The following is a 57,671-nucleotide window of genomic DNA, read 5'->3' as shown; positions in this document are numbered from 1 at the left end:
TAGTTGAGATGCGCTTCGCGCCAGGACAGCTCCTGATAGAGCGTCAGCTGTGCGAGATGACGGCGGCCAGTCGCGCCTCCGTCCGGGAAGCTTTACGGCTCCTTGAGGCGGAAGGTCTTGTTGAATCTCAAAACGGCAAAGGTACGCACGTTTCAGTCGTTAGTCCGGAGCTCGCTGGCCAGGTTTACGTCATCCGCGCCAACCTCGAAGGTCTGGCCGCTGAACTCTTCACTCTTAACGCCGATCAACAGGAACGAGAGCGGTTTTTCGCAGCCGTCGATGAACTGGCAACCGCAGTTGAACAGTCAGCGGGAGCTGACCATACCCACGAGCTGCTGCAGGCCAAGAACCGGGTCTATGAAGCCTTGTTCAACGGTACACATAATCCCATCCTTCAACAGATGGTGGAGATGCTTCAGCGGCGTGTCACCCAACTGCGCGCGCTGACGCTTGCGCAGCCCGGACGCCCACAGTCGAGCCTCGCGGAAATTCAGGAGATTCGATCGGCTATCGAAAACAGAAACGCTTCAGCCGCTCGGGCCTTGGCTTCAGATCATGTGAAAACGGCAGCCGGGATAGTTCTTGGCGCACTCAAGAACTCCCCTCAAACGAACGACTCAATGTCTTCCTGACCTCAGGAAGACATTGCCGGCGGACCTCAACCGATGCGGACAGCATGGCCCGCCAACGCCCCCTCCACCGGCGGGAAGTTTCCCAGCACTGAAGGTTCGTGACCTGGTACAACGATGGCACCTTGTCCTTGCCACTCACGCAGTTTGGCGAGGCCTCGAAACAAGCCGATAAGATCCGTATTGTGCTTGAACGGCATGTCGGCCTCGAGTTCCTCGGTCAGATGGCAGGCATCGGACGATAGGACCACCCGCCCTGCCGCCGTCTCGATAACTACTACCAGTTGCCCGGGAGTATGTCCCACGAAAGGCACCACAGTCACACCCGGGGCAATTTCCCGTGGAGCATCGACCCAGACAACGCGGTCCGATTCAGCAACTTGCCGCAGCCGCGCCAGGTCGGCATCGTCAACCACTGCCTGAAATTCACTATGGCAAGAATCGGGACCAAGCCAAAAAGCCGTTTCCGCCGGGTGCAGATATACGGGCTGGCTGGGGAACAGATCCAAATTTCCGATGTGATCGTAATGCGCATGCGTGACCACAAGATCGACGTCCGAATCAGGAGAAATCCCCAAGGCCTCCAGCGCCTCAGAGGGTGGGATAAGCACCTCACGCCCGCGTCGCTGAGCACCATCAGAGGAGTAACCGGTATCTACCACGATCGTGCGTGATCCGCTCCTGAGAATCCAGATCCAGTAAGCAAGCTCGAGTGGGCCATCCGGTTGACCGTACCCTGAATAATTTAGATAAAAGTCCCCGCGGGTGGTCAGCAGCCGTCCATGCCGAACGGCTATCACCTCCCAAGTCTGGTGGGTTGCCGCTGCACTTGGCATGAATGTCCTTTCGCTGGCCTTGGTCTTAAAGCGATGAACTACATGGGCGTGGTGCGTCCCAGACCTAGGACACACCACGCTCATGCCGGGGAAGTCACGGATACAAAAATCCGCGCCAGACCCGGCAGGCTAAATGGAGGTAAGTCTTGCTGGCAACGTGCTTCAGCTGTGCGCTTTGCCGACTGCGTGACCATCTTCTAGTTTCAAGTCAGTTTCGCTCACACGACCGGATTTTCGCAGCCCGATCGTCGTGACCGCCAAGGATGCGACTGCTGACGGGACGGCAAGCATCGACAGGATAGTAACTCCGCCGAAACTCGCCGCAATCAAGACTCCACCTATCAGGGGCCCCACGATCGACCCTATTCGTCCTGCACCAAACGCCCATCCAAGACCCGTTGCGCGAATACTGGTGGGATATAGTGTGCCGGCGAAGCCGGCGAGACTTGCCTGACCGGCTTGAACGAAGAACCCTGCGAAGCAAAGAACCACAAGCAGGAGTCCCGGGGAGCCACTCACTAGCGGCATGCAAAGGAAGGTTACGAAGGCGCCCGCATAGGCGCCACCGAGAACCAGTTCAGGCCGCTTGACCTTGTCAGCGGTGAACCCTGATAGAAGCGCCCCCAGAACCATAGCCATGTTGTAAATCGAAGTTCCGATAAGTGCGAAACTGGCCGTAAATCCAGCCCCTGCCAGGATGGTCGGCAGCCAGTTGGCGCCGAAGTAAAGCACCAGAAGGCTCATGAAGAAGGTCAACCAGAGGAGGGCTGTCAAGACTGCACGTTTGCGGTCGAAGAGTGCGGCCAAAGAAGCCCGGCCGGTCTTCTCCTCTGCCAGCACGAATGTCGTGCCATCCGACACGTTCTGACCGGTAATGCGTATCATCAAACGTCGCACGGCTTCCTGATTCCCGGCCAACGTGAGGAACCGAACCGACTCAGGGACTCCGAACAGTACGCCGAGGCCGGTGACGAGAGTTATAAGTCCTCCGGCGATGAAAACACCATGCCACCCGGTCAGGGGAACAAGCCAGGCAGCAAGGAAACCTCCGAGAACACCGCCCAATGAGAAGCCGGAGATCGCTATCGTAGCGGTGAACAAGCGACTCCGCTGCGGGGAGAATTCGGATACGAGTGCAATCAGGTTAGGCGTCAAGGCCCCTACAGCGGCCGAGGTCAAGAATCGAAGCGCGATCAGCCACTCCATAGACCCCGCCCCGGCCGTAGCGAACATGGTGACCGTGATAAGGGCGAGGCCCGCCAAAGTTACCGGCCGCCGGCCCAACCTGTCACTCAGAGCACCAACAAGGAGGCTGCCCACAAGCAGGCCCGCCACCCCGACGGTGGCGGCCGTGGTGAATGCCCCCGGGGGGACCTTCCATTCTGCAGACAGAGAAGGGATCGCAAATCCAAGAGCTTGCGCGTCGAAGCCGTCGACAATCAAAACTGCGGTGCAAATGACCAGAATCCGAATCTGGAAGCCGGACATCCGCGCGCGGTTTATAGTCTCGGCAACATTGATGCTTAAGGACACATGAATTCCTTTCGTCCTCATTGAGGAAAGGGCGGCTGCGCCGCGCTACAGGGCTAAGTCGGAGGTGTGAGCTCCAACACCATATGCTAGCAGCAATCCTTCAGCAGACAACAGCTATCAGACAACATATAGCTGGCAGAGGCGATTTGTAGAAGATGGAAGACCACGTCCCTAGGCAGCTTCCGACGAGAACCGCCAGCCATTCCCTGCGCGGGGGAGGGGAGGAGGCGACGCAGTGCGAGGGGCGCAAGACGCCTCAGAAATGAAAGGCGCTGGCATCGAGCCAACGCGCACGTTAAATATTGCACCGGTATCCTGAAGCCCAAGGCTCAGAGACAAGCCCCGCCGTGACGCCGAACGGCGTCTCATTCACCCCCCCGTTCACGACTTGCTGGCTGCGCCGAGCCCAGGCATTCTGGCTTTCGGGGGCCCTGATTCTGCTCTTGGGCCGAAGTCCGAAAGACGGGGCAAGAGTCAGACTGAAGTTACCTTGAGTTGAGGTACTGGACGAATGTTTACGGAGTGAGTGAGTTGCCAGTCGCGACTCAAGGGGAGCAGTTATGCGTGCTGTTTTAAGTACCCAGCAAAGGGTCCGGCGACGGCCGGAAAACACGCCACCTTAGGGCTTCTTTTCCCCTTCTCCAGAGAGCCGATAACCGACGTTCCGTCAACCTGATCTGCTCGGTCGTTGAATGATGTCGGAGCCGTGGCTCGCGGTCTTGGCCAGCGGTAGGGAATCTCCACTGTCGCGGCGAGCGAATAGGGACAAGAATTACGGCATGTCGAACGGAAGAGCTTTGTAGGCCGTGTTCTTGTTCATGTTCCATCCTGCGACGATGCCGGAGCCGACCATTTGGTCGCTGAGGCGGGCGAGGCGGTAGGCGGGGTCTGTGTCGAGAGCGAGTTGGAGGAATTGATGTGCTTTGCTGCCTTTGCCTTCCCACCAGTTGATGTAGCCGATGGCGGTGAGGACTGGTGCTGCGTGTTCGGGGGAGGTGCGGGTGTAGGCGTGCAGGAGGAGTTGTTGTGCCCATTCTATGCGCGACCATTTTGGAGGTTCTTTAGTTTGGGCGAACAGGATCTGCTGCATGGGCTCGTCCATCCCTGGGATGTCCGCGATGAGCCGGTCGCGGATCGCGGGGAATTGCAGGTTCGCGACGAGTTCGTGGCAGTCCTCGTCGCTGGGAAAGTCAGTGGAGCGGAGCATGTCTGACCAGAGTTCCCGCCCGTGCTGGAGTGCGCTCTCGGTGGGTTGAGTCCTAATGGAGTCCATGTGGCTTTCGATGGCAGCCGCTTTCGCTGATTCCTGGCCGGCAGGGGCAAGTGTGATTAGGCTGGTGGGTTCAACGAAGCTGCCACGGTAAATAAATTCGGCGTTGATCGCGCTGGTCTGGGTGGAGCTGATGGGCAGGGCGAGGCTGGTGCCTGGTTTGCCGTCGTAGGGGGAGAAGGTTTCGTCTCCGACGATGAGGCCGTCTCGGATGGTGATGCCTTGTTCTGCGAGGACTCCTGTGAGCGCCGCGATGGTGCCGGCCTGCGGCCTGGCCTGCCCGGGTTGGCTGGTTTCGCTGGTGTAGACGGCGAAGAGGATGGACGTGGCGGTGGCGTCGCTGGTGAGGTAGTGGGCGACGGTGCGTGCGTAGGAGAGTTCCTGGCCTGGTTGGTGGGGGAGGTCGATACGGAGAGTGGCACCGATGCTGTTCTCGTTCATCGTGATGCAGACCAGACTTTCCTGGGGCCAGAAGCCCAGGGTGTGTCCGATGAAACTGAGGACATCCGATGGTGTTTTGATGGTGAGCTTTTCCATGGTCCCGTGTATCCCTTCATCCTTGGTGTTGCTGCTGTTTGTTCTGCGGTTGTTGGTTGTGTGCGTCGTTCTGGTAGGGGACCATCCGCTGGGTTGAGGGGCCGGAGTGCAACTTGGGGGACCGGCCCCGGGGCCGAAAAGTTCGTCGAGAACCAACCGACTCTGGGTTGGGAAGTTTTCGGTTCCGGGGTCGGCGCGGTAGCGCCCTGGTTGCGCGGAGGGTCCGCCCAGCGATCATGGGACATATCAGAATGACGAGCAGCGATGAGTTTTTGCTTTTCCATGGGTTTTGAAGATTGGGACCGCATGACTTCGGCGGTTATTGAGGGCGCTTGGGCTGCTTTGCAGCGGGGTGGAAATTTCACTTGGTGGCCGTTTGTTCCTGCACCGATTACTGATGCATACAATTTCTCTTACGAGGGGAACTGGCTTCTCGTATGCCAAATTTTGGGGGTACGGGTTTGGGGTTTCGTTACCGCAAGTCAAAGAGTTTTGGGCCGGTGCGGATCACCGCATCGAAGCGCGGATTGAGCGCAAGTGTTGGAGCAGGCCCCTTGCGGGTCACGAAGTCGGCAACGGGTCGCACAACAACTACGGTGAGGATCCCCAAGACGGGGGTCTCCTATTCGCCCAGCAGCTCCACCCGCCGTTCCACCCGGAATGCTGCCGTTCGGCGATCCGATCCTTCGCGTGGCCGCATCGATCGTCGAATCGTTAGCGACGAAACGTGGCGGCAGCTCTTGGCGCCGGATGGAACGCCGGCAGCATCGAAGTTCCAACGGAACTTCGTGCGTGCAGTCGTCGCCCGCGCAACTGGAACGCGCCCTAGCCTCATGCACCTGACCCAGGGACAGGCAGCAAACGTCCTTACCTTCGTCGGCGAAAGCCCGTCGAGGCTGAATGCGGGCGGTCGCGGGGTGCCACAGCTTGAGAAGGTCGGGACAGTTGCCCAGTGGACGATGCTCGGCTTGCTGCTGCTTATTGTCACAGTTTCTTCGCCTGCAGGGTTTGTGCTGGCAGCGGGCATTGTCGGGTTGATGTTCGTGCTGCGAAAGCGCCGTCGTGACCGCCAGGCTTGGGAGGACGCCACTTGGTCAGGGACTCTGAAGGAGACCGTCAGGGTCCCTGGTGACGGTATCGAAAATTTGGCTGCTGACGCTTCGCCCCAGCAGGTCTCGTCATACGTGGTGCCAGTGGAACCAAATGCAGCGGTCAATCAGCCTGCCTCCTCTACCAAGGGGAGTTATCTTGTCTCGCTTGGTCGCGCTGCGTGGCCGAACGTGGAAGTCGTTGGTGAGCACGCCTACGGCAAGGCAATCAAGGCGGCGCTCCGGGCCAATGGGGCCTTGTCCGCTCGAAGGACCGAAGGCGAAGCTGAAGGTGTTGGGGTTGAGTTGGTTGCCGAGCCGGACAACCCTCACGACGCTAATGCCATAAGTGTTCGGTGGCGAGGCCGGGTGCTTGGTTATCTCAGTCGTGAGGACGCTCTTCGCTATAAACAACCAGTCAGGAGAATCATCGCCAGCGGACTCCTGGCTGCAACAACCGCTCGTATTTGGGGCTACGACGACGGCGGCCAGCTCCGTGCACGCGTCACCGTTGCGCTGCCAGAACCGGAACTGATCGTTCCGCTCAACGAGGCCCCCGCGGGCTTGAGCACGCTCTTGCCGTGGGGATCAGGAATTCAGGTCCTGAAGGAAGAGAACCACTTCGACATACTGTTCAGCCACGTCCCAACTGAGGGTCGAGGCCTTTTGCTGGTCAGCCTGCACAAAGAGATCAACACGTTGAAGAACGGCACGCAGCGCCCGTTTGTCGAGGTACGTCTCGACGGCAAACGGGTTGGGGAACTCAGCAACGTCACGTCAGCACACCTGCTCCCGCTCCTCGAACACATAGAGGCAGTCGGTGAGACCGCCGTAGCCTACGCCAAGATCACGGGTTCTGCCCTCGCTGCACAGCTCGTCCTCCAAGCCGCTAAATCAACCGAGATCAGCAACGATTGGCTTTCCAGCGGCCCGCACCCTGCCCCGAAGCTCCTCCCGCTGGCCGCGAACTACGAGGTCCCGGCCGCATACGCAAAGTAGGGAAACTAAGCAAAGAAATCCCCAAGGAGGAGTGTGGACATTGTCCACACTCCTTTCCTCGGACTAGGTCTTACTGTCTCCGGATGGGTGCTGATTCCGCATGTTTTCGCGGTTTCCCAGTGTTTGCAGGGTCTGGAATGTAGTTCGAGTCCCACCTCGGGCACGTAGTTTTCCCTCGTCAGAGGCGATTTTGCTGTGACGTGTTGACAAAGCTTGTGGTCGCGTCTCTCTGACGGCTGGGTTGCGGGCTTTGGCCTGGCTGCCGCGGAGCTTATGCAGGTGTGTGGTGTAGCGGGTTCAAGTCCCTGGCTGGTGAGACTTCCGCGTGCTGAGCTGGGGTTAGGTGCTTCCTCGTTCCGGTTCTGTTGGGTGGGCCGGTGTTTGCCGACACCTATTCATGTGCCGGGGGAGCGGGGACAACATGATGAAACCGATCTTGGTTCAAACGGCACTTCAGGGCAGCCGCTACCTTTCCCGGAGAGCTTTCTGCGTGACTTTGTCCTGCCAAGGAGTGTGTGGACACTGTCCACACTTAAATCCTCTTTATTTCGAGTCGGCAGACGTCGCGTCCAGTGACAAGCGGTCGGTGGCGTAAGGCCACTTGGATTCCAGCGGGATTGCCGTCGGGCTGGACCTGGGTTCATCTATGACCCCGTGGCGGTCAAGTCGTGTGAACCCACGTGGCATGCCGCCATGCAACGCATGTGACGTCTTCTAGTACTTCCTTCGGTGTCGCCCTGCGACTGCAGCCAGACAATGCTTCCGTCGTCCGTGACGACCTGCACTCGGCCTGTGCAGACGTGCTGACTGTTGATAGCGATGAACGCGTCCACCCCCGCAAGGGTCGTCCGGTCATCGACGTCGGTATCGGGTGAGCGTTGAGGCTGGCCGGTTACCCGGCCAGCCTCAACTGACTCGTGGTTGGAGCGCTGTATGCCTTTAGCCGAGTTCGGCGAGGACTTTGGCGACGATGCGGTCCACGGCGAGGCCGTAGCGGTCGTGCAGGGTGGGCAGGGCGCCGGCGTCGAGGAACTGGTCCGGCAGTCCGATGGGCACCACGCGCTTGCCTGCTCCGGCGGTGACGGTCGCGGAGGCGACCGTTTCGAACAGGCCGCCCACCACGGAGTGGTTCTCCAGGGTGACGGCGAGGCGGTCCGTGTTGATTTCCTTGAGGACGGTTTCGGCGTCGAACGGCTTGATGGTGGGGGTGTGCACGACGGCGACGTCCACGTTGTGTGCCGCCAGGGCCTTGGCTGCCTGCAGGGCGCGCATGGTCATCAGGCCGGAGGAGATGAAGACGACATCGTTGCCGCCGCGCAGGACCTTGGCCTTGCCGAGTTCGAACGTGTAGTCGTACTCGTCCAGGACGGTGGGCACGTTGCCGCGCAGCAGCCGCAGGTAGGTGGGTCCCGCCGAGGCGGCGAGCTGCGGGACGGCCTGTTCGATGTCGATCGAGTCGCAGGGGTCAACGATGGTCAGGTTGGGCATGCCGCGGAAGATCGCCATGTCCTCGGTGGCCTGGTGGCTGGGGCCGTATCCGGTGGTCAGGCCGGGCAGGCCGCCCACGATGTTGACGTTAAGGTTCGGTTCGGCGGCGTCCAGGCAGAGGAAGTCGTAGGCGCGGCGGGCTGCGAACACCGAGTAGGTGGACGCGAACGGCACCAGCCCGGACTCGGCCAGGCCGGCGGCGGCGCCGAAGAGCAGCTGCTCGGCCATGCCCATCTGGAAGAACCGCTCCGGGAAGGCCTGGGCGAAGATGTGCATGTCCGTGTACTTGCCCAGGTCCGCGGTCAGGCCCACGATCTTGTCGTTTTCCTGTGCGGCTTTGACCAGCGCGTGCCCGAACGGTGCGTTGGAGGTTTTCTGGCCCGGGTCGGCGAACGATGCGATCATCGCCGACGTTTTCAGCTTCGGCTTGGCGGGAGCTGCAGCGGCTGCCGCGGTGTCGGGGGCCTCGGTGGTGGTGCTCATGCTGAAGCCTTTCCTTCGTAGCCGGCGGTGAGCTGCTCGCGGCAGATCTGCCATTCGTTCTCTTCGATGCGCATAAAGTGCGCCTTTTCGCGGTTTTCCAGCAGCGGTACGCCGCGGCCCACCTTGGTGTCGCACAGGATCACGGAGGGGCGTCCTACGGTGGCGGCCTGGGCGGCTGCGTTGTCGAACGCTGCCAGCAGCGCACCGACGTCGTTCCCGTCCACGCGCTGGGTGTACCAGCCAAACGATTCCCACTTCTCGGTCACCGGTTCGGTGCGCAGCACGGTGTCGGTCTTGCCGTCGGCCTGCAGGGCGTTGATGTCCACCATGGCGGTCAGGTTGCCCAGCTGGTGGTGGTGTGCGCCCATGGCGGCCTCCCAGGTGGAGCCCTCGTCCAGTTCGCCGTCGGAGAGGAAGTTGAACACGCGGGCGGACGAGCCCTGGTAGCGCAGGCCCAGGGCCATGCCCACGGCGATGGTCAGGCCGTGTCCCAACGAGCCGCCGGAGATTTCCATCCCGGGGGTGTAGGTGGACATCCCGGACATCGGCAGCCGCGAATCATCCGAGCCATAGGTTTCCAGTTCCTCCACCGGGACGATCCCGGCCTCGGCCAGGGCCGCGTAATGGCCGATCGCGTAGTGGCCGGTGGAGAGCAGGAACCGGTCCCGGGCTTCCCAGTGCGGGTCCTCGGCACGGTACCGGAGCTGGTCACCGTAGACCGTGGCGAGCATGTCCGCGGCACCCAAAGCCTGGCCCACGTAGCCCTGGCCCTGCACCTCGCCCATGTTCAGGGCGTGGTGCCGGATCCGGTACGCGGCGGCACTGATCTTGTCCACCCGCTCTTCAAAAGGTGCTGCTGAGGTCTGGGTGGTTTGTTCGGGTGAGTGTGTGGTGGGGGCGGTCATGCTGCGACCTTTTCTTTCTGTTCGAGTTCGCCGGTCTTGACCGGCGCGGTTTCCTTGACGAAGGCGGCGACCGCTGTGGAGATGACTCCGAGTGCGATGAACATGAGGGCGGGGCCGATCCAGCCGATCCAGCCGTAGATGGCAACGGCGATGAAGGGCAGTAGGCCGGCGACGAGCGAGGCGCCGTTGTAGCCGAGGGAGATGCCGGAGGAGCGGACGTGTGCGGGGAACTGTTCGGCGAACCAGCTGGACTCGACGGCGAAGATCGGGTCGTGGCTGAACAGAAGGGCGATGGCTACAGCGACCACGACCATGATGACGGAGCCGGTGTTGATGAGCAGGAACATTGGGATGCCGAAGGCGATGGTGAAGATGGCGCCGAGCAGGAAGACGGGCTTGCGTCCGATGCGGTCACTAAGGGCGCCAAAGGCAAGGTGGCTGATAAGACCAAGCGCCGATCCGATCATGGTTCCGAGCAGTACGTTGTTCTTGTCGGTGATGGATGCCAGGCCGACGTAGGACAGGACGAAGCTGGTGGTGATGTAGTAGCCGCCGGTTTCGGCCATACGCAGGCCCATGATTTTGAGGATGGCTCGCCAGTCGCGCTTGATGACTTCGAGGGCGGGCTGCTTGACGATGGTGTTCTGGAGCTTCATCTTCTCGAAGTCAGGGGATTCCTTGACGCTGAGGCGGATGAAGATGCCGATCACGACCATGATGAGGGAGGCCAGGAACGGGGCGCGCCAGACCAGGTCACCCTCGAAGAGCTGGGCGGAGAGCAGGAATGCGCCGTTTGCCAGCAGGAGACCCACCGGGATACCGAGCTGGGGGACGGCTCCGAAGAAGCCCCGTCGACGGGCAGGGGCGTGCTCGACGGACATCAGGACCGCGCCGCCCCACTCGGCTCCGAAGCCGATGCCCTGGATCATCCGGAGGAGGATCAGGAGGATGGGTGCGATAACTCCGGCCTGCTGGTAGGTGGGCAGGACGCCGACCAGTACGGTGGCGGCGCCCATGATGATTAGGGACCAGAACAGGACGACTTTGCGGCCCAGCCTGTCTCCGAAGTGGCCGGCGAGGTAGCCGCCCAGCGGTCTCATTAGGAAGCCGATGGCGAGCGTGGCGAAGGATGCCAAGACGCCGATGATGGGTTCCTGCGCGGCAAAGAAGACCTTGCCGAAATATGCCGCGGAGGCGGTGCCGTAGATGAAGAAGTCGTAGCTTTCGACGGCGCTGCCGATCATGGATGCGACGGATGCTTTGACGGATTGGGACTTGGTCCTCTTTGGTGCTGTGGTGCTCATTGTTCCTCCTTGAACAAGCGATGCGTGGAAAAGGGTTTAGCTGTAGGTTTCGATGACCCGGGAGTCGTCGCGGGTGGCCAGGCCCATGCGGGCGGCTTGTTCGTAGCGTTCCTTGGCTGTGTCCAGCAGGGGTGTCTGTGCACCGGCTTTGCGGGCGGCATCAGCGACGAGCGTGCTGTCCTTGACGAAGATGCTGATGGTGCTGGTGACCTCGACGTTGGTTCCTGCGAGCATCCGCGGGCCCCGGTCCGAGAGCATCCAGGAACCGGCCGCACCTGAGCTGATGAGGTCCAGAACGTCTGCCTTGTTCAGGCCGAGGGTTTCTGCCAGGTTCAGCGCTTCTGCGGCGGCCACGATGTGGACAGAGCACAGGTGTTGGTTGACGACCTTGATGGCCTGACCGTCACCGAGAGAGGAACCTACGCGTCGTACCGTCCCGAAGTGGGACAGAAGGGCGGTGACTTTGTCGAGGGCGTGGGGGGCGCCGGAGGCGAAGATGGTGAGTTCACCGGTGATGGCCCGGGCAACTCCGCCGGTGACCGGCGCGTCGACCACGATGGCGCCTTCGGCTTGCAGGCGGGCCGCTTCGTCGCGGAGCGAGTCTGGTCCGACGGTGCTCATGATCACCCAGGTTTGAGCGGAGACATCGGTGGTTTCGAGGGCAGTGGTGACTAGCTGGTTGAGCTGGTCCGGTGTGGCGACCATGACGACGACCGTGCCTGCCGGCGCGGCGTCTGTGATCGAAGTTGCCGCTGCGATTCCGGCTTCGCGGGCCCGCTCGTGCTGGGACACGGCGGGGTCGACGCCGGTGACGGCGTGGCCGTTGAGAGCTAGCTGTTTTGCCATCGGTAGGCCGATGGCACCGATTCCGATGAAGGTGACTGCTTGTTGGGTGGACACGTTTCCTGCTTCTTTGGAGAGGCGATTTTGGGCGTAAGAAACCCAGCCCCGGGCCCGTGAGGCCTGGTGCTTGGTGGTACTGGTGAAGGGTTGCCTGGTTAGGGTTTATCGGTCATGGTGCGCCAGACGTCAAAGTGTCGGTGCATGGCATGGCGCGCGGCCTCGGGGTCGTTCGTTGCCAGGGCGTCCGTGATCTCGTAGTGGACCCGGTCGGTTATGAAGTCTTTCGTCGACTCCACCACCGCCAGGGCCTGGCGCCTGCGGTCACCTACAACGTCCCTGAGTACATCGCGTAGGCCGTCGTGCAGGAAGTTGAAGATCGGATTATTGACGAGCTCGAAGAGGCTTCGGTGGAAGTCGTAATCGGCTGCAATTGCTTTGTCCACGTCACCGCGGGATGTGGATTCGACCATCCTGTCAACGTGGCTGCGAAGGGTCGCAACATCCGCTTTTGTTGCAAGCATCGCTGCCTGCTCCACAACGGCCATTTCCAACATTTCCCGGGCCTGGGTGAATTGCTCTGCGCCAATGTGGCCCAGGCGTAATGCCAGCCGGAAGTACAGCTGGATGAATCCGGAATCGGGAGCCTCAAGATAAGTGCCTCGACCTTGGGTCCGATCCAGGAAACCGAGAAGCTCCAGAGTGGCCAACTGTTCCCGCAGCATGCCCCGGCTGAGGTCCAGTGATGCTCCAAGAGCACGCTCGGTGGGTAACCGAAGGCGCCCCGTGGACTCCTCATTACTGGCTTCGCTGATGAGCGAGTCCACGAGGCTGGCCAAATCCTTTGCCAAGAACAACTCCTAAATTGGTTGAACCAATATGTGAGATCCTAATCACAATGGCAGCAGAGTGTCAACGCATTGGTAGAACCAATGATGTGCGACGTGAAATCGATGGCTGGAGGTGCCATCGCGTAACGACGGTGGTGAGGCGTGCTTCAGTGTGGGACACAAGGATCCCGGGTTCCCAGGGGCGGACGACGGGTCCCGTTGACGGAGACATTTGTAGTGTCAGTGCGCGCCGACGATTGGGCGCATCGGCCTTCGTCGGTAGCTGATGCCATTTTCCTCGAATTATCGGCGAGGCAATCAACGAAAACTAAACGTTGTATTGCATTCAACACTGAACGCTGTTTAGTATGTGCTGCAGGGCACAGGTTTGTTTGGTGCCTTGTCCTATCACGACGGAGTTCTAGGAAGAGACATGAACATAACCAGGCGCCAACTCTTGGCGGCCAGCGTGCCCGCTGCGCTTTCTGTATGGGCCCTCTCCGCCTGCAGCAGCACCCCACAAAGCTCGGCATCTGACGAGTCTGGTCCAGCCACAGCGCCGTTGCTGCGGATCGGCTCGCTGCAGGAGCCCACCAGCTACGACCCTGCCATGGCAAACGAAGGCCATCTGGCTCCGGTTTATCAGGCGGTCTACGACCCCCTGATTAGGACGCAGCCCGATGGGAGCCTCTCGCCGATGCTGGCCACTTCCTGGGAGGCGAGTGACGGCAATAAGACCTACACTCTGAAGCTCCGGACAGGCGTGAGCTTCTCAGACGGAACGCCTTTCGATTCGGCTGCTGTCAAGGCCAACATTGAGCACTTCAAGACGGCAAACGGTCCACTGGGCAGCTTGGGGAAGGGAATCCAGGCCGTTGAGACGCCGGATGCGGCCACGGCGGTCCTAAGGCTTTCGGCGCCCGACCCGGCACTGCCCTACGCGCTCACAAATGCGCTGGGTTACATGGGCAGCCCCAAGGCGCTGGCCACGCCGGGAATTAAGACCCAACCCGTTGGCTCCGGCCCGTACACTCTGGATGCAGCGAACACGGTTGCGGGCTCGAAGATCACCTTCGTCCGAAACCCGAACTACTGGGGCGACAAGCTTCCGTACGACAAGGTTGAGTTCCAAATTCTTACGGACGAGACCGCGCGACTGAACGCGCTTAAGTCCGGCCAGATCGATGCCGGCGTCCTGAACCGTCCCGCCAGTGGGAACGACGCGGACTCCGCCGGGCTCCAGCACAAGCCGTTCAACATCAACTGGGAAGGCATCTTCTTCTTTGATCGGGACGGTACCAAGATGCCCCAGCTGGCCGACGTCCGTGTCCGGCAAGCTCTGACCGTCGCCATCGACAGGGAGACCATCCTTCAGAACGTCTATCTCGGCCGTGGAACCCTGACGAGCCAGACGTTCCGCCCCGGCACAAATGGTTATGACGCCTCCCTGGACGACGTGTACAAATACGATCCCGAAAAGGCGAAGCAGCTCCTAAAGGACGCCGGGGCCGAGAACCTGGCTGTCACGCTGCCCGTCACCCAAGTGTTTGACCCCGCCGTCTACGACGCAATCGAGCAGAACTGGAAGGACATCGGGGTCAAGGTCACCCGTCTTCAGTGGGGTCCGGGCCAGCCCATTCCAGCAATGCAGCGCGGCGATGTCCCGATCTCCTACATGGCGGTGAGCCAGAGCAACGACTGGCGGCACATCGTCGCACAGATTGCTCCGAGCGCGCCGTGGAACCCTTTCAAGACCCAGCGCCCGGAGCTCGACGCCCTCATCACGAAGGCACAGGCCGGCGATGATTCGACGCGCGCTGACGCGGACAAGCAGATCAACAAGTACATCGTGGACAACTACTGGTTCAGTCCGCTTTACCGGCCCCAGGCCAGCTTCTACTGGAACAAGTCTGTTGATGTGCAAGTTCAGGCTGAGCAGGCCGTCCCCTCCATCTACAACTACAAGCCCACAGGACAGTAGTTCCTGCCGCTGGCGGCCGTGCGCTAGTTTCCATGCTTCGGCGGCTGCCAGCGCTCCGCATTCCCTTATCCCATGCTCAGGAGTCAACGGTGACCGAATTCCTCCTGCGGCGCCTGGCTTCCGCCGTGGTGCTGCTCTTAGCGGCGTCCTTTATCGCCTACATAATGCTGTACCCGGCAGCGGGCGATATCGCCCGCAACATCCTCGGTGAGAACGCAACCGAAGCCCAGGTTGCTCTCAAGAACCACGAGCTCGGCCTCGACCAGCCCGTCGTCGTCCAGTACGCAGCATGGCTCGGAAAAGCCATTACCGGCGACTTTGGCTCCTCGTACTTCGCGAGCCAGCCGGTGCTGAAGATCCTTCAGGTGCGCCTCCCGGTAACCATCAGCCTCGTCGTCGTCGTCACGCTGCTGACCGGAGTCCTCGCCTTCGCGGTGGGCCTGCTCGCGGCCGTAAAGAAGGGATGGATTGACCGGACGCTGCAGGTCCTTGCAACGCTCGGAGATGCGCTCCCGGCATTCATTGTGGCGCTGTTCCTCGTCACCGTCTTTGCGATCCAGCTCAAACTTTTCCCGGCCACTGGCTACACAGACCTCGCGAAGTCCCCGGTTGACTGGGCGAGGACCCTGACACTGCCTGTCATCGCGCTCACCATCGGCGGCGTCGCAGGGGTCGCCCAGCAGGTCCGCAGCTCGGCAATCGAAGTCCTGCGGCACGACTACGTACGCACTGTCCGAAGCCGAGGCCTCTCCGAGAAACGCGTCATCCTGACCACTGTATTGCGCAACGCATCCGTCAACGGCCTGACAACTCTCGCAGTCCACGTCGTCGGCATCCTGGGCGGCGCCGTCGTCATCGAATCGGTCTTCGCCCTTCCCGGCCTGGGCTCGCTCGCCGTCGAGTCGACAAGCCGCACGGATCTGCCGCTCATCCTCGGCGTGGTCCTCGCGGTCGTCCTCATCATCGTTATCGTCAACCTGATCGTCGACCTCGTGGTCGCATGGCTCAACCCCAAGGTGCGCCTCTAATGACTCTCCCAACCGAAGTCCCCACCGCCGTCGAGGACGTGGCCCCCCGTTCGGGAGTAGTCCGGAGATTCCTACGCAATCCTCTCGGGCTCGCTTCAGCCATCATCCTGGCGCTCATCATCATCGCCGCGGTCCTGGTCCCCGTTCTGGGCCTGCCCGATCCAAACGCCGTGAACCTGCGCGACGCAATGAAGCCGCCAAGCCCGCAGCATCTTCTGGGCGCGGACAGCTCCGGGCGCGACATCCTCAGCCGCCTGCTGTGGGGCAGCAGGATCAATCTGCTCGGCGCCGCCCTCGCTGTCGTCATCGCCCTTATCATTGGCGTAAGCGCCGGCCTGATCGCCGGCTACTACGGCGGCTGGTTCGACAGCATCTCGTCCTGGTTCAACAACTTCACCATGGCGCTGCCCGGCATCGTCGTCCTCCTGGCGGTGCGCGCCGTGGTTGGCCCATCAGTCTGGATCGCCATGGCAGTGTTCGGGGTCTTGCTCTTTCCTGGGTTCTTCCGCGTGGTGCGCGGCGCCGTGCAGACTGTGCGCAGCGAGCTTTACGTCGATGCCGCCCGCGTCTCCGGCCTGAGCGACTTCCGCATCATCGGCCGTCACATCCTGACCGTGGTCCGGGCGCCCGTCATCATCCAGATCGCCCGGCTCCTTAGCATCGCCATCGCTATCCAGGCAGGCCTCGAGTTCCTTGGTGTCAGTGACAGCAGTACCGCTTCCTGGGGCAGCATGCTCAACGATGGCTTCCGCAAGATCACGCTGAACCCGATTCTCATTCTCTGGCCCGCGCTGGCGGTCGGCCTTGTCTGCATGGCCCTTGTGCTGTTCGCGAACGCTGTCCGCGACGCGCTGGAGGACCGGGGAAAGCAGGGCAACATTCCGAGGCGCGCGCGGAAGGCAACTGACGCCGCCCATCCGCAGGAACAGGCGACGTCGGCCGGTGCTTTGCAGCCCGAAAGTGCCCTCCTCAGCGTGGCCGGGCTCAAGGTTGCCTACGGTTATGGGCGAACGGAGAAGGAAGTCGTGCATGGCGTGACGTTCCACGTCGAGCAGGGCGAAGTGCTCGGGCTCGTCGGCGAATCCGGTTCCGGGAAGACTCAGACAGCGTTCTCGATCCTTGGCCTGCTGCCCGAAGGTGGTCACGTCTCCGCTGGTTCGATCCTGTTCGACGGCCAAGAGCTTACGTCCCTAAGCGAGACCCAGCGCGCTTCCTTGCGTGGAACTGATATCGCGTACATCCCCCAAGAGCCGATGAGCAACCTCGACCCGGCTTTCCGGATCGGTTATCAGCTCACCATCCCGCTTCGGAAGCGGCTGGGGATCTCGAAGGAGGAGGCAACCAGGCGTGCCCTCGCCCTCCTCGCAAGGGTCGGCATCGTCGACCCGGAAAAGGTCTTCAAGTCCTATCCCCACGAAATTTCCGGCGGCATGGCACAGCGTGTACTTATTGCCGGGGCCGTCTCCTGCAACCCACGCCTTCTCATTGCGGACGAGCCAACCACCGCGCTGGATGTCACTGTCCAGGCCGAGGTCCTCGACCTCCTCCGCGACCTCCAGCGCGAGACGGGGATGGCCGTCATTATGGTGACGCACAACTTCGGAGTCGTCGCAGACATCTGCGACCGCGTCGCCGTCATGCAGGCGGGCCGCATAGTGGAGATCGACGACGTCGACCGAATCCTCTCCCAGCCGTCCCAGGACTACACTCGTCGCCTCCTCGACTCGATGCTCGAGGACGGCCCGGTGCGTCCGTATCCCTTCGAGGACGCGTCCTCGACAGACAATACGCCAGTTGAGCTGCCAGTGTCGGCAGAAGCCAAGGAGTAGACCATGATGCACCGCCACCCCCTCCTTGAGGTTGAGCATCTCGCCGTGGAGTATCCCGGCCGCGGACGCCGTCCCGGATTCCGTGCCCTCGAAGATATCTCATTCGCCCTCCGCCCAGGAGAGACCCTTGGGCTCGTGGGCGAGTCCGGCTCAGGCAAGACGACGATCGGACGCGCGATCCTTGGCTTGGTCAAACCCACCGGCGGCAAGATCACGTTCGACGGCGCCGACATCACACGTGCGGGCAGCGGTCAACGCCGGGCCTTGAGCAAGGACATCCAAGTCGTCTTCCAGGACCCGTATACGTCCCTCAACCCTTCGATGAGCGTGGAAGACATCCTGGCTGAACCACTCACCGTCCAGGGGTGGACTCGGAAGGACGCCCTCGCACGCGTACGAGGACTCCTGGACCGAGTTCACCTTCCCTCCGATGCCGGCGGCCGGCTTCCCCGTGAGTTTTCCGGTGGCCAGCGCCAGCGCATCGCCATCGCCCGCGCCATTGCCATCGAGCCGCGCCTCATTGTCTGCGACGAGCCGGTATCGGCTCTCGACCTCACCACACAGGCCCGTGTCCTCGACCTGCTCGTTGAGATCCAGGAAGCAACCGGCGTCAGCTACCTCTTCGTTTCCCATGACCTCAGCGTGATCCGCCACATTAGCCACAATGTGATCGTCCTGTTCAGGGGCATGATCGTCGAGCACGGCCGCGCCGACCAGGTCACCTCCGAACCAGGCCACCCCTACACGCAAAGGCTCTTCATGTCTGCACCTGTGCCCAACCCTGAGCTCCAGCGCGAGCGTCGGGAAGCCCGCCGCCAACTCACCGCCAAGGAGCAGGCAGCATGAGCATCCAAGTAGCCTCCGAATACATGGAGAATCCAGACGGCGTCGTCTTCCGGGATCTCAACGGAAACGGAGTTATGGAACCCTATGAGGACCCACGCCTCCCGGCGGCGGAGCGCGTCGAGGACCTCCTGGGCCGCCTCTCGCTCGAGGAGAAGGCCGGCCTGATGTTTATCAGCATCGTGAGCGTGCCGGATTCCGGCAACCTCGAGGACGAGACACCCCGTTCCGGCCGCGTCGGAGTCCGCGACACCGTGGCGAACAAGCTGGTTAACCACCTCAACTTCCATTATGTCCCTGTGCCCAATACGGCAGCCAAGTGGGTCAACGAGCTCCAGCGCCACGCGCTCGAATCCAGCCCGCACGGTATTCCCGTAACGCTGTTCACGGATCCCCGCCACTCGTTCATAGAGAACTGGGGCGCCTCCTTCACCGCCGAGTACTTCTCGGCGTGGCCGGAGCCCCTGGGCCTTGCGGCCGTACGTGACGAGCAGCTCGTGCGCGAGTTCGCCACGATAGCGAGGGCTGAGTACACCGCAATTGGCATTCGGGGTGCCATGCATCCGACCATCGATCTCGCTACTGAGCCTCGCTGGGCACGCCAGTACAGCACCTTCGGCCAGGACAAGGACCTGGTGGCCCGCCTGGCAAATGCATACCTTGATGGCTTTCAGGGGCCGGAGCTCGGTGCAGACAGTGTCGAGTGCATGGCCAAGCACTTTCCCGGCGGGGGTCCTCAACTGGACGGCGAAGACCCCCACTTCCCGTACGGCCGGGAGCAGGTCTACCCCGGGGGGATGTTCGACTACCATCTCGAACCGTTCAAGAAGGTCATTGCCCGGGGTGTCTCGTGCATCATGCCGTACTACGGCATGCCGGTAGGGCTGGTACTGGACGGCGAACCGATCGAGGAGGTCGGTTTCGGTTTCAACCGCCAGATCATTACTGGCTTGTTGCGCGAGAAGCTCGGCTTCGACGGCGTCGTCTGCACAGACTGGAGCCTCATCACCGAGTCCCGGTTGAACGGCAAACAACTCCCGCCGCGGGCCTGGGGAGTGGAGCACCTGTCGGTCGAAGAACGCGTACTGAAGGTCATTGAGGCCGGCTGCGATCAATTCGGCGGCGAGGAGTGCCCCGAGATCATCGTCGATTTGGTGCGGAAAGGCCTCGTTCAGGAGGAACGGATCGATGCCTCCGTGCGGCGCCTGCTCAGGGTGAAATTCGACCTCGGTCTTTTCGACAACCCTTACGTCGACGCCGAGGCGGCTGCAGAGCGGGCCGGTCGACCCGAATACGTCGCAGCGGGGGAACTGGCGCAGGCCCGGTCGGTCACCATACTGAAGAACGACGGCGCCGAACACCCACTGCTTCCGTTGGCCCCGGGCGTCCGGGTCTACTCTGAAGAAATGGATCCGAATGTTGTCGCTGCCTCAGGCCTCGAACCCGTGGGGAGCGCAGGTGAAGCCGACGTGGCCATCGTCCGCGTGGCAGCCCCGTTCGAGTTCCGGGACCATTACATGCTCGAGTCGAGTTTCCACGCCGGAAGCCTCGCGTTCGATACGGAAACCATCGAGAAGGTCCGTCGCCTCTCGGAGCAGGTGCCTGTCGTCCTTGTTCCGCACCTGGACCGGCCAGCCATCCTAACCCCTTTGGAACCGCATTGCGCGGCCATCGCAGCCGTCTACGGGGCCTCGGACTCAGCGCTCCTCAAGGCGCTGACCAACGTTGTGCCACCCGAGGGCAGGGTGCCTTTCCAGCTTCCACGCTCGGAAGCCGCCGTCATTGGATCCCGTCCGGACGTGCCGGGGGATACGGAGGACCCGCTCTACGAGTGTGGGTTCGGATTGGAGCTGTGATGTCAATGCGCGCCGAGCCGGTGGCCGCCCGCCGCAGGGGAACCTATGCGAAGGGCCGGGCAGCCAAGGATCTGATTCTCCAGACGGCACTCCAGGTCATCGGGCACAAGGGCTACAACGCGACTTCCCTTCGCGACATCGCCGACGAGGTCGGCATGACCCAAGCAGGCCTCCTGCACCACTTCGACACGAAAGAGAACCTTCTCTCCGAGGTGCTCCGCAAACGTGACGAGGTAGACCGGGAACACTTCAGCCCCGCGGACGTGTCGGAACTTCCCCTCATCATCCAACTCGCGCACCACAACATGGAAGTACCCGGCCTCGTCCAGCTCTACGTGAGCCTCCAGGCCGCCGCCACGGACGTGGACCACCCCTGCCACGAGTACTTCCGGGAACGCGACCTGATCGTGGTCGGCAGGATCGCCCGTGACATCGAACAGCGGCAGGCCGCGGGAACATTCAATCCAAACGTTGATGCCCAAGTCATCGCCCGCATGCTCCTGGCGCTGTCCGACGGCCTTCAGGCCGAGTGGGCGATCAATCCGGAAATCGACCTCGGCGGAACCCTTCACGCTTTCTGGAACCAGTACGCGCAGCCAGAGCTGCCGTCAGGTCCGTCCAAGTAGCACTTGGCGTCACGCCCCAAACAAAGCGTCGTGGCAGCGGCGTCGAAAAAATCAGCCGGTCACCCTCTCCCTGGACACCTTTCAACGAAGAACGAGGTTTTCCCATGCCGACGCCGACCAGGTCAGGCTCCTTTTCCAGCGATTACGCGCGGGCGGATGCAATGCGCTACCGGGTAATTATCGACAACGACTACGCCGGGGATCCGGATGGCTTCTTCCAACTCGTCCACCACCTGCTCTGCGAATCGGTGGACATTAAAGGCATCATCGGATCCCACCTTCCGATTGATAATCCAATGGACTCGAGTCCGGACTCCGCACAGCATGCTGTCGATGCGGTCGAGGAGGTCCTGGATCTCATGGGGAAGAGGGGCTCGGTGCCCGTTTGGCTCGGCGCGCCCCACGCGCTGAAGGACTCCCGGACGCCCATCCCCTCGCAAGCGTCGGCCGCAATTATTGAGGAGGCGCGCCGCGACGTGGAGTCCCGGCTCTTCATCGCCTGCGGAGGAGGCCTCACCGACATAGCGAGTGCGCTGCTTGAGGCCCCGGACATTGCCGACCGGCTCACCGTAGTGTGGATCGGGGGAGATGACGGCACCGAGCATCAATACCCGGATTTCAATGTAAGCATCGACCCCGATGCTGTTCGAGCAGTGTTGTGCGAGTCCCAGGCGGAGGTCTGGCAAATCCCGTTGAGCACATACGCCACAGCCATCCTGTCGATGACGGAGCTGAAGAAGCGCATCGGACGACAAGGGCCGCTCGGGCAATTCCTTATGGAGCGGCTCCACTGGATGATCGATCTGCATCGCGCTCTGGGCAGGCCCATGGGGGAAACGTACACCATGGGGGACAGCCCCCTCGTGCTTGTAACAGCATTGCAGTCCGCCTTCGGCAGGAGAGCGCTGCACCTGGTGGAACGGCCCGTGCGTCAGCTCGGCGATAACGGGCAGTGGAGCGGAGACGAAGACCCGGCACGCGTCGCGAAGGTCGTCACGCAGATCGACACCCGGCTCCTCTTCGAGGACTTTTTTGCTCGCCTGGAGGAGCACGTCTCAGGCGACTCCGTAAAAACTTCATGACCGCGACCCATGATGATGGCCTGCACGCGCAGACCAGACACCTCCACTACGGCCCCTGGAGCCTAGAGCTCCGCGGAGATGAACTTGCCAACATCCGCCATGCTGACAGGCTGGTGCTGCGTGGTATTCGCGCCGTCGTGCGAAACCACAACTGGCTAACCCTGACGCCACACGTGACACATGAAGAGATCGCACCACTGCCCGGATGCGAGCTACGGCTCACCATCCGATGGGACGGACATGGGGCAGAGTACAAGGGCGAGCTCACGCTGAGCTTCAGCGACACCGCCCTTGAAGTGGAGTTCAATGGGACGGCAGTGAAAGACTTCCGAAGCAACCGCATTGGTCTCATCGTCCTGCACGGGCCTGACAATGCCGGCATACCCTGTGAGGTAACATCGCCGGACGGAGGGAAACTGTCCTCTGCTTTCCCCCTTGGCATCAGCCCCCACCAGCCATTTAAGAACGTCGCCGCCCTGGCATGGGAGCGTGACCAGGTGCGATACCGCCTCGACTTCGATGGTGACGTCTTCGAGACCGAGGACCAGCGCAACTGGACCGACGCTTCCTTCAAGACCTACAGCACTCCACTCGAGCGGCCCTTCCCCGTGAACAATAGGCCCGGCGATCACGTCCGGCAGGCCGTGCGCCTGAGCGTCAAGCACCGCATCGACATCACCGACACAGTCACTGGCAGCGTTCCTGAGCTCGGCACCGCGACCGGTGTGGAGGACGGCGATGTCCGCCCCCGCACCCTTCCGGCCACGTTCGGTCCACTCCTCGCAGAAGTTTCGGCCCGTCCTAACGCAGCGTTCGCCACCATTTCCCCCGCCGAGGCCTGAGCCTGGACGCGCGCGTAGTCGCGGATTCACCCGACGACGTCGAAGAGGTCCTCGCCGCGCTCCAGCCAGGGCTTGTCCGCCGCCTGGCCATCTACAGCGCAACTACCCACGTCACTGAACCCTCGCTGTGGGACGTTCTCGTCCGCGAGGCAAAGGAGCGCCACTTCGACGCGGCCCTGCTCACGGGGGCACGCAGCCACTTCACCGAGCTCAATCGCAACCGTCACGCCATCGAGGCAGACGCCGACGGTATCAGTTACTCCCTAACGCCCCAGATGCACGCGGTTGAACCGCTCTCGGTCGTCGAGACGCTTCCTGTTCAGACTCTTACAGCAGAGAACGCGCTCGAGCTGGGCGACGGCAGGCCACTGCACATCGGGCCGATCACGTTGACTCCACGGTTCAATGCCGTGGCGACCGAACGGCCGACCGCCGAGGAACTCCCCGCACGGCATCCGCTCCGCGACCACAGCTTCGCCGCCGCGTGGCTGCTGGGGAGCATTGCCGCCCTCACCCGCCGGGGCGTTGCTTCGCTCTCTTATGCCTCTGCATCTGACCTTTCAACTCCCGCTGGGACTCTGCTCCAGGAATTATCGGCACTGCGGGGCCTGGACGTTGTGAAGTGCTCAGGGACGACACCAAGCCTCGTCGCCTATCCGGTTCGCACCGCGGAAGGAATGGTGTGCTTCACGGGTAACCTCACCCCCTGGGCAGTCGAGGCTCACATTTCCTATCGCAGCCAAGACCAAGGCCTCGAACTCGCCCCATGGGGTACGGCTGCGCTCCGCTTCCACGGAACAGACGAAGGACAATAGACATGTCACGCACACAGCGACTTGCGGGCAAAACCGCCCTCGTCACCGGGGCTGCTTCCGGCATCGGCCGCGCCGTCGCCACCCGGTTTATCGCTGAGGGAGCTAGCGTATACTTCGCAGATCTCAACCACGATGGTGCCCGCGAAGCTGCCCGTGAGGCCGGGACCTCCCGCGCCGTTGCCCTCGGAGTCGACATCTCTGACGAGCCCAGCGTTGCCGCCGCCTTCGCTGAGGCAACCCAGCACGTCCCACTCGACATCGTCGTCGCCAACGCCGGCGTCCAGCTCTTCGGTCTGGACAACCGCGTCGGAGACCTCGAGCTCGACGTCTGGGAAAGAACCGTGCGGATAAACCAGCGCGGCGCGTTCCTGACCCTCAAGCACGCCGTCCGCGCGATGACAGGGCGCGGCGGGTCCATCATCTGTACCGGCAGCCCCACCGCCGTCGTCGCGTGCGGCCAGACCTTCACCGCCTACTCCAGCTCCAAGGCCGGGGTCCACGGGCTCGCGCGCGTCGTTGCAGCCGACTACGCCGCTGAAGGGATCAGGGTCAACACGGTCGTCCCGGGCTATACGGAAACTCCCCTCGTGCGCACAATCGCCGAAGATCCCGCCCAGCGAGCCGGCCTCGTCAATGCCACCATGCTCCGCCGTCCCGGCAGCGCGGAAGACGTCGAAGGGATCATGGTCTACCTCGCAAGCGACGACAGCGCCTACGCCACCGGCGGTATCTTCACGGTTGACGGCGGACTCACCGCCCTCTAGCGCAGGTCCCACCGAAATATCTTGGCCAACCCTGCACCTCCAGACCAGACAACGACCCTAAAGGAGAACCCAATGACACTTTCGAATCTGGCCGGGGCGCTCAAGGGCACAGCGGATGGCAAACTCGAATCCATCACCGACCGTTTCGCGGGCTACCTTGAAGTTGATCCAAATCTTTCGTTCCAAATGGCCGCCTTTTGCGGCGGCGACTTGGTGCTGGATGTCTGGGGCGGCCCTGATCTTGACGAGCAATCGCTGTCAGTGCCCTATTCCGTATCGAAGAACATTATCGGCGTCGTCGTCGGACTCCTGGTGGAGCGCCAGGCACTTGATCTCGACGCCCCGGTCGCTCAGTACTGGCCGGAATTCGGACAGGGCGGCAAGAAAAAGGTAACAGTACGCCAGCTTCTTTCCCATCAGGCGGGACTGCCGGATCTCTGGCCCAGACTTTCATGGGACGAACTCCTCGACCACCACCGTGCAGCAGACCGACTTGCAGCCGCGGTTCCGGTTTGGCTCCCGGGATCGGCGTTCGGCTATCACGCGCTCACGATCGGCAATTTGGCAATGGAACTTGTCTACCGCGTGTCGGGGGACACGCTGCACGACTATTATGAGCGGGAAGTCCGGCAGCCCCTCGACGCAGACTTCTACTTAGGGCTTCCAGATGGCATGGAGCACCGCCTCAAACCAGTCAAACCAATGGTGCCGCCGCTTGCCCAGCATCCCCGTCCCGCGCCGCACCCGATGCGTTCCTGGCTCTCCGGTCAACGGCCGGGTGGAGATCTGGATCTGGCAAATGACCCACGTTCCCAGCGGTTCGGCCACCCGGCAGCGTCGGCGTCCGGATCAGCCCGCGGAATCGCATCATTGCTTGCCGGCACGATCACCGGACTTGACGGGTCTGCACCATTGCTGGGCATCAACACGATCGCCGCCATCGGGCAGCAGCAAGTGCGAGGCTACGACGAGGTGCTGAATCAGACCGATCGAGCGCATTCAATCGTCTTCCAGAAGCCAAATCTGAAGCTTGCTTGGGGAGGACCGCGCAGCTTCGGACACGACGGTGCGATGGGCGCCGTCGCCTGCGTCGATCCGGACACCGGAGTCGCCTTCGCCTACACGATTTCGCGTGGGCCTTGGCCGGGAGGCGGGGACCCGCGCGCAATCAGCGCAGCTCACGACATCGGGGCCGCATTGTCTTAGCTTACGGCTCCCGTACCGGAGCGGAGCGGGATCCGGCCCAAAGAGCTTGCAGTCGGTACCGCGACCTTGCGGCCCTTTGTCGCCTCCGACGGCGGCTGGTCGGCAGTGTAGCCATCGCCGGCTAAGCCGCCCGGCAGCTTAATAACTAAGCGGACGACGGCGGGAGGCTTCCGCCGTCGTCCGCTTGCTTACCGCTGGCCTGCTTCAGCGCCCGGGTGCTAGATCCACTTGGGCGCCGACCGTGCCGGGGTGACTGGTTCGCCGTCGCGGGTTGCGGTGGTTCCGTGGGTGCCGCGGCCGGTGGCCCATTGGGTGATGGCGGGCAGGGTGCCGGAGACCACGGTGGGTGAGGTGGCTGCGGTGTCCCCGAAGACCATGGCTGAGGGCTGGCCGGTGACCTCGACTACCAGGTCCTTGTCAGTGCCACGGGTGTGCCAGGCTCCGGTGATGTCCTTGAGCAGCCGGGCCAGGACCGGTGCCGGGATGTCGGTGAAGGATGCCCCGTTGTCCAGGTCCACGGCGTGCACCCAGACTTCCCGGGTGCGCATCCAGACGGTTTCCTCAGCCGGGACGGTCCTGCCCTGGACGGTTTTGACCTTGTGGTGCCAGTTGTCCGCCGGCAGGTCGCGCCATTCGACGTTCAAATGCACTGCGGAGTGGTCGAACAGGTTCCGCAGCGCGATTGGCGAGAGGGTGGCGCCGAAATCGATCTCGTGGTTCCGGACCTCCACCGACGGGTACATCGGGGTCTCCACCCCGGTGGCCGCCCACTCCACCAGCCGGGCGATGGCCCGGGCGTTGTAGCCCACGTGGGAAACAACGTGCCGCCGGGTCCAGCCCGGCAGCAGCGAGGCGCCGTCCAGGTCCGCGTCGGCCAGCTCGTTGAGCTTGCGGGCAAAGAACGCGGTGCCGCGCCGGGCCTGGAGCAGCCCGTCGAGCAGGACCGGGTCGGTGGTCTGGTCGTGCCGGGCGACCATCAGGCTTCCTTGACCACGCGGTTGGTCAGCTGGCCCAGGCCCTCGATGGTGGTCACCAGGACCTGGCCTTCCTGCAGGTAGCGCTTGGGGTCCTGGGCGTGGCCCACGCCGCCGGGGGTGCCGGTGGCGATGACGTCGCCGGGGTTCAGGGTGATGATGGTGCTGATGTAGGAGACGAGGAATTCGGGGGTGAACACCAGGTCCGAGGTGGGGGTGGACTGCTGGACTTCCCCGTCCACGGCGGAGGTCATCAGCGGGCCGGCGGTGAATTCGTCCTTGGTGACCAGGGCGGGTCCGAACGGGGTGGACTTCTCCCAGGTTTTGCCCTGGAGCCACTGGATGGTGCGGAACTGGTAGTCGCGCATGGAGACGTCGTTGAGCACGGAGTACCCGGCGATGTGGTCTGCGGCTTCGGCTTCGGGGATGCGGCGGCCGGCCTTGCCGATGACGACGGCGAGCTCGGCTTCCCAGTCCACGGTGTCCGATTCCTGAGGCAGCGCGAGGTCGTCGTTGGGACCGATCAGGGATTCGGCGTACTTGGCGAACAGGGTGGGGTGCTCGGGAACTTCCCGGCCCATTTCCTTGATGTGGTTGCGGTAGTTGTGGCCCACGCAGATGATCTTGCCGGGGGAAGGCACGACGGCGGCGAGGTCGGCGCCGTCCAGGGCATGGGTTGCGCCGTTGGCCGCCTTCGCCGTGGTTTCCCAGTTGGGGTCCTTCAGCAGGGCTCCGACGTCGGAGAAGCCCGGGATTTCGGTGAGGGTGTCGCCGTCCTGGCGGACCGCCTTGGTGCCGTCAGCGGTGCGGAGGGTGAGGAGTTTCATTACTTGGTGCGTCCTTCGATGTAGGTGCGGTTGAAGTTCAGGCGCTCAAAGATGGGCGCGTCGCTGAACCGGAACAAATCAAACTCGGATTCGGCCTGCAGGGACCACGCGGCCCAGGACGGGACCACGAACAGGTCGCCCTTGGCCAGGACCCGGGTTTCGCCGTTGAGGGTCACGGTGCCGGTGCCCTCGAAGACCTGCCAGACACTGGAGCCCACCTCGCGGACGGTCTCGGTCCAGGCGCCGGCGCGCAGGCGGTGGAACTCGGCCCGGATGGTGGGCATGACGTCCCCGCCGGTGGTGGGGTTGGTGTAGCGGACGGCGGCGTGGCCCTGGGACACGGTGGCGGGGTGGCCCTCGTCCTCCAGGAGGAGTTGTTCGCGGAGGGCGGCGTCGGTGTACTTCCACCGGTAGGCGGCGATGGGGGAGTTGGTGGTCTCATCCAGGCCGGAGAGCGGGCGCAGGCCGGGGTGGGCCCAGAGCCGTTCGGAGCGGGAGATGTCCGGGGTGGCCTCGTCCGTGACGCGTTCGGTGCCGAACTCGAAGAATCCGGCATCGGCGTAGTGGACGAATGGGATGTCCAGTCCGTCGATCCAGGCCATCGGCTCATCGGTGTCGTTGTGGTGGCCGTGGAAGTTCCAGCCCGGGGTGAGCAGGAAGTCGCCGCGGGACATCCGGACCGGGTCACCGTTCACCACGGTCCACACGCCCTCGCCCTCGACGACGAAGCGGAAGGCGTTCTGCGAGTGGCGGTGCTCGGGTGCGGTTTCGCGGCCGCCCAGGTACTGGATGGCGGCCCACAGCGTGGGGGTAGCATACGGGGTGCCGGCCAGGCCCGGGTTGGCCAGTGCGATCGCACGCCGTTCCCCGCCGCGGCCCACCGGCACCAGGTCCCCGGCGCGGGCGGCCAGCGGGTACAGGTCATCCCACCGCCACACATGCGACACCGCCTTCGGTGACGGGACCATGGGCATCAGGTCCGCGATCTCCGTCCACAGCGGAATCAGGTTCTCCTTGTCGAAATCCTTGTACAGCTGCTCCAGCTGGGCAGCCTCCTCGGGGGTGGGCTCGGGAACGTGGTGTTCCTGCGCGACGGAGTCGTGCGTGGCGTGTTCGGTCATGAGATTTCCTTTGGTTTAGATCGCACGTGTGGTCTAAGTAGCTGATGCAGCTTGTCCGCTGAAGATCACGGGGACCTCGACACTTGGTTCGAAACCCAGACGCCAGGCGCGGACCCACAGTTTGGTTCCTTCCGGCAGCCGGACCGGTCCTGTATATAGCTGCCAGCGCCGGCCATCCTGTTGCGGGGCTCCAGTTATCTCCTCCAACGGGGCAAGAGGGGTTACCTGGCCGCCGGGATGGTCGACTGTCCATCCGATGGAGGCACCTTCCGTTGCGCAGACAGCCCGAAGGCCATCCGCGGTGAGCATCAGCTCAGGGGCATCCGTTTGCTGCGACCGCCCTGCCGGTCTCCACTGGTTCATCAATTCACGTTCAGGCACCATTCCCAGGTCGCCGTATTGTTCCTGCCAGTGAGCGAGTGCTGAGCGCAGCCGCTGGAGGGGGTGCGTGTGCTCCTGGTCTGCGACGAGGTTGGTTGTTTCGTAAGGATCGGCGATGACGTCATAGAGTTCCTCGGAGGGTCGGTTGGCCGCAACGACACTGCGCTGTAGATCCGTCAACAGGTCCGGGGTCAGTCCGTGTTCCAGCTGTTCGGCCTCTTGGGAGGCCAGGCTCCGGAATTCCTCCCAGGTAGCCAGGTGGTCTGTGTACTTCAGGTGCTCCATCGCGGAGCGGTCTGGGTGGTAATGCCGGATGTATCGGTAGCGGCGGTCTCTCACGGAACGGGAGGTGTCCTCGGCCTCGTCCATGCGGTCCCTTCCCGCGAAAACAAACTGGTTCGGTTCCTCGACGAATGTTCCATCATGGTCGAACAGCGGGACTCCATGCATGTGTGCAGGCACAGGGAGCCGACTTGCAGTAAGCATGGTAGGAGCAAGGTCCATCGTGTGGACGAGCTCTGGGCGGACCGTGCCGGGAGGAATTGTGCCGGGCCAGCGGACGATCAGCGGTTCGCGGAGACCAGCTTCGTTGGGCCAGCGTTTCGCCCGCGGCATGCCGACGCCGTGGTCGCTCCAGAACACCACGATGGTGTTTTCGGCCAGTCCGTCATCGTCCAGCTGCTCCAGGAGGTTGCCCACCCAGTGGTCCATCTCTGTGATGAGGTCCGCGTATCTCGCCCAGGCCCGGCGGAATACCAGGGTGTCCGGGTAGCACGGGGGGAGCGGGGCTTGCCCAGGGTCGTGACGGTCTTCTTTCTTGACGTTCCGGGTGGTGTCGGTGAATGCTTCCTCGTCCAGGTAGATTCTGGATTCATGGGTCGCCATCCCGTGGAAGGCAGCGAAGAACGGGGTCTCCGGGGTTGGCCGGTTTCGCCAGTGCGCGGTGCTGCTGCAGTCATCAAAGACCGTCGGAGGTGTGACGACCTGGAAGTCTGTGAAGGCGTTATTGGTGCAGTAGTACCCGGCCTGCCGGAAGTATTCGGGCAAGAGGTGGACCTCGGGCGGCAGGACAGCTTTGGTGCGCATGTGCATCGTGCCGATGGCCGTCGGAAAGCAGCCGGTCATGATCGCCGAGCGCGCTGGGGCGCATACTGGGGCGGATGCGAAGGCGTTGTCATAACGGGCGCCCTCGGCGGCGAGCCGGTCGAGATTCGGCGTCACTGCATACTCGGCTCCAGGCCAGACGCCTTCGTAGCAGCCTAAATCCGGGTTGATGTCATGCGTCGAGATCCAAAGCACATTTGGTGGCTTCAATTGCAACTACCTGTTTCTCATTGTTGATCGTCCCTGCTGATCTTGGCCTGGCTGTTCGCTTTGACTGCAATCAGGAGGACGTTCTTATCCACTTCATCGTGTCGGGGTGCCAGCAAGAACGGCGTGCCGTCGATCACATACTAAACCCAGTTTAGCTTTCAATACAATATGCAGTTCAGTATTCATCCGCCGTTAGGAACGGCGGATGTCGCCGGATGGGCGACGCGTAGAGGAGTGCTGTACATGGGGCCAATGAACCCGCTGCGGCGAGCTTCCGATTCCCCGTGCGGAGGGGTTGCACAGACCGTCAGAAGGAGGCCGGGCAAGAGGCCTTTTCCAAAAGAAATCCAGGATCCACGAGGCCGGACAGGGGCTGTCGATATGCCTCTTATGTGCCCAGGAGTATCGAAGCGATGGTGGCGGCACCCACGGTGATGATGGCAGCGGTAGCTGTGCGGAGGACGGCGGCCCTGGGTGCCTTTTGGTCGCGTAGGCTGGCATTGCGTTTAAGGATGCAGGCTCCGAGAACCGCGGTCGCGGCTGCGGCTGCGGCTGCCGCGATGCCGAGGCCGACGGAGGAGCCTGCGATATGACCGCCGTGGTAGGCGAGGGAGGTTGTCCAGGCACGCCAGATAAGGGAGTCGGAGACGATCATCGCCAGGAAGGTGCGTCGCCAGGCGAGTGCGGTCCGTTCTGGCTGCAGCCCTGGGTCGCGTGGTGTCACCGGAGGAGGATGAGAACAGCGACGACGGTGCCGGCCAGCGCGACGACGGTCGTCATCGCCACGAGCAGCCAGGCGTGGGGGAGTTCCTGTTTTTGGCGCATGGCTTGTTCCTGCAGGGACCAGCGCCGGTAGGCTTCCCAAGCCAAGGTTGAACCGATGACGGCGAGCACGAGGCACAGGAAGATCCGGACCGGGGGTGGGGCGATCTGCGGGGTGAGTTGGTCGACGGCGATGGCGCCGGCGAGGATGGCCATCGCAGTGCGGATCCAGGCGAGAAAGGTGCGCTCGTTGGCGAGGGAGAAGCGGTGATCGGGCATCTCCCCGTCGCGCCGCCATCGCGGTTCCTTGATCTTCACTATCACATTGCCACCGTCCGGAAGCCGCAGTTTCCGCTGGAGGATTCAGGCGTGTTTGAGGTGCGGGCGGCGACGCGGTACCTGTTGCAGTAGGACTCGTGGCATAGGTAGGAACCGCCACGCATCACCCGCCCCGCCCCGATTGTTGGACCCTGGGGGTTTTGCCGGGGTGATGATCGGTAGTACTTCGGAAGGAACCAGTCGTTGCACCACTCCCATACGTTTCCCGCGACCTCGTAGAGCCCGTGGCCGTTGGCGGGGAAAGACTTCACGGGAGCTGTACCAAGGAAGCCGTCATCCTGTGTGTTCGCAGTCGGGAATGTTCCCTGCCATTTGTTGCAGCGATGCTCTCCACCGGGCGTGAGCTCGTCACCCCACGCGTACCGCTTCCCCTCGAGCCCACCGCGGGCGGCGTATTCCCATTCCGCCTCGGTCGGCAGACGCCGACCGGCCCACTGGCAGTACGCCTGCGCGTCATTCCAGGAGACATGAACGACCGGGTGTTCGGGGATGCTCTGCCAGGAAGAGGACAGCCCCCCTGGGTGGGCCCAGTCCGCGCCTCGGACGTTGATCCACCACGGCGCCCCGGCCGCGCGTCCGAGAATGTCGGCCTCCGGCGCTGCGACGAGGAGGTGGAAGACTGCCGAGCTGCCGTACTGCTCCGCCTCCGTGCGGTAACCCGTGGCGCCCACGAACGCCGCGAACATTCCGTTCGTCACCGCCGTCGCATCAATCCTGAACGCCTCCAGCTCCACCTCGTGGATAGGGCCTTCCCCGTCGCTCGGGTAGCCTTCTCCGAATGCGTCGCCCATGAGGAACGCACCTGCCGGGACTGCCGCCTCCTGATGTATGGGTGCTGCTGTCGAGGGCCCTTTTGGCGAGGCCGAGACGGCTGGTTCCATGTCTTGCTTTGTGGCCGGGCGGGTACTTGCTTCGCCGTTGGGCGTGCAGCAACTGGGGCTGGTCCCCGGGTTGTGGCAGTCCATGGTCCTCCTGCAGTTAGGCGGGGTCCCCTGTCGGGTACTCCCTTGGAGCCTTCTCTACTATGCGGCCGCGAGTAACCATTCCACAAGTACTATTGACGGACGATTCCACTTGTGTCATCCTCGATGAAGGCGAGGTGATCCACCTCACGACCCAACAGATCTTCGGAGGCATCAATGAAGATGGAGAGCATCCTCCTCGGAGTGCTCCTCGAGCACCCCAGCACCGGGTACGACCTCAAAAAGTACCTCGACACCCACGGCCGCTTCCTGCGCTCCAACACCCAGATGAGCCAGGTGTACCGTTCGCTGAACAGCATGGAAAAACAGGGCTGGGTTACGCATGAGCTCGATCCCCGTCCCGGCGCCCAGGATGCGAAGACCTACCGGGTGACGCAGGAAGGGGCCACCGTCTTCCTTGACTGGCTCACGGGACCGTACCAGCCGCCGTCGCGCTTTCAGGATCCCGAACTGAGTGTTCGTCTGACCTTCTCGGGGTTCATGAGCGCTGAACAGCTTCTCCACATCCTCGATACCGAAATCGAGACTCGGCAGTCAGAAATTGCCCGGTACCGCAACCGCGACCGGAGGCAGGTCTGGGCCCCGACCATCCCGTTTGACGCCGAACTTGCCAATGCCGTGGGGGAGCGCATGCATCTGATGGGTGCTGCGGCCGTCGACGCCCATGTCACTGCCATGATCGAGCTCCGCCGCGATCTGCTGGACGGGAAGTTGTCTTCCCGCTCACTCACCGCACTGCCCGGGGATGAGCTCCCAGCAGAACCCCGCTGACAAACCCGCGGATCCTTCCCTGGCACCCGGTTTCCTGAAACTGACGGCGGCTTGATCGCACGTCTGCTCTGCCCACCTTACTTTTTGTATCTGAAAGGATTCCCATGCGGGCCATCATCCTGATGTTCGACAGCCTCAACCGGCACATGCTTTCCCCCTACGCAGCCGACACCATCGTGCAGGCACCCAACTTCGCCCGGCTCGCGGCCAAGGCGACGACCTTCGACAACTTCTACGCCGGGTCCATGCCGTGCATGCCCGCTCGACGGGAAATGCACACGGGCCGGTACAACTTCCTGCACCGCTCCTGGGGACCGCTCGAGCCCTTTGACGACTCCATGCCCGAGCTTCTGAAGCAGGCCGGCGTCCACACCCACCTGGTGTCCGACCATCCGCACTACTGGGAGGACGGCGGCGCCACCTACCACCCCCGCTACAGCACGTGGGAATTCTTCCGCGGCCAGGAAGGCGATCCCTGGAAGGGCGTCGTTGAGCCGGCAATCGATGGCGGGGACTGGCGGTCGCAGATGAAGCGGCAGGACCTGATCAACCGTTCCTACATGGCAACGGAAGAGGAACACTCACAGACCAGGACCGTTGACGCCGGGCTTCACTTTCTCGACGTGAACAAGGACGCGGACAAGTGGATGCTCCAAATTGAGCTGTTCGACCCCCATGAGCCGTTCTTCACCCACGAGGCCTACAAGGCGATGTACCCGCACCAGTACGACGGACCGGAGTTCGACTGGCCCGGCTACCAAAAGGTCAGCGAATCACCGGACCAGGTGGAGCACGCCCGCTACGAGTACGCGGCGCTGGTTTCCATGTGCGACAAGTCCCTCGGCCGGATCCTCGACGCGATGGACAAGGACAACCTCTGGGAGGACACCCTCCTGCTGGTCAACACCGACCACGGTTTCCTGCTGGGCGAGCACGGCTGGTGGGCCAAATCCGTCCAGCCCTGGTTCAACGAACTGGTCCACCTGCCGATGTTCCTCTGGGATCCCCGCACCGCCGGCCGCGACGTCCGCAGGGGAGCCCTGGCACAGACCATTGACATCGCCCCCACCATGCTGCGCTACTTCGGCCTCGAACCCACCCCGGACATGCAGGGGCAGGACCTCGCCCTGGTTATGGAAGACGACTCCGCTGAAGTCCGTGACGCTGCCTTGTTCGGGATCCATGGTGGCCACGTCAACGTCACCGACGGCCGGTACGTCTACATGCGCGCTGCAGCCGACCCCGGCAACGCCCCGCTGGAGGACTACACCCTGATGCCCACCCACATGCGCAGCCGCTTCGCCGTCCCGGAACTGACCGATTGGCAACCCGCCAAACCGTTCGGTTTCACCAAGGGCTTGAGGACCATGTGCGTGCAGGCCCGGTCCTTCATGAACCCATGGACCCACGGAACGCTGCTGTTTGATCTCGAAAACGATCCCCAGCAGAAGAACCCGCTCACAGACGATGAGACGGAACTGCGCATGCTGCGGCTGCTCGTGGAACTCATGCACGCCAACGAAGCTCCTGCAAGCCAGTTCGAACGCCTCGGACTGCCCGCCGTCGGCGAACCCGCAGGGGAGCACCTGCTGGTCCGGAAGCAGGCCGATCGCGCACGCCTGGCCCTGGAACCACTGCCCGCCCTGGAGTCCCTCCCCGGCGGGGGAGCAGCGCTGACAGTCCCGGTCCTCGAACTCCTCCAGGACCCCCAGGCGCGCAACGTCCTGGAAAGGCACCTGCCGGACCTCGTCAGCACCGAACTGGTCAACCTTCCGGCGCAGCTCACCCTCCACCAGCTCGCAGCAGTCGCCGCTGTCCCGGCAGCCGTCCTCGGTCCCATTGCCGAAGCACTCACCGCCGTACCCACGGCCTGACACCACTCAAACCAGTCCATCACCTGGCAACGAAGACAGGATCCCTTCAATGAGCACCCACCAGAGCCCCACAACCCCCGTCCAAAACACGAGCTCAGCCACCCCGGTGGAAGGCTCAGCCCAGGCCCGCCACGTCCCGCACCGGTGGCGCAACCTTGCCGTCCTGACCGGTGTCACCGTCGTCGACAACACCGAAGCAGGCCTGAGCACCACCCTGTTCCCGACCATCGCAGCGGCGCTTAAGCTGCAAAGCAGCCACCTCGGGCTGCTGGCAGCCCTGGGCAAACTCGTCGCTGTACCCGCCGGTCCCGCCTGGGCCTGGCTGGCAGGAAGAATCGGACGCCGCAAAGCCCTGGTCGCCACAACCTTTGTCGGCGGCGCCTTCGGAATCGCCGCCGGCTTCTCCCAGGACTTCGTGCAGCTGCTGGTCTTCAACACCCTGATGTCCGCAGCCATCATCGGCGGCAGCCCGATCGCGAACGCCATCATCGCCGACTCCTTTGATGACAGCCAGCGCGGCAAGGCCGCAGGCTACTTCTACGGCTTCATCAGCCTCATCAGCTCATTCATCGGCCCCCTCATCGCGCTCTTCACCGGACTGACCGATGGCTGGCGGTACGGCATGTGGGCCATTGGCGCCATCTGCATCGCCGCAGGCCTGCTCGTCATGTTCTTCCTCAAAGACCCCGGAGTGGGCGCGTCCGAAAAGCAACTCGCAGACCTCTCAGGACGCGAAACGCTGGCCCCGAAGGTAACCGCCGGCACCGTGCTCTCCCTGTTCCGCATCCCCACCTTCTCCGTCATGATGATCTCCCGCCTGCTGTCCGGCCACCTGCTGATCGTGATCTTCGGTATTCAGTTCCTCGTCGCCGAACGCCACTTCACCAACGCCGTGGCCGCCATCGTGCTCCTGCCCTTCGGACTGGGCTACTTCGCCGGAACCGCCGGCGGCGGCTGGCTCATGGCACTGCTCGACCGCATCCTCCCAGACCGCGGCCGCGTGGCCTACCTGCAGGGTGCGCAGGTTCTCTTCGCCGTCGTCGCGTTTTTCGCCACGCAGTTCAACTACGACAACATCGGCATCTACGGCATCTTCTGGGCACTGATGGGCTTCGCGCAGGGCGCCAACCCGCCAGCGAACCGCCCTATCGTTGCCGCCGTCGTCCTGCCCGAACTCCGCAACCAGGCCTTCGCCATCTTCCTGACCGTCTTCGAAACCATCGGCTGGGCTGTCTTCTCCCTTGGCGCGGGCGCACTCGCAGCATCGCTCGGTATCCAGACAGTGTTCCTCTGGACCCTCGTCATCCTGATGCTCGTCAATGCAGTGGTCCTCACCGCCCTCTACGGCTGCTATCCCCGGGACGTCACCAAGGTCCGCGACATCCTCGAAACCCGCCGCCAGGAAGCACTCCAGCAGGGCTGACCGCCCCCGCACCCACCCTTTCCACTAATGCATAGGAACAGCTACCAGCCCATGGAAACGCTCAGCGCACAGGAAACTTCCAACACAGCCATCGACGACCGCCTCCAAGCCCTCCTGCCCCAACTGACGCTTGAGGAAAAGGTCCAGTTGCTGACCGGCCGCGACTTTTGGACCACCTGGCCGATGGAAAAGATTGGGCTGCGCCGCATCCTGGTCTCCGACGGCCCCACCGGCGTCCGCGGAGAAGTATGGGACGAACGCCAGCCCTCCATCAATTTCCCCTCCGCCACAGCCATCAGCTCCACCTGGGACCCCGCCATCGCTGACCGTCTCGGTGCGGCATCCGCCGTCGAGGCGAGGCACAAGGGTGTCGACGTGGTCCTCGGGCCCACTATCAACCTGCACCGTTCGCCCTTGGGTGGCCGGCACTTCGAAGCCTTCAGCGAAGACCCCGTCCTCACCGCCGATCTTGCGGCGGCCTATGTCGCAGGCGTTCAGCGCAACGGTGTCGGGGCGACCCCGAAACACTATGTCGCCAACGATTCGGAAACCGACCGGTTCACAGTGGACGCCATCGTGGACGAGCGTCCCCTGCGCGAGTTGTACCTGCTGGCGTTCGAGAAAGCCGTCGTCGAGTCGCGCGCCTGGTTGGTGATGAGTGCCTACAATTCGATCAACGGGACCACGGCAACCGAGAACGATCTCCTCGAAACGCCGTTGAACAGTGAATGGGGTTTCGACGGGGTCGTGATCAGCGACTGGACCGCCGTGCGCAGCGTCGATGCCGCCAAGGCTTCTCAGGACCTCGTCATGCCGGGACCCGATGGTCCCTGGGGTGATGCACTGGTTGCAGCAGTTCGGTCAGGGGAAGTTGATGAAGCCAGCATCGACCGGAAGGTCCTGCGGATCCTGCAGCTCGCCGCCCGGGTCGGCGCCCTTGAAGGGTTCGAACCTGTCAGCGCCGTGCCCGTGGATCGGGAGGACCTGGTGGCTTTCACCCGGGAAGCCTCCGCTGCGGGGACTGTGATGGTGAAGAACGACGGCGTGCTGCCGCTGGACCCAGCCGCAGTGGGCACGATCGCAGTGATCGGACATAATGCCAAGTACGCCCGGACCCAAGGTGGTGGGTCCGCGACCGTGCTGCCGGAGAAGGTTGTCACCCCTCTTGATGGGATACGCGCCGCGTTCGGTGCAGAGAACGTCACGTTCAGCACCGGGGCCATCGTCCAGGAAGGCGTGGCCGAACTGCCCCTGGCGCAGATGACCAACCCCGCCACCGGCGCACCCGGTCTGCGGGTTGCGTTCCTCGACGCCGACGGCAACGAGCTGTTCACCGAAGAGCGCCGGTCCAGTGCCCTCGTCTGGTTCGGCGGAGACGCCCCCATCCGGGAATCCTCCACTGTCCGGCTGCACACCAGCTACACACCGGAGGAAACAGGATCCATTCGCCTGGGCGCCGCCACCGTCGGCCGAGCACGAATTCACGTCAACGGAGTCCTGGTCCACGAAGCCAACATCGAGGTGCACGGCAAAGACATTGCGGAATCCTTCCTCGCCCCGCCGTCATCAACCGTCGAAATCCCCGTCACCGCAGGGGTTGCTTTGGACGTCCTGGTGGAACTGGACACCTCTGAGCGGACAGGCCCGCTGGACAACGCCCTGAGCGTCACCATCGGCACCGAACCGGCCGATCTTGACCCCGAGGTGCTCATCATCGAGGCAGCGAATGCCGCGCGGGAAGCGGACGTCGCCGTCGTCGTTGTCGGTACAAACTCCCGGGTCGAGTCCGAAGGCTACGACCGTAGCACCTTGAACCTGCCCGGTTATCAGGACCGGCTCGTGCACGCCGTGGCCGCGGCGAACCCGCGCACCATTGTGGTCGTCAACGCAGGCTCGCCAGTCATCATGCCGTGGCGGCACGAGGTCGCATCGACCCTGATCGGCTATTTCGGCGGCCAGGAGTTCGGTAACGCCTTAGCCGACATCCTCACGGGCAGGACCGAGCCGGGTGGCCGCCTGCCCACCACCTGGCCGGCCACCCAGGGAAGTGTGCCGGTCCTGAACACGACCCCGGATTCCGACGGAAAGCTTCGGTACGACGAGGGTATTCACATCGGCTATCGCGCCTGGCTCAAGGCAGGAGCCACGCCCGCCTACGAGTTCGGCTACGGCCTCGGCTACACCACCTGGTCCCTCGACAGCGTCGAAGGACCGGCGGACCCCGTTACCTCGGGTGACAGCGTGCCTCTGAAGGTCTCCCTGACAAACACTGGCGAACGAGCCGGCAAGCAGGTCATCCAGGTTTATGCAGAGAAGAAAGACTCCGCTGTGGAGCGGCCTGTCCGCTGGCTCGTCGGGTCGGCACCGGTCTGGGCAGGCCCCGGCGAACATCTCTCAGTAGACCTGCAGATCCCCACCCGTCTACTTGCTTACTGGACCAATGGGTGGAACTACGACCCCGGCAATTATCAGCTCCGGGCCGGCTTCTCCGTCACGGACCTGCCCTCCGCGACGACCGTCGCTCTGAAACCATGACAACGGCGATGCAGCGACAAACCTCTCCCGGCATGGTCGAGGTCAACGTTAACGACAGCTCCGACGTGGACCACGCCTTGACCGAGGCCATCAAGGCGATCAGGGACGCAGCCATCCGTCACCAAACCGGGATCATGGTGACCAGGGTAGCGCCCGGCCGGTACATCGTGCGGGCCCACCCAGCCGTTCCATTCGGCCTGACACGCCAACAACACGAATAGGGAACTCCTGCGCTTTTGGCGTCGGCAGCAGCCGATGTCGACACCAAGAGCGCGGGCATGCTCCACGAACTGGTGCCATGCTGACTCCTGTCAGCTGCTCAGGCCGGAGCTTGGACACGGGCAACGAGAGGCACTTAGCGCGTCGAAGGAAGCTCAAAAGAGGGTGTGGACATTGTCCACACCCTTGGCTCCGGATCGGCTCTTACCGTCTTCGAACTGCCCCGGATTCGGCATGTTTTCGCGGCTTCCCAGTGTTTTCAAGGGCTGGAATGTAGTTCGAGTCCCACCTCGGGCACAGCAAATCCCCTCGTCGAAGGGGCTTTTTGCTTTAACTTTGTCAGATAGTTTGAGTATCGTCGCTCTGGTCCACCTGCCGTGAGAGGGGGTCTGGACCTTCCTCGTTCAGGTTATGTCCGGTGGGCCGGCGGTGGCCTTACATCTATGCATTCGCCGGGGGAGCGGGGCGACATGAAGGGCCCTCATCTTGATACCGCGCCGGACGAGATAGGCGCGGGAACTTCTGGCCGTGCCGTCCCCAGATGATGCACCACACTGCGTGAACGTGTTTCTTTCCTGCAGCACCGCTATTTGCTGGCGCCGGCGGTGAGGCCTTCTCGCCGGGTTCGTTGGCCGAAGATGAAGACGACCAGTGCCGGCAGCATGGACAGGATCACGCCGGCGAGGACCACCGAGATGCTGCCGGTGGCGAGGTTGCCCTGGAGCGTGACCAGGCCGAGGGGAAGGGTGAAATTCTGTTCGCTGATGGTGAGGACCAGTGGCCGGAAGAATTCGTTCCAATGGAAGTTGAAGGCGAGGATCCCGACCATCACCATGCCGGGGACCGCCAAGGGGACGTAGACCGAACAGAAGATCCGCCACGGCCCGGCACCGTCCAGGGCGGCTGCTTCGGCGAAGTCGTTCGGCAGGCCAAGGAAGTACTGGCGCATCAGGAAGGTGCCGAATGCTATGGGAATGGCTGGCAGGATCAGGGCCAGCAAGGTGTCGGACAGGCCCATTCCACGGATCAGCATGAACACCGGTCGTAGCCGGCCAGGGTGGCCGACGCCATCTGGCCAAGTGCGATCAGTTCGGTCACCATGGCGCTGTTCAGGGTGAGTTGCGCAAACCTCCTGCTGGACCGCAGCGAATGCGCAGGGGCTTGGTGCTCCGGTGCCTTTTCAGACGCCATTGTTGGCTCCTCCTAGCAGGGTAAACGGCGTCCTTTACTTTTGTTGACCGCAGGGTCGTTTTGTTTATGCCTGGTCGCATGCGAAAGCGGGTGATGCGGAGGCGTGTGCTTCGACAGCAGCTGTCAGTTCGTCCAGAGTGGGCGGGTTCGCACCGGCGCGCTGCACGGTGATGGCCGCTGCTGCGGCTGCTGTGCGTCCCAGCTGCTCCATGACGGCGGGGGCAAAGCCCTCGGTTCCGCGGGTGAGCAGGCCCAGGATCAGTGCGGCCATGTAGGAGTCGCCGGCGCCGATCGTGTCCGCCACCGTCGCTTTGACGGCGGGAATGGTGATGCTCGCGGACGGCGAGGTGAATTGGGAGCCGGCAGCACCCTTGGTTATCACCGCCAGCTTGGCGCCGAGGCGGAGGATGTGCTCAGCGGTTTCTTCCAGTGTTTTCGCGGGGTAGAGCCACTGGGCGTCCTCGTCGCTGAGTTTAACGACGTCGGTCAGTGCGCCGATTGCTTCGAAGGTTGCCTTCGCTTCGGCGTGGCTGCCAAGCAGCGATGGCCTGATGTTCGGGTCGTAGGTGATGGTGCAATGCTTGTGGGCTTGTTCGAGCAGGGTTTTGACGGCACCGGCGCCGGGGTTGAGGAAGGTGGCGATGGAACCGGTGTGCAGGATTTGGGGGAAACAGGCAGGCGTTGCTCTTGGCAGCTGCCAGCGGATGTCGAAGTCGTATGCGGCGGATCCGTCGGGTCCGAGGGTTGCGGTCGCTGTTGGGGTGCGGATGAGGGACGTTGATCCGGGCAGAAGTGTTACTCCTGCCCGTTGGAGGTGGTTCTCTATAGCTTTTCCCCGTGCATCGGGGGCGATGGCCGTGAGCAGGCCCGTGGTGACCCCCAGGAGACCGAGGCCATAGGCGACATTGGCGGGCGATCCGCCAGGATGCTCAACCTGGCTGTCCGGGGTGGTGACCACGTCGATCAGCGCTTCGCCGACAACGACGACGTCAAATGGCTGCTGGACGTCTGGGCAGGCTGCTTTGAGGTAATCCATGTTTGTCTCTCGGGCAGTGTTGAGTGGGGAGCGGCTAAGTCGTCGCGTTGATCTCGTTGATCGTGAGGTCACTGAAGGTGGCCGTTCCATCGTTGGCGTAGAGCCGGATGTTGTTGTCACCTTCCAGGGGAAACACGCGGTGTGAGTGCACCACCCGTCCGTCTCCGACGAACATTTCGACGCTGGTCCGGTCCACCAGGAGGCGGAGTGTGAGGCGCCCTGCCGAGGGATCGATGGGTGTTTGGCTTTCCCCGCCAGTGGGGTTGATGGTGGGTCGCCGGTTGACGTAGGCGAAGGGGCCGCGGAGGAATGCACCGGCGGCGACGTGCCGGCCGCCACCGGATGCACGGCAGATCTCAAGGCCGATGTTGGACGGAGGGGCCGCCGGGTCCCATACAAGTTCACAGGTCAGGTCATAGGCCGGTGAACTGATATCGAGGTCATGGGTTCCCGTGACCTTGACGTCCCCCAAGTGGTGGGTGCGTTTGATGTGGTTGGCCAGGCCGGTGGTGGGGGTTGAGACGAGATGGTAGCTTCCGTCTGCCTTCTTGAGCCGGATGTCGCGCACGATCATGTCATCACCGTTGTACGCGTCGGTCGCCAGGGTGGGGGTGTTGTGGGGGTAGTCCCAGAAGTTCGCCCAGCCAAGCGCCCTGCGCAGGGTGGCATCCTCCGCGCCGGACGCGTCGTGGTGGGGATAGGTCACTGCTCCGTAGAAGTCATAGCCGTAGTCCAGCCATTCCGGCTCGGCATGGTCGGGAGCGAACGTGATTCCGTTGAAGGCTCCTGTCCAGTAGGCGTAAGTGGCCGGCAGTCCACGGCCTTTGCCGTTGGCGCTGGTGCCCAGGATCCAGTGCGAAGTACCGTCGTCGGCGGTCATGCGGAAAAGGTCCGGGCACTCCAGCAGCCCCAGGTCCGTGCGGACGAATTCGCCGACCCGCCGCCAGGAACGCAGGTTGGGAGACGTGTAGAAGCCGAGCTTCTGCCCTTCGGCGTTGACCATGAACCACTGCCCGCGGTCGGCGTCCCAGATGACTTTCGGGTCGCGGAAGTCCTGTACACCTGGGTTTGGAAGTACCGGCGCCGTGCCACCAGGTTGGAACGAACGCCCACGGTCAGTTGAATACCAGAGGTATTGGGCCTGGCGGCCCTGGGGTGCCTGGGTCACGAGGGCTACGACGGCGTTTTCACCGTAGCCGGCAGTGTTTCGTTCGTCGATGACAAGGCAGCCTGACCAGCAGTCACCGTTGCCGTTGCTGAACTTGGGGATGGCCACGCCACGGTCGCGGAAGGAGACGTGGTCGGTGGTGGTGGCACGGCGCCACGATGTGCCGCCGCCGCCCTGGAGGTAATCGGCGTTGTAGAGGTAGTAGTAGTGGTATTCGCCGTCAATGTAGATGGGCCGCTGGGGGTCGTTCTTCCAGTTGTCGGGGACGCTGAAGTGATAGGTCGGGCGCATGCGGGTTGGTCCTTTGTAGGGCGGCTTGGCCGGTGCGGTATCGGGAGCATTCGGGGGTGCCGCTGTCGCTGACTGGGCGAAGGGCATTGAGAGTGCGAGCGATCCGGTGAGGACAACGGCCCCGCTTCCGTTCAGGAGGGCACGCCGGGATACGGCGGGTGAATTTTCCATCAGTTACCTTTCGGCGGGCAGCGTCGGTGCTGCCTGGGCGTGAATCTTGATGTTTTGGGACGTGGAAACGGGAACGTCAGTCTCCAGGCTCCGGTTCTGTCGCCAATGCATGGCCGCCGGCGCCGGCGCGCGGGCGGTAGAGGTGGCAGCGGACCCAGTGGCGGTTCAGGGGGTCGCCCACCTGGTGGCGGACGGGTTCCTCGGATGAGCAGCGCTGCTTCGGGTCGTTCTCAAAGGCGCAGCTGGCGGAAGCCATGACGGCTTGCCGGAGCTGGGCGCGGTGGATCGGGTCGTAGGATCCGGCCCGCGCCGGGTCGGGGACGGCTGAGACGAGCAATTGGGTGTAGGGGTGGGCCGGGTTGGCCAGCAGGTCCAGTGATTCACCCTCTTCCACGATTTCGCCGGCGAACATGACGGCCGTCCGGTCCGCCAGGTACCGGGCGGAGGCGAGGTCGTGGGTGATGTAGAGCATGGAAATGCCCTGCTCATCGCGCAGTTTCCGCATCAGGTTCAGCACGCCGATGCGGACCGAAACGTCCAGCATGGAAGTCGGTTCGTCGGCGAGGATGACGTTTGGCTCAACGGCCAGGGCCCGTGCGATCGCGACCCGTTGACGTTGCCCGCCGGAGAGCTCATGGGGGTAGGAGTCGAGCATGTCGGCCTGAAGCCCGACGGTGGTCATGAGCTCTTCGAGACGGCGCCTGGTCTGCTCTTCGGAACCGCGCTGGCGGGTGCCGCCTTTGCCGTGGATGGTGAGGGACCGGCGGAGGAAGTGCTCGATTCGGTGGGCGGGGTTCAATGAGCCAAAGGGGTCCTGGAAGACCATCTGCAGCTGGGACCGGAACTCCCGTGAGGCCTGGAAGCGGTCACGTTTGAGGACCTCGACGCCGTCGACCAGGATGGCCCCTTCGCTGGGTTTCTCGAGCCGGGCGACACAGCGGGCCAGGGTGCTCTTGCCTGAACCGGATTCACCGACCAGTGCCACGATCTCTCCGCGGCCGATGGTCAGGTCGACACGGTGGAGCGCCCGGACCGCCTGGCTGGAGAACAGGCCGCCGATGTGGAAGGACTTACCAAGTCCGCGCACCTCCAGGGCCGGAGTCAGGGACGAAACATCCGGCCGTGCCGGGGAGTGGACGGCGTGGCTCATTGTGCTGCTCCTTCAAGGACGGCGGCTTCGGCGTCGGCATCAAACGGTGCCACGAAATGGCCGGGCGCAATTCCGGCGAGGTCCGGGATGTTCCGGAACTTCACGCCGTCGGGCAGGCCCTTAAGCGGGATCCGCGGACCGGTGAGCGGCGGGAACGCGCCCATGAGGGCTTGGGTGTAGGGGTGCCCTGGGGCGGTGTAGATGTCGTGCGCTTTGGCGGTCTCTACGATTCGGCCGCCGTACATGACCGCCATCCGGTGGGAGAGTTCGACCATCAAGGACATGTCGTGCGTGATGAAGAGGACGGAGAAGCCCAGTTCGCGCTGCAGATCCTTGATCTGGGCCATAATCTCCTGTTGCACCACCACGTCCAGTGCGGTGGTGGGCTCGTCAAGGATCAGCAGTGACGGCTTCAGGGCGACAGTCATGGCGATGACGGCGCGTTGCCGCATGCCGCCGGAGAGTTGATGCGGGTACGACTTGAGGCGGGCGGGGTCCATGCGGACCAGTTCCAGCAGCTGTGCTGCGCGTCGAAGGGCTTCTTTGCGCGGGTAGCCGGCGTGGGTAGTGAAGATGTCTGCCATCTGTTCCCCGATGGTGAGCACCGGGTTCAGCGAGTTCATGGCGGACTGGAACACCATGGCGACGTCCTGCCAGCGGAAACGGCGCAGCTCGTCCTGGTTCATGGCGAGGACGTCCTTGCCGCCGAAGGAGATGCTGCCGGCGGCGATCTTCGCCGGGTCCTTGAGCAGCCGCATGATGGAGTTGGCGATGGTTGATTTTCCGCAACCGGATTCGCCGGCCAGCCCGAAGACCTCGCCGGCGCCGATGCTGAAGGAGACGTCGTTCACGGCCGTGGTCGAGCGGGAGTCACCGATGTACTTGACGGTGAGGTTCTTGACGTCGAGGACCGGTTCATGGGAGCCGAAGGAGGTTTGGGAGACGGTCACTGTGCGGCGCCCCTTTCGGTGGTGGCGGGTTTGCGGATCTTCCGCAACCGGGGGTTGGTTACTTCGTCAACGGCGTAGTTGATGAGGGCCAGGGCGAATGCGACCAGGGCGATGCAGAGGCCGGAGGGGATAAAGACCCACCAGCTTCCGGTGAGCAGGGCGCCTTCGTTTCCGGCCCAGAAGAGGTTGTTGCCCCAGGAGACAGTGCTGACGTCACCCAGTCCAAGGAATTCGAGGCCCGCCTGGGCCCCGATGCCATAGATGACGCAGGCGAGCAGTGTTCCCATCACGATCGATGCCATGTTCGGCAGGATTTCGCGGAACATGATGCGGCCGGCGCGCTCACCGGAGACGACGGCGGCAGCGACGAAGTCCTTGGATCGGATGGACAGGGCCTGTGCCCGGAGTACGCGCGCTGATCCGGCCCATCCCGTGACGGTGAGGACCAGAATGACCGTGCCCAGCCCCGGGGGCAGGAAGGCGGCCAGGATGACGAGCAGCGGCAGGCCGGGAAGGAGGAGGAAGACGTTGGTCAACAGTGAGAGTGCTTCATCGATGAATTTGCCGAAATAGGCTGATGCCAGGCCAACGAGGATTCCGATGAAGGTGGATGCGAACCCAACGGTAAGCCCTACGAGCAGGGAGCTTCGGGCGCCGTGGATGGTCAGGGCGAGCACGTCCTGGCCCTTGGCGGTGGTTCCGAGCCAGTGTTCGCTGTCTGGTTCCAGTGAGGCCATCCCGGTGATCCGGGAGGGGTCGTCCGGGAACAGTACCGGTGCGGCCAAGGCCAGGACGATGAAGACGAGCATGATGGCCATGCCGGTCATGGCCTTCTTGTTGGTGATGAGTCCGTGGATGAAACCGCGGTTGGTTTTGCGGGCAGCTTTTGCTTCAGTTGGCTGCTGGAGGATAACGCTGGTCATGGTCGGTCCCTTGGTTACGGGTACGCGCTGCTCAGTTGCTGCGCACGCGGGGGTCGAGGCGGACGTAGAGAATGTCCACCAGGAAGTTCGCCAGCAGCACGGCGGCGGTGATGGTCAGGAACAGGCCCTGCATAAGCGGGTAGTCGAGGCCTTGCACGGCGTTGAGGAGCTGGTAGCCGACGCCGGGGTAGGCGAAGACGACCTCGGTCAGGAGGGCGCCGCCGACGACGAAGCCCAAGCCCATGCCGAAGCTGGTCACCGAGGGCAGCATCGCGTTCCGGGCTGCGTAGCGGAGCATGATCCGTCCGGGGCGCAGGCCTTTGGCTTCGGCCATGGTGATGTAGTCCTCGGAGTTCGTGGCAATCATGGTGTTCCGCATGCCCAACATCCAGCCACCGATGGAGACCAGCACGATGGTCAGCGCCGGGAGCACGAGGTGGGCGGCGACGTCACCGATGAACTCCGCAGTGAACGCCGGCTCCAGGCCGTCGGTGAACGCGTGGCGGATGGGGAACCAGCCGAGCACGACGCCGAACAGGTACAGGGCGCCCATTGCCAGCCAGAAGTAGGGGAACGATCCAATGAAGACCAGCACGGGAGGCAGGGCCGAGTCGAGGGCGCTGCCGCGGCGCCAGGCTGCCAGGATGCCCAGCAGGTTGCCCACGACGGCGGCAATCACCAGCGCGGTCCCGCCAAGCAGGAGGGTCCAGCCGATTTGGGACGAGATGACTTCGGTAACGGGTGTGGGGAAGCGTGTAATCGATACCCCCATCTGTCCGGTGAGGATGTTCTGGAGGTAGCCGGCGTACTGCTCCCAGATGGGCCGGTTGTCCACGCCAAGCAGCTTGCGCAGGGCCTCGAGCTGTTCGGGCTGCATTCTGTCCTGGGAGCGGGCGAACATGCGTGATACGGGGTCCCCGGGCATGAAGCGGGGGAGCAGGAAATTCAGGGTGATGGATGCCCAGAAGGCGATCAGGTAGAAACCCAGTCGGCGCAGGATGAAGCGCACGGTTTCCCTCCAATTCGGGAGTGGTCAAGATTGTGGGTACGCCCGACGGCCGGCTGATGGCATGAGCCAGGCCGTCGGGCGTGTGGTGCCTTGAGGGCCAGATGGGCCTCAGGGGCGGGGACTACTTGCGCGGTTCCAGGCTGGTCAGCACCAGAACGGTGGTGGGTGCGCGAACCGAGAGGGTGGCGTACGGGTTGTCCTGCGTGGGCCAGCCGGTGAAGCGGGTGTCGTTGTATGCACCCCATTCCGGGCCGGAGAACAGCGGCACCACCGGTGCGACGTCGTTGTATTCTTCCTGCAGCTTGTTGGCAATATCCTTTTGCCTGGACTGGTCAGTTGCTGCAGCGAAGTCGCTCAGCAGGGCATCAGCTTTGGGGTCGCCGAAACGGTGGTAGTTGTCGGAGGCCTTGGTGCCCACCGGCTTCACCGATGAGGAGCCCATGGTGGTGTTGAAGTACTTGTACGGGCTGGGATCGTTGGCACTCCAGACGATGCCGGAGTCGAAATCACCCTTTTCGTACCCTGCCACCACGGCAGCCCAGTCCGGGGAGTCCACCTTCGCGGTTACGCCGACCTCCGCCAGGTTCTGGGAGATCACGTTGGCCACGGAGAGCCAGTCGGACGAGGTAGCACCCACGGAAATCTTGAACTCGAACGGTTTGCCGTCCTTGAGCGTGCGCTTGCCGTCGGGGCCCTTGGGGTAGCCCGCCTTGTCCAGCAGGTCGTTTGCCTGCTGGACGTCGTGCTTGGTCCACGTGCAGTTGTCCTTGACCTGCGTGTTCTTCCAGGTCTCGTAGTTGCCGGAGAGGCCCGTGCAGTCCGCCGGCTGGGCGTAGCCGCTCATGCCGATCTTGGTGACCTGGTCCCGGTCCACGGCCATGCTCAGCGCCTTGCGGACATCAACATCGTTGAAGGGCGCCTTGGTGGTGTTGAGCTGCCAGTTGATCATGGCACCGGTCGGAGGGAACCAGTAGTGCCGGTGGTCCTTGTCCTTTGAGACGAAGGTCTTTTCGATGTTCGGGATGTACTGGGGCGCCCAGTCCACGTCGCCGTTGGCGGCGGCAAGGTTGGCGCCGTCGTTCCCGGCGAACGCGAGCATCTTGATGCCGGCAATCTTCTGCTTGTCCGGCTGCCAGTAGTTGGGGTTCTTCTTCAGCACGAAGGACTGGGCCTGGAAGTTGTCCACCTCGGTGTACGGTCCGGTGCCCACAGGTTTGGCGTTGGCGTCCTTTTCCGGATCGGCCAGCGCGGACCAGATGTGCTTGGGCAGGATGCTGAGCTGGCCTACGTCGTACAGGGCGGGGGACCAGGGCTTGTTGAAGTTGAAGGTGACCTTGTTGCCTTGTGCAGTCACGCCGTCGAGATACTCGTAGCCGCCCTTCAGCTTCTTCTGGAGCTCGAACGTGTACGCGACGTCGTCGGCAACGAAAGGCTGCCCGTCGGACCACTTCACACCATCACGCAGGGTGAACGTGATGGACTTACCGTCGTCCGCGGCCTTCCAGTCGGTGGCCAGCCACGGCACCGAATTCCCCTTGGCCGGGTTGAAGACCAGGAGGGACTCGTAAATGGACTGCTGGACCATGGGGTTGACGGTCGGCGCGAACGGGTTGAAGTTCTGCACGAACGTGCCCATGTCTTCACGGGGAATGGTGAGGAATGCGCTGGCGTTGGCTGCGGCGTCGGTGCCGCCGGACTTGTTGCCGGTGGCGGCGCAGCCGGTCAGCAGCATCGCGCCTACCGCCAGTCCGGCCGCGGCAATGCGGGCGGACTTGAGGAACCTGGTTTGTGTCATGATGGGGTTATCTCTTCCTGTCTTCATCAGCAAGGTGAAGGGTGGGTTGGGGTTTTGCTCTTCGACGTTGATTTCGCGGTCAGACCGAAGAGCGTTCTAACAGCGGACAGTCGACCAACTGCTGATTGGCAGTGATCGGCTGTCCGGCTGTAAGGGCGGCGAGCGTCTGGACTCCCAGAGCGCCCATCTTTTCGAACGGCAACGCAACAGTAGTCAGCTTGGGCCTGAGGTAGGCCGAGATGAGTTCCTGGTTGTCGAAGCCGATCACGGCGATGTCACCGGGGATGGCCAGGCCACGTTCCTTGATGGCGTCGTAAGCCCCCATGGCCATACGGTCATTGAGGCAAAACAGGGCGGTGGGCCGGTCCTTGGCCGGGTACCGGTCAAGGATCTGACAGGCAGCGTCGTAGCCTCCGTCTGCCGTCGCATACCCGGCCGCCACGAGCTCCGGATCAAGCTCCAGGCCGGCGTCGGCCAAGGCCTCCCGGACGCCCTGCAAACGCCCAACAGCTGCCGGGATGCGGGGGTCCAGGTTGATCACACCGATGTTGGTGTGGCCGGCCCTGAGGAGGCGTTCGACGGCGACCCGTCCGCCCGCGCGTTCGTCAGGGACGATTGAGGGCAGCTTCCCGTCCAGGTCGAAACAGTTGACGAGCACCGTGGGCACTTCGTGCGCGCTGCGGGGCACATGGACCCCACGGTGGTGCGTTGCGGCGTACAGCAGGCCTTCCACCCGCTGCTCCAGCAGCTTTTCCACAGCAGCATCCTCCATCCCCTGGTTGGGGCCGGCCGCATCACCCTGGTCCGATGGGGCGATCAGGAGGAACCGGCCGTCAATCCAGGCCTGGTCCTGGGCACCTTTGATGATGTCCACGGCGAAGGGGGCGGTGACGATCTCGGTGACGATCCCGTACCAATCGCTGCGCTGGGATGCCAGCGCCCTCGCCCCGGCATTTGGACGGTAGCCCAAAGCCTGAACCGCCTCAGCGATGCGGACCCGGGTCTCCTCCGAAATGCTGGCGTCTTCACGGTTGTTCAGCACGAAAGAAACAGCTGTCCGGGACACTCCGGCATGCTTGGCTACATCATTCATGGTGACGCCACGCTGCCGGGCAGTGCCGGGTTTGTCGGGGGAGGTGGTCTTCGCCATTGAATGCTCCAGAGGTCTTCATTGAGCCGGGGTTGCCCGTGGTAAAACGGACGTAATTGGGTGAATCTATGTATAGTAACTCGCGTTACTTTCGGGCTGTGATCTAAGTTACCCGCGTTACTAAACGGTGTCAAGACGTTTCTTCAGCCGCTGCGGTTAGGGGCGGTCCTTGAAGGACTCGACCTTCCCGGGGTCTCTTTCGATGACGGGGCCGAGGATGTCATCGATCCTCAGGAGCATTTCCTGGTCGAGTTTCACTCCTGCGGCACGGACGTTGTCCACGAGCTGCTCGGGCCGGGATGCTCCCACGATGGCCGCCGAGACGTTGGGGTTTTGCAGTACCCATGCAACCGCGAAAGCCGCCATGGACAGTCCAATCTCTTCGGCCAGGGGCTTCAATTTCTGGACGCGGATGAGGATGTCCTCGCTTAGAAAGCGGTGGTCGTTCTTCAGTTCGCCGTTGTCGCCTCGGAAGCGGGAGCCTTCCGGGGCCGCCGTGCCGGGGGTGTACTTGCCGGTGAGGACTCCCTGGGCGAGCGGAGACCAGCAGATCTGGCCAATGCCCAGTTCCTCGCTCAGGGGAACGATCTCCGGTTCGATGACGCGCCACAGCATGGAATACTGCGGCTGGTTGGAGATGAGCTGGACCCCAAGGTCCCTGGCGAGGGCAACGCCGGAGCGGATTTCGTCCGCCGTCCACTCCGACACCCCGATATAGTGTGCCTTCCCCGCCCGGACAATATCGGCAAAAGCCTGCATGGTCTCTTCCAGCGGGGTCTCGTAGTCATACCTGTGCGCCTGGTAGAGATCCACGTAGTCAGTCCGGAGCCGGCGGAGCGACGAGTTGATGGACTCCATGACGTGTTTGCGGGACAGGCCGCGGTCGTTCCGGCCATCCCCGGTAGGGAAGTAGGCCTTGGTAAAGATCTCCACGCTTTCACGGCGTGTTCCCTTGAGCGCGACACCCAACGCTTCCTCCGCCCGGGTTCCGGCGTAGGCATCGGCAGTGTCGAAGGTGGTGATGCCCAACTCCAGTGCCTGTTTGACGCATTCCGTCGCAGCGGCCTGGTCGATCTGCTCGCCGTGGGTGACCCAGTTTCCGTAGGCGATTTCGCTGATGTACAGGCCGGAGGTTCCCAGTTTGCGGTATTCCATTAGGCATCATCCTTTTCGAAGTTGGTGAGTTGGAGCACTGCGTCGGCTGTGCCGCCGGTGGAGTAGAGAGTGAGGGATGTTTGGGCTGGATCCGGGAAGATCAGTTCGGTCACCGAGACGAGCCCATCGTTGGCGAAGACCTCCACTGAGCAATGGTCGACGAAGATCTGCAGAGTGTAGTTGCCCTCCTTGGCCGCGGAAATGGGGGCGCGGCTGGTGGAGGCGAAGGCTTCGTGGAAGTCGGTGTCGCCGGAGTGGGTGCGGTCCACGATCAGGTCCCCGCTGCCGGGTTGGATCCCGATCCGTGTCCCGACCGTCCCGTCCGCCGACCCTCTGACCACAAGCCCGAACTCCTCGGCGTCACCAGGGGAGAAGGTGACGTCAATAAGCTGTACCGCGGTGCCGCCCTCAACAGTTGCGGGGCCGTTCAGGGCCAGCCGCTGCTCGGGACCGGGTGTCGAAGTTGCCCTCACTTCCGGTGCGGGGTGCTGCAGGAGCCGGGGATGCCGGTTCACGGAAACGAGGGACATGTCCCGGACCAAGCTCATGGGGCTGCGCCAGGGCGAGGTGGGGATGTGGTTGGCATATTGCCAGTTGTTCATCCAGCCGATCATCAGCCGCCGGCCGTCCGGGACGTTGCTGAACGAGACCGCGGCGTAGTAGTCCCGGCCCCAGTCCAGCCACTGGTAGTCGGGTACGCGCTCAGGGTCCTGCATTCCCTCGGTGAGGGTTGTCTCGGAACTGAACGTGACGCCGTCGAACTCTCCCACGAAGTACTGCCCCGCGGACCCGCCGTTGGGGCCCCCGGGGTTCATGTTCACCGTCAGGACCCATTTGATGGCTGAGGAGTCACCGTCCAGGGGCAGCTCAAAAAGGTCCGGGCATTCCCAGATGCCTCCCGTGCCGTTCGCGGGACCGAAGGTGCTGAGGTATACCCAGCTCTTGAGGTCCTGTGAGCGGTAGAGCAGGACGGTGAAATCATGGGCTTCCACCGCCACCATGACCCAATAGCTGCCCGAAGGGCCGTCGTAGCGGAAGACCTTGGGGTCCCGGAATTCCGGCGAGTTCCGGGTCAGGACCGGGTTGCCGGCGTACTTCGTCCAGGAGTATCCGCCGTCCGTGCTCCACGCGAGGGACTGCGCCTGCGTGCCCTCGTGGAGGGAGCCCGGCTTGTACGCGCTGGTGTAGATGGCCACCAGGGGAGCTTTCCCGTCCGCGCCGAATCCACTGGTGTTTTCGGCGTCCAACACAATGCTGCCGGAGTAGATTTCCTCGACGTCATCACAGGGAATCGCTACCGGTTGTTCCGTCCAGCTGACCAGGTCAGTAGAAGTCGCATGGCCCCAGGACATATTGGCGTGGACGTTTCCGAAGGGGTTGTTCTGGTAGTACAGGTGGTAGGTGCCCTCGTGGAAGACAAGCCCGTTCGGATCGTTGAGCCACGTGTCTTCGGCGGCGAAGTGCATTGCCGGCCTGTAGGTCTCAACGGTGGTGGTAACGCTGTTCATTCTTCTCTTTTCATGGCCGTGGCTGAGGTCCTCGGACCTGTGGAGCGGGCGTGTGTTGGCGCAAAGGGAGCACTGCGAAATCAACTGGCTGCAATTGCAGGAGTCGGGGTGCTCTCAGGTTCATCGCGTGGGGTGAGCGCCTGGCGAAGCAATGCTTGCGTGGTTCCGTGCCCGGCTTTGGGAGGCGGTGTCCGCCATTGGATGCTCCAGAAGTCTTCGTTTGAACTGGACGTTGGCCGCTAGTGGTTTGCGCTGACCGGTAGTAACTCGCGTTACCCTGATGCGTGATCTAAGTTACCCGCGTTAGTTGGTTGGTGTCAAAGGGTTTTTTACATGTCCGCCGTCGCCCACTACGTGGAGGGTTTCGGTCAATGACGGGTCCAAGGGCGAGGACGGTGCTGATCGGGGACGATTTCCCGGCCCACACGCCTCGCGCAGGCGAGCTGGGGATGCTGGCCTGCTGTAGCCATGCCGGCAGTTCGTCGGCTGTAGGCGGAGCTGCGCCTTTTCGGCTGACCGTGATCGCGGCTGCGGCGGGGGCAGTTCGGCCGGGGGTTTCCTGGACCTGGGGCGCCAGTCCGTGTGTTCCGCGCGCCAGGAGCCCGTAAATGAGGGCAGCCATGTATGAGTCTCCTGCTCCGATGGTGTCGACGACCCGCGAAGGGAATGCCGGTACGTGCACACTGCCGTGAGGAGTCATCAGGAGCGATCCGTCTACACCCAGTGTGGTGACCACCTCCGGTGAGTTGACGACATCTATCAGGGCCTCGCCGACCACAAGGACGTCAGGGCCGTGCGGTTGTTTGGAGCAGGTGTACATGTTTCAGGCGAGCGGCGTCAGCTGAAGGGAAGCGGCGGCTGTTCCGCCGGTCGAGTAGAGCGCCAGCGAGGTCGCGGAGGGGTCAGGGAAGATCAGTTCGGTCAGCGTCACGAGCCCGTCCTGCGCAAAGATCTCAACGGAGCAGTGGTCGACGAAGATCTGCAGCGAGTAGGTCCCATCGGGGCCCGGCTGGATGGGTGCGGTGCTGACGGAGGGGAAGGCGTCGTGGAATCCAGTGTCGCCGGAGTTGGTGCGGTCCACAAGGAGTTCGCCGGATACCGGACGGATGCCAATCCTGGTAGCGGCACCATCCTCGCCGCCCCTGACCGCAACGCCGTATTCTTCCGCTGTTCCCGGAGTGAAGGTGACCTGTATCTGCTTGACGGCCGTGCCGCCGTCGACCGCAACCGTCCCGTCCAGTTGCAGCTGCTGAGCGGGAACGGGAGCCGAGTTGGCGGTGTATTCGGCGGCGGGTTGCTGGACCAGCCGCGGCTGTCCGTTGACGGAGGTGAGGGTGACGTCGCGGACGAGGCTCATGGGGCTGCGCCAGGGCGACGTGGGGATGTGGTTGGCGTACTGCCAGTTGTTCATCCAGCCGATCATCAGCCGGCGCCCGTCCGGGACGTTGCTGAAGGAGACTGCTGCGTAGTAGTCCCGGCCCCAGTCCAGCCACTGGTAGTCGGCTACCCGGCCGTCGTCCTGCATGCCTTCGGTGACCGTGGTTTCGGAGCGGAACGTCACGCCGTCGAACTGTCCTACGAAGTATTGCCCGGCGGATCCGCCGTTGGGGCCGCCGGGGTTCATGTTCACGGTCAGGATCCATCGGGTGTTCCCCGCGTCGCCGTCAAGGGGAAGTTCGAAAAGATCCGGGCATTCCCAGATGCCTCCCGTGCCGTTCGCGGGGCCGAAGGTGCTGAGGTACTCCCAGGTCTTCAGGTTGTCGGAACGGTAGAGGAGGACAGCGTAGTCGTGGGCTTCGACGGCGGCCATCACCCAGTAGCTGCCTGCGGGGCCGTCGTAGCGGAAGACCTTGGGGTCACGGAACTCGGGGGAGTCACGCGTGAGTACGGGGTTGCCCGCGTACTTGGTCCATGAGTAGCCGCCGTCTGTACTCCAGGCGAGGGATTGGGCCTGGATGCCGGGGTGGGCTGAGGCGGGCTTGAAGGCGCTGGTGTAAATGGCTACCAGCGGGGCCGTGCCGCTGGTGCCGAAACCGGAGGTGTTCCCGTGGTCCACCACGATGCTGCCGGAGAAGATCTCTTCAGTGTCATCGCATGGGATGGCCACCGGCTGCTCTTCCCAGTTCACCAGGTCTGTGGATGTTGCGTGTCCCCAGGACATGTTGCTGTGGACGTTCCCGAACGGGTTGTTCTGGTAGTAGAGGTGGTAGGTGCCTTCGTGGAAGACCAGTCCGTTGGGGTCGTTGAGCCAAGTGTCCCTGGCCGTATAGTGCATGGCCGGGCGGAAGGTCTCAAGGCTGGACGTGACAGTGTTCATGGGTCTCTTTCGTGATGCCGCCGGCCGGGGCGGCGCAGGCTGGGGTGCCGGGCGCGGAGTCCGCGCCCGGCACCGGGAGGGAAGCCGGGGGCTTAGGAGTTGCTCTTGTACCGGTCGTAGGCCTGCTGGTAGACCTCCACCATCTTGTCCACTCCGATGTTCTTCAGCTGTGAGACGTAGCCGTCCCATTCGTTCTCAATGCCGCCGGAGACGATCCATTTGGCCGTTGACTGCTTGACGATGGTGGCGGCGTCGGACTCGATGGTGCTGATCTGCTGGATTTCCTCATTGGACAGCGGGACCGGCGGGTAGCCGTCGTTGGCGGCGAAGGGCTTGTAGTTCTCCTGGACCGTCTTCTGACGCTCGGCGGCGCGGGGTTCGGGCGCTACGACGTTCTTGAAGTTTTCGGCGGTGTTGGCTTTGGGACCGCCCGGGGCGACCTTTTGCCGGCGTTCGCCTTCGCTGGTGCCCGCCGGTGCGGGGATCTGGGTGAGCAGCCCGGTGGCGGGGTCCTTTTGCAGGGTTTCGCCGATGGGTCCCCAGTTGGCCTGGGCAGACTGGATGGGGTCGTAGAGGTGGTCCGCCCAGCGGATGGTGGCGGCGGGGTACTTGTCCGCCCGCGTCACGGCGAAGGCACCGCGCGCGATCTCCTGGTTATTGGACTGGCTGGCCCGGCGCTTGCCGTCCACTCCTTCCAGGACCGGCAGCAGCTTGTAGTCGGAGGCGCGGTCGGCGCCTACCATTTCCTTGATCTCCCACCAGGCGAATGACCCGAGGTTTTCCGTTCCGGCTTTGCCCTTGGCCAGGTAAGCCTTGTCGTCCTGTGAGAAGGATTCCGGATCGATCAGTCCTTCCTGGTACCACTGGTGCAGGGTCTGGAGCGCTTTCTTGTAACCGTCCTGGGTGGCGGTGTAAATGACCTTGCCGTCCTGGACGATCCTGTGGTCCATGTTGTCCGGAACACCGCCGAGTGCGGCGATCAGGTCCACGATGTCCCCACACCATGAGCCAGGCATGAAGCTCAGCGGGATCGTCTTGCCGGTCCCGGATGCGTCGCGGTTCTTGAAGGCAAGAAGGGCGTCGTGGAGTTCGTTGACGGTTTTGGGCATCGGGATGCCCAGCTTGTCCAGCCAGGCGGTGTTGATGGCCATTTCGTTGGGGAACTGGACCAGGCCGAGCTCCTCAATGGAGGGGAGGGAGTAGATGTGCCCGTCGGAGGAGGTGATGGCTGCCTTGATGTCGGGCCGGTCCGTGAGCAGCTTTGAGAGGTTGGGAGCGTTCTTCTCGATCAGTCCTTCCAGCGGGATGAGGGTTCCGCTGGCTGAGTACGTGGCGATTTCGGCGTCGGTCAGGCCGCTGTTGAAGAAGGCGTCGGGCAGGTCGCCGCTGGCAAGGATGAGGTTCTTCTTTTCCTTGAACACGGTTTCGGGAAGGTTCTGCCACTCGATGTGGACGTTGGTGTCCTTTTCCCATTGCTGCACCAGGGACATGGTGTTGTAGTCAGGGGCCAGTGCGGTTTTAGTTCCGGAGAACTTGACGGTCAGGGTGTCCTTGACGATCGGCAGTCCTGACTGTTGGAAGCCGAAGTCCGCAGACGAATCCTTGATCTCCGTGGTGCCCTTGGAGTTGCCTGAGCAGGCGGTGAACAGCATCGTTCCTGCCATCAGGGCGCCGGCGACGGCGAGTTTGCGGCTGGTTGCCATGGGTTTTCCTTTGCTTGGGTGGAGGGGAGCAGCACGACGGCGGTGCGGGGCAACGGCGTCGGGCATTGGTTTTGCGGGGTGTCAGCTCTTGACGGCACCGATCATGGTGCCCTTGGTGAAGTGCTTTTGCATGAACGGCAGGGCGATCATCAGCGGGAGGCTGGAGACCACGATCATGGCGTATTTGGTCAGTTCGGCGATCCGCTGGGCGGCGGCGTAGGACTGGATGTCCCCGCCGGTGGTGCCGGTGGAGGAGACGTCCGATTGGATCAGGATGTTGCGCAGAACCAGTTGCAGCGGGTACTTGGTGTCATCGTTAAGGAAGATCAGGGCGTCGAAGAACGAGTTCCAGTGGGCCACCACGTGGACCATGATCATCAGCATGATGAGCGGCTTGGACAGCGGCAGGACCATCCTGAAGAAGAAGGTGAAGTCGTTGGCGCCGTCCATCTGGGCGGCTTCGCGGAGTTCGCCGGGAATGGTGTGTTCGAAAAACGAGCGGGCGATGATGAGGTTCCATACGCCCACCGCGCCCGGCAGGACAACGGCCCAAACCGTGTCGAGCATGCCCAGGTCGCGGACCACCAGGTACTTCGTGATCAGGCCGCCGTCGAAGAACATGGTGACCACAAAGAGCAGCATCAGGATCTTCCGGCCGGGCATGTCTTTCCGGGACAGGGCGTAGGCGCCGCACAGGATGGTGCTCACGCTGATGGCAGTCCCCAGCACGGTGTACACCAGGGTGTTACCGAGGCCGTTCCAGATCCGGCTGTCGGCGAGTATGCGCTGGTAGCCTTCCAGCGTCACCCCGGAGGGGACCAGCCATACCTTGCCTTCATAGACGGCGTTCGGGTCGCTGACGGAGGCGATGACGATGAAGTACAGTGGGTAGACCACCGCGACGATGGACAGGGTCAGGATGGTGATGGCCGTGATGTTGAAGGCCTTGTCGGCCCACTTTTCGCGGAAAGGGATGGGCCGCCCGGAGGCTGGGCCGTTCGTTCCGGGCCTGTTTCG

Annotated in this window: 47 protein-coding genes and 3 pseudogenes (2 of these 50 only partly in view); 19 read left to right on the top strand and 31 right to left on the bottom strand. The window is 63.1% G+C overall.

Going from position 1 to position 57,671, the window contains the following annotated elements; genetic code table 11:
• Positions 1-632 carry the 3' portion of a GntR family transcriptional regulator gene (locus tag J2T23_RS02665; RefSeq protein ID WP_307356864.1) on the top strand. It extends 76 nt beyond the left edge of the window, so the window shows 632 of its 708 coding nt (coding positions 77-708); its start codon lies beyond the left edge, outside the window; its stop codon occupies positions 630-632.
• A gap of 26 nt (positions 633-658) precedes the next feature.
• Here the strand turns inward: J2T23_RS02665 and J2T23_RS02660 are convergent, their stop codons facing one another.
• From J2T23_RS02660 to J2T23_RS02650, 3 genes are all read right to left on the bottom strand, one after another.
• Positions 659-1,465, bottom strand: a complete 807-nt coding sequence (locus J2T23_RS02660) for an N-acyl homoserine lactonase family protein (protein ID WP_307356862.1) — start codon at positions 1,463-1,465, stop codon at positions 659-661.
• 162 nt (positions 1,466-1,627) lie between these two features.
• Complete coding sequence (locus J2T23_RS02655; RefSeq protein ID WP_307356860.1) at positions 1,628-2,998, bottom strand: MFS transporter; 1,371 nt, start codon at positions 2,996-2,998, stop codon at positions 1,628-1,630.
• A 772-nt stretch (positions 2,999-3,770) separates the two neighbouring features.
• Positions 3,771-4,805 (bottom strand): DUF4192 domain-containing protein, encoded by a 1,035-nt coding sequence (locus J2T23_RS02650; RefSeq protein WP_307356858.1) that lies wholly within the window; start codon positions 4,803-4,805, stop codon positions 3,771-3,773.
• A gap of 437 nt (positions 4,806-5,242) precedes the next feature.
• On the opposite strand from J2T23_RS02650, the pseudogene J2T23_RS19840 reads away from it, so the two are divergent.
• Together J2T23_RS19840 and J2T23_RS02645 are read left to right on the top strand one after the other, a co-directional pair.
• Positions 5,243-5,422, top strand: a pseudogene (locus J2T23_RS19840) (DUF4236 domain-containing protein); the annotation flags it as partial.
• A gap of 216 nt (positions 5,423-5,638) precedes the next feature.
• Positions 5,639-6,892, top strand: coding sequence for an HIRAN domain-containing protein (locus tag J2T23_RS02645; protein ID WP_307356856.1), 1,254 nt, complete (start codon positions 5,639-5,641; stop codon positions 6,890-6,892).
• A 939-nt stretch (positions 6,893-7,831) separates the two neighbouring features.
• Here J2T23_RS02645 and J2T23_RS02640 read toward each other — a convergent pair.
• The 5 genes from J2T23_RS02640 to J2T23_RS02620 all read right to left on the bottom strand — a co-directional run bounded on the left by J2T23_RS02640 (position 7,832) and on the right by J2T23_RS02620 (position 12,763).
• Positions 7,832-8,863 (bottom strand): transketolase family protein, encoded by a 1,032-nt coding sequence (locus J2T23_RS02640; protein WP_307356854.1) that lies wholly within the window; start codon positions 8,861-8,863, stop codon positions 7,832-7,834.
• On the bottom strand, positions 8,860-9,768 hold the full coding sequence (locus tag J2T23_RS02635) for a transketolase (RefSeq protein WP_307356852.1): 909 nt from the start codon (positions 9,766-9,768) through the stop codon (positions 8,860-8,862). The genes J2T23_RS02640 and J2T23_RS02635 overlap by 4 nt, the downstream gene beginning before the upstream one ends.
• Positions 9,765-11,072 carry an MFS transporter gene (locus tag J2T23_RS02630; protein ID WP_307356850.1) on the bottom strand — a complete coding sequence of 436 codons (1,308 nt, stop codon included), beginning with the start codon at positions 11,070-11,072 and terminating at the stop codon, positions 9,765-9,767. Before J2T23_RS02630 ends, J2T23_RS02635 begins: the two co-directional genes overlap by 4 nt.
• A gap of 36 nt (positions 11,073-11,108) precedes the next feature.
• Positions 11,109-11,972: an NAD(P)-dependent oxidoreductase gene (locus J2T23_RS02625; protein WP_307356848.1), complete on the bottom strand. Its 864-nt coding sequence runs from the start codon at positions 11,970-11,972 to the stop codon at positions 11,109-11,111.
• 98 nt (positions 11,973-12,070) lie between these two features.
• Positions 12,071-12,763 carry a FadR/GntR family transcriptional regulator gene (locus tag J2T23_RS02620; RefSeq protein ID WP_307356846.1) on the bottom strand — a complete coding sequence of 231 codons (693 nt, stop codon included), beginning with the start codon at positions 12,761-12,763 and terminating at the stop codon, positions 12,071-12,073.
• A gap of 436 nt (positions 12,764-13,199) precedes the next feature.
• On the opposite strand from J2T23_RS02620, the gene J2T23_RS02615 reads away from it, so the two are divergent.
• From J2T23_RS02615 to J2T23_RS02580, 8 genes are all read left to right on the top strand, one after another.
• Positions 13,200-14,723 (top strand): ABC transporter substrate-binding protein, encoded by a 1,524-nt coding sequence (locus tag J2T23_RS02615; RefSeq protein ID WP_307356844.1) that lies wholly within the window; start codon positions 13,200-13,202, stop codon positions 14,721-14,723.
• 89 nt (positions 14,724-14,812) lie between these two features.
• A complete protein-coding gene (locus J2T23_RS02610) occupies positions 14,813-15,751 on the top strand; it encodes an ABC transporter permease (protein ID WP_307356843.1) in 939 nt (312 codons plus the stop codon).
• On the top strand, positions 15,751-17,580 hold the full coding sequence (locus J2T23_RS02605) for a dipeptide/oligopeptide/nickel ABC transporter permease/ATP-binding protein (RefSeq protein ID WP_307356840.1): 1,830 nt from the start codon (positions 15,751-15,753) through the stop codon (positions 17,578-17,580). Before J2T23_RS02610 ends, J2T23_RS02605 begins: the two co-directional genes overlap by 1 nt.
• A gap of 3 nt (positions 17,581-17,583) precedes the next feature.
• Positions 17,584-18,426 (top strand): ATP-binding cassette domain-containing protein, encoded by an 843-nt coding sequence (locus tag J2T23_RS02600; protein ID WP_307356837.1) that lies wholly within the window; start codon positions 17,584-17,586, stop codon positions 18,424-18,426.
• On the top strand, positions 18,423-20,279 hold the full coding sequence (locus J2T23_RS02595) for a glycoside hydrolase family 3 protein (RefSeq protein WP_307356834.1): 1,857 nt from the start codon (positions 18,423-18,425) through the stop codon (positions 20,277-20,279). The genes J2T23_RS02600 and J2T23_RS02595 overlap by 4 nt, the downstream gene beginning before the upstream one ends.
• Positions 20,279-20,905, top strand: a complete 627-nt coding sequence (locus tag J2T23_RS02590; protein ID WP_307356832.1) for a TetR/AcrR family transcriptional regulator — start codon at positions 20,279-20,281, stop codon at positions 20,903-20,905. Before J2T23_RS02595 ends, J2T23_RS02590 begins: the two co-directional genes overlap by 1 nt.
• Positions 20,906-21,009: 104 nt before the next feature.
• Complete coding sequence (locus J2T23_RS02585) at positions 21,010-21,987, top strand: nucleoside hydrolase (protein ID WP_307356830.1); 978 nt, start codon at positions 21,010-21,012, stop codon at positions 21,985-21,987.
• Positions 21,984-22,829, top strand: a complete 846-nt coding sequence (locus tag J2T23_RS02580; RefSeq protein WP_503128804.1) for a D-apionate lactonase family protein — start codon at positions 21,984-21,986, stop codon at positions 22,827-22,829. The genes J2T23_RS02585 and J2T23_RS02580 overlap by 4 nt, the downstream gene beginning before the upstream one ends.
• Before the next feature lie 26 nt (positions 22,830-22,855).
• On the opposite strand, the gene J2T23_RS02575 is transcribed toward J2T23_RS02580, so the two are convergent.
• On the bottom strand, positions 22,856-23,056 hold the full coding sequence (locus tag J2T23_RS02575) for a hypothetical protein (RefSeq protein ID WP_307356828.1): 201 nt from the start codon (positions 23,054-23,056) through the stop codon (positions 22,856-22,858).
• Here J2T23_RS02575 and J2T23_RS19955 point away from each other — a divergent pair.
• From J2T23_RS19955 to J2T23_RS02565, 3 genes are all read left to right on the top strand, one after another.
• Entirely contained in the window at positions 23,006-23,644 is a 639-nt protein-coding gene (locus J2T23_RS19955) for a D-apionate lactonase family protein (protein ID WP_503128805.1), read from the top strand. The two genes, J2T23_RS02575 and J2T23_RS19955, sit on opposite strands and share 51 nt — an antisense overlap.
• 2 nt (positions 23,645-23,646) lie before the next feature.
• Positions 23,647-24,408, top strand: a complete 762-nt coding sequence (locus tag J2T23_RS02570; RefSeq protein WP_307356827.1) for an SDR family NAD(P)-dependent oxidoreductase — start codon at positions 23,647-23,649, stop codon at positions 24,406-24,408.
• A 72-nt stretch (positions 24,409-24,480) separates the two neighbouring features.
• Positions 24,481-25,614, top strand: a complete 1,134-nt coding sequence (locus tag J2T23_RS02565; RefSeq protein WP_307356825.1) for a serine hydrolase domain-containing protein — start codon at positions 24,481-24,483, stop codon at positions 25,612-25,614.
• Between the two features lie 218 nt (positions 25,615-25,832).
• Here J2T23_RS02565 and J2T23_RS02560 read toward each other — a convergent pair whose 3' ends face one another.
• The 7 genes from J2T23_RS02560 to J2T23_RS02530 form a co-directional block, all read right to left on the bottom strand.
• Positions 25,833-26,591, bottom strand: coding sequence for a maleylpyruvate isomerase family mycothiol-dependent enzyme (locus tag J2T23_RS02560; RefSeq protein ID WP_307356823.1), 759 nt, complete (start codon positions 26,589-26,591; stop codon positions 25,833-25,835).
• Complete coding sequence (locus J2T23_RS02555) at positions 26,591-27,415, bottom strand: fumarylacetoacetate hydrolase family protein (protein WP_307356821.1); 825 nt, start codon at positions 27,413-27,415, stop codon at positions 26,591-26,593. Before J2T23_RS02555 ends, J2T23_RS02560 begins: the two co-directional genes overlap by 1 nt.
• Positions 27,415-28,536, bottom strand: a complete 1,122-nt coding sequence (locus J2T23_RS02550) for a cupin domain-containing protein (RefSeq protein ID WP_307356819.1) — start codon at positions 28,534-28,536, stop codon at positions 27,415-27,417. The genes J2T23_RS02555 and J2T23_RS02550 overlap by 1 nt, the downstream gene beginning before the upstream one ends.
• Positions 28,537-28,569: 33 nt before the next feature.
• Positions 28,570-30,216 (bottom strand): sulfatase family protein, encoded by a 1,647-nt coding sequence (locus J2T23_RS02545; RefSeq protein ID WP_307356817.1) that lies wholly within the window; start codon positions 30,214-30,216, stop codon positions 28,570-28,572.
• A gap of 403 nt (positions 30,217-30,619) precedes the next feature.
• The gene (locus J2T23_RS02540) at positions 30,620-30,955 is read right to left on the bottom strand and encodes a DUF202 domain-containing protein (RefSeq protein ID WP_307356815.1); all 336 of its coding nucleotides are present in this window, start codon (positions 30,953-30,955) and stop codon (positions 30,620-30,622) included.
• On the bottom strand, positions 30,952-31,311 hold the full coding sequence (locus J2T23_RS02535) for a YidH family protein (RefSeq protein ID WP_307356813.1): 360 nt from the start codon (positions 31,309-31,311) through the stop codon (positions 30,952-30,954). Before J2T23_RS02535 ends, J2T23_RS02540 begins: the two co-directional genes overlap by 4 nt.
• Positions 31,312-31,313: 2 nt before the next feature.
• Positions 31,314-32,213: a formylglycine-generating enzyme family protein gene (locus J2T23_RS02530; RefSeq protein WP_307356811.1), complete on the bottom strand. Its 900-nt coding sequence runs from the start codon at positions 32,211-32,213 to the stop codon at positions 31,314-31,316.
• A 258-nt stretch (positions 32,214-32,471) separates the two neighbouring features.
• On the opposite strand from J2T23_RS02530, the gene J2T23_RS02525 reads away from it, so the two are divergent.
• The 5 genes from J2T23_RS02525 (at position 32,472) to J2T23_RS02505 (ending at position 39,139) form a co-directional block, all read left to right on the top strand.
• Positions 32,472-33,086, top strand: a complete 615-nt coding sequence (locus J2T23_RS02525; RefSeq protein WP_307356809.1) for a PadR family transcriptional regulator — start codon at positions 32,472-32,474, stop codon at positions 33,084-33,086.
• A 104-nt stretch (positions 33,087-33,190) separates the two neighbouring features.
• Positions 33,191-34,960, top strand: coding sequence for a sulfatase (locus tag J2T23_RS02520; RefSeq protein ID WP_307356807.1), 1,770 nt, complete (start codon positions 33,191-33,193; stop codon positions 34,958-34,960).
• Positions 34,961-35,009: 49 nt separating this feature from the next.
• Positions 35,010-36,383, top strand: a complete 1,374-nt coding sequence (locus J2T23_RS02515) for an MFS transporter (protein ID WP_307356806.1) — start codon at positions 35,010-35,012, stop codon at positions 36,381-36,383.
• 51 nt (positions 36,384-36,434) lie between these two features.
• A complete protein-coding gene (locus tag J2T23_RS02510) occupies positions 36,435-38,918 on the top strand; it encodes a beta-glucosidase (protein ID WP_307356804.1) in 2,484 nt (827 codons plus the stop codon).
• An 8-nt stretch (positions 38,919-38,926) separates the two neighbouring features.
• A complete protein-coding gene (locus tag J2T23_RS02505) occupies positions 38,927-39,139 on the top strand; it encodes a hypothetical protein (RefSeq protein ID WP_307356802.1) in 213 nt (70 codons plus the stop codon).
• Positions 39,140-39,723: 584 nt separating this feature from the next.
• On the opposite strand, the pseudogene J2T23_RS02500 reads toward J2T23_RS02505, so the two are convergent.
• The 15 genes and pseudogenes from J2T23_RS02500 to J2T23_RS02430 all read right to left on the bottom strand — a co-directional run.
• Positions 39,724-40,256, bottom strand: a pseudogene (locus J2T23_RS02500) (carbohydrate ABC transporter permease); the annotation flags it as partial.
• Between the two features lie 136 nt (positions 40,257-40,392).
• Complete coding sequence (locus tag J2T23_RS02495; RefSeq protein ID WP_307356800.1) at positions 40,393-41,364, bottom strand: carbohydrate kinase family protein; 972 nt, start codon at positions 41,362-41,364, stop codon at positions 40,393-40,395.
• Between the two features lie 34 nt (positions 41,365-41,398).
• Positions 41,399-42,994, bottom strand: a complete 1,596-nt coding sequence (locus J2T23_RS02490; protein WP_246839697.1) for a glycoside hydrolase family 32 protein — start codon at positions 42,992-42,994, stop codon at positions 41,399-41,401.
• A 76-nt stretch (positions 42,995-43,070) separates the two neighbouring features.
• Positions 43,071-44,144: an ABC transporter ATP-binding protein gene (locus J2T23_RS02485; protein ID WP_307356796.1), complete on the bottom strand. Its 1,074-nt coding sequence runs from the start codon at positions 44,142-44,144 to the stop codon at positions 43,071-43,073.
• Complete coding sequence (locus J2T23_RS02480) at positions 44,141-45,094, bottom strand: ABC transporter ATP-binding protein (protein WP_307356794.1); 954 nt, start codon at positions 45,092-45,094, stop codon at positions 44,141-44,143. Before J2T23_RS02480 ends, J2T23_RS02485 begins: the two co-directional genes overlap by 4 nt.
• Positions 45,091-46,017: an ABC transporter permease gene (locus tag J2T23_RS02475; protein WP_018763807.1), complete on the bottom strand. Its 927-nt coding sequence runs from the start codon at positions 46,015-46,017 to the stop codon at positions 45,091-45,093. Before J2T23_RS02475 ends, J2T23_RS02480 begins: the two co-directional genes overlap by 4 nt.
• A gap of 31 nt (positions 46,018-46,048) precedes the next feature.
• Positions 46,049-47,026: an ABC transporter permease gene (locus J2T23_RS02470; RefSeq protein ID WP_141160609.1), complete on the bottom strand. Its 978-nt coding sequence runs from the start codon at positions 47,024-47,026 to the stop codon at positions 46,049-46,051.
• A gap of 121 nt (positions 47,027-47,147) precedes the next feature.
• Positions 47,148-48,821, bottom strand: coding sequence for an ABC transporter substrate-binding protein (locus J2T23_RS02465; RefSeq protein WP_307356790.1), 1,674 nt, complete (start codon positions 48,819-48,821; stop codon positions 47,148-47,150).
• Between the two features lie 79 nt (positions 48,822-48,900).
• The gene (locus J2T23_RS02460; RefSeq protein WP_307356789.1) at positions 48,901-49,971 is read right to left on the bottom strand and encodes a LacI family DNA-binding transcriptional regulator; all 1,071 of its coding nucleotides are present in this window, start codon (positions 49,969-49,971) and stop codon (positions 48,901-48,903) included.
• 156 nt (positions 49,972-50,127) lie between these two features.
• A complete protein-coding gene (locus tag J2T23_RS02455; protein WP_307356787.1) occupies positions 50,128-51,126 on the bottom strand; it encodes an aldo/keto reductase family protein in 999 nt (332 codons plus the stop codon).
• A complete protein-coding gene (locus J2T23_RS02450) occupies positions 51,126-52,634 on the bottom strand; it encodes a glycoside hydrolase family 32 protein (RefSeq protein WP_307356785.1) in 1,509 nt (502 codons plus the stop codon). The genes J2T23_RS02455 and J2T23_RS02450 overlap by 1 nt, the downstream gene beginning before the upstream one ends.
• Before the next feature lie 445 nt (positions 52,635-53,079).
• Positions 53,080-53,370, bottom strand: a pseudogene (locus J2T23_RS02445) (carbohydrate kinase family protein); the annotation flags it as partial.
• A gap of 87 nt (positions 53,371-53,457) precedes the next feature.
• Positions 53,458-54,951, bottom strand: coding sequence for a glycoside hydrolase family 32 protein (locus J2T23_RS02440; protein ID WP_307356782.1), 1,494 nt, complete (start codon positions 54,949-54,951; stop codon positions 53,458-53,460).
• A 92-nt stretch (positions 54,952-55,043) separates the two neighbouring features.
• Entirely contained in the window at positions 55,044-56,654 is a 1,611-nt protein-coding gene (locus J2T23_RS02435) for an ABC transporter substrate-binding protein (RefSeq protein WP_307356780.1), read from the bottom strand.
• A gap of 81 nt (positions 56,655-56,735) precedes the next feature.
• Positions 56,736-57,671, bottom strand: partial view of a carbohydrate ABC transporter permease gene (locus tag J2T23_RS02430; RefSeq protein WP_141181476.1) — the 3' portion only. 45 nt of this gene lie beyond the right edge of the window; the window shows 936 of its 981 coding nt (coding positions 46-981); its start codon lies beyond the right edge, outside the window; it ends in the stop codon at positions 56,736-56,738.

Origin of the sequence: Pseudarthrobacter niigatensis (assembly GCF_030812615.1) — a bacterium.
GTDB lineage: Bacteria > Actinomycetota > Actinomycetes > Actinomycetales > Micrococcaceae > Arthrobacter > Arthrobacter niigatensis.
Note: the sequence above shows the minus strand (reverse complement) of the source record. Positions and strands in the feature narration are given on the sequence as shown.

Bases quoted from the DNA above. Each gene is read 5' to 3' on its own strand.
- J2T23_RS02660 (WP_307356862.1), bottom strand. From the start codon at position 1,465: ATGCCAAGTGCAGCGGCAACCCACCAGACTTGGGAGGTGATAGCCGTT.
- J2T23_RS02650 (WP_307356858.1), bottom strand. From the start codon at position 4,805: ATGGAAAAGCTCACCATCAAAACACCATCGGATGTCCTCAGTTTCATC.
- J2T23_RS02645 (WP_307356856.1), top strand. From the start codon at position 5,639: ATGCACCTGACCCAGGGACAGGCAGCAAACGTCCTTACCTTCGTCGGC.
- J2T23_RS02640 (WP_307356854.1), bottom strand. From the start codon at position 8,863: ATGAGCACCACCACCGAGGCCCCCGACACCGCGGCAGCCGCTGCAGCT.
- J2T23_RS02635 (WP_307356852.1), bottom strand. From the start codon at position 9,768: ATGACCGCCCCCACCACACACTCACCCGAACAAACCACCCAGACCTCA.
- J2T23_RS02630 (WP_307356850.1), bottom strand. From the start codon at position 11,072: ATGAGCACCACAGCACCAAAGAGGACCAAGTCCCAATCCGTCAAAGCA.
- J2T23_RS02605 (WP_307356840.1), top strand. From the start codon at position 15,751: ATGACTCTCCCAACCGAAGTCCCCACCGCCGTCGAGGACGTGGCCCCC.
- J2T23_RS02600 (WP_307356837.1), top strand. From the start codon at position 17,584: ATGATGCACCGCCACCCCCTCCTTGAGGTTGAGCATCTCGCCGTGGAG.
- J2T23_RS02595 (WP_307356834.1), top strand. From the start codon at position 18,423: ATGAGCATCCAAGTAGCCTCCGAATACATGGAGAATCCAGACGGCGTC.
- J2T23_RS02590 (WP_307356832.1), top strand. From the start codon at position 20,279: ATGTCAATGCGCGCCGAGCCGGTGGCCGCCCGCCGCAGGGGAACCTAT.
- J2T23_RS02585 (WP_307356830.1), top strand. From the start codon at position 21,010: ATGCCGACGCCGACCAGGTCAGGCTCCTTTTCCAGCGATTACGCGCGG.
- J2T23_RS02580 (WP_503128804.1), top strand. From the start codon at position 21,984: ATGACCGCGACCCATGATGATGGCCTGCACGCGCAGACCAGACACCTC.
- J2T23_RS02570 (WP_307356827.1), top strand. From the start codon at position 23,647: ATGTCACGCACACAGCGACTTGCGGGCAAAACCGCCCTCGTCACCGGG.
- J2T23_RS02565 (WP_307356825.1), top strand. From the start codon at position 24,481: ATGACACTTTCGAATCTGGCCGGGGCGCTCAAGGGCACAGCGGATGGC.
- J2T23_RS02560 (WP_307356823.1), bottom strand. From the start codon at position 26,591: ATGGTCGCCCGGCACGACCAGACCACCGACCCGGTCCTGCTCGACGGG.
- J2T23_RS02555 (WP_307356821.1), bottom strand. From the start codon at position 27,415: ATGAAACTCCTCACCCTCCGCACCGCTGACGGCACCAAGGCGGTCCGC.
- J2T23_RS02550 (WP_307356819.1), bottom strand. From the start codon at position 28,536: ATGACCGAACACGCCACGCACGACTCCGTCGCGCAGGAACACCACGTT.
- J2T23_RS02530 (WP_307356811.1), bottom strand. From the start codon at position 32,213: ATGGAACCAGCCGTCTCGGCCTCGCCAAAAGGGCCCTCGACAGCAGCA.
- J2T23_RS02525 (WP_307356809.1), top strand. From the start codon at position 32,472: ATGAAGATGGAGAGCATCCTCCTCGGAGTGCTCCTCGAGCACCCCAGC.
- J2T23_RS02520 (WP_307356807.1), top strand. From the start codon at position 33,191: ATGCGGGCCATCATCCTGATGTTCGACAGCCTCAACCGGCACATGCTT.
- J2T23_RS02515 (WP_307356806.1), top strand. From the start codon at position 35,010: ATGAGCACCCACCAGAGCCCCACAACCCCCGTCCAAAACACGAGCTCA.
- J2T23_RS02510 (WP_307356804.1), top strand. From the start codon at position 36,435: ATGGAAACGCTCAGCGCACAGGAAACTTCCAACACAGCCATCGACGAC.
- J2T23_RS02505 (WP_307356802.1), top strand. From the start codon at position 38,927: ATGCAGCGACAAACCTCTCCCGGCATGGTCGAGGTCAACGTTAACGAC.
- J2T23_RS02495 (WP_307356800.1), bottom strand. From the start codon at position 41,364: ATGGATTACCTCAAAGCAGCCTGCCCAGACGTCCAGCAGCCATTTGAC.
- J2T23_RS02490 (WP_246839697.1), bottom strand. From the start codon at position 42,994: ATGGAAAATTCACCCGCCGTATCCCGGCGTGCCCTCCTGAACGGAAGC.
- J2T23_RS02485 (WP_307356796.1), bottom strand. From the start codon at position 44,144: ATGAGCCACGCCGTCCACTCCCCGGCACGGCCGGATGTTTCGTCCCTG.
- J2T23_RS02475 (WP_018763807.1), bottom strand. From the start codon at position 46,017: ATGACCAGCGTTATCCTCCAGCAGCCAACTGAAGCAAAAGCTGCCCGC.
- J2T23_RS02465 (WP_307356790.1), bottom strand. From the start codon at position 48,821: ATGACACAAACCAGGTTCCTCAAGTCCGCCCGCATTGCCGCGGCCGGA.
- J2T23_RS02460 (WP_307356789.1), bottom strand. From the start codon at position 49,971: ATGGCGAAGACCACCTCCCCCGACAAACCCGGCACTGCCCGGCAGCGT.
- J2T23_RS02455 (WP_307356787.1), bottom strand. From the start codon at position 51,126: ATGGAATACCGCAAACTGGGAACCTCCGGCCTGTACATCAGCGAAATC.
- J2T23_RS02450 (WP_307356785.1), bottom strand. From the start codon at position 52,634: ATGAACAGCGTTACCACCACCGTTGAGACCTACAGGCCGGCAATGCAC.
- J2T23_RS02440 (WP_307356782.1), bottom strand. From the start codon at position 54,951: ATGAACACTGTCACGTCCAGCCTTGAGACCTTCCGCCCGGCCATGCAC.
- J2T23_RS02435 (WP_307356780.1), bottom strand. From the start codon at position 56,654: ATGGCAACCAGCCGCAAACTCGCCGTCGCCGGCGCCCTGATGGCAGGA.